The organism is Nocardia goodfellowii (genome assembly GCF_017875645.1).
Classification (GTDB): domain Bacteria; phylum Actinomycetota; class Actinomycetes; order Mycobacteriales; family Mycobacteriaceae; genus Nocardia; species Nocardia goodfellowii.
Window position 1 is genome coordinate 5,190,699 of sequence record NZ_JAGGMR010000001.1, and the last position, 56,129, is coordinate 5,246,827.

General features: G+C 67.4%; 57 protein-coding genes (2 of these 57 cut by a window edge). 30 read left to right on the top strand and 27 right to left on the bottom strand.

Annotated features, from left to right (window positions below; genetic code table 11):
• From BJ987_RS23835 to BJ987_RS23865, 7 genes are all read right to left on the bottom strand, one after another.
• A protein-coding gene (locus BJ987_RS23835) for an LVIVD repeat-containing protein (RefSeq protein ID WP_209894201.1) crosses the window boundary here: on the bottom strand, positions 1–1,219 show its 5' portion. The gene continues 341 nt to the left of window position 1, outside the view; only the first 1,219 of its 1,560 coding nucleotides appear in the window; its start codon is at positions 1,217–1,219; its stop codon lies off the left edge, out of view.
• Positions 1,219–2,811 carry a GMC oxidoreductase gene (locus BJ987_RS23840; RefSeq protein ID WP_209894204.1) on the bottom strand — a complete coding sequence of 531 codons (1,593 nt, stop codon included), beginning with the start codon at positions 2,809–2,811 and terminating at the stop codon, positions 1,219–1,221. The genes BJ987_RS23835 and BJ987_RS23840 overlap by 1 nt, the downstream gene beginning before the upstream one ends.
• A gap of 145 nt (positions 2,812–2,956) precedes the next feature.
• Positions 2,957–4,300 carry a lipase family protein gene (locus tag BJ987_RS23845; RefSeq protein WP_209894207.1) on the bottom strand — a complete coding sequence of 448 codons (1,344 nt, stop codon included), beginning with the start codon at positions 4,298–4,300 and terminating at the stop codon, positions 2,957–2,959.
• A gap of 164 nt (positions 4,301–4,464) precedes the next feature.
• Complete coding sequence (locus tag BJ987_RS23850; protein WP_307869736.1) at positions 4,465–5,202, bottom strand: TetR family transcriptional regulator; 738 nt, start codon at positions 5,200–5,202, stop codon at positions 4,465–4,467.
• A gap of 81 nt (positions 5,203–5,283) precedes the next feature.
• On the bottom strand, positions 5,284–6,969 hold the full coding sequence (locus BJ987_RS23855) for a nitric oxide reductase activation protein NorD (protein ID WP_209894210.1): 1,686 nt from the start codon (positions 6,967–6,969) through the stop codon (positions 5,284–5,286).
• Positions 6,966–7,811, bottom strand: coding sequence for a CbbQ/NirQ/NorQ/GpvN family protein (locus BJ987_RS23860; RefSeq protein WP_209894213.1), 846 nt, complete (start codon positions 7,809–7,811; stop codon positions 6,966–6,968). The genes BJ987_RS23855 and BJ987_RS23860 overlap by 4 nt, the downstream gene beginning before the upstream one ends.
• Position 7,812: 1 nt before the next feature.
• On the bottom strand, positions 7,813–8,985 hold the full coding sequence (locus tag BJ987_RS23865) for a spirocyclase AveC family protein (RefSeq protein WP_209894215.1): 1,173 nt from the start codon (positions 8,983–8,985) through the stop codon (positions 7,813–7,815).
• A gap of 155 nt (positions 8,986–9,140) precedes the next feature.
• Here BJ987_RS23865 and BJ987_RS23870 point away from each other — a divergent pair, with 155 nt between their 5' ends.
• The gene (locus BJ987_RS23870) at positions 9,141–9,767 is read left to right on the top strand and encodes a TetR/AcrR family transcriptional regulator (RefSeq protein WP_209894217.1); all 627 of its coding nucleotides are present in this window, start codon (positions 9,141–9,143) and stop codon (positions 9,765–9,767) included.
• A gap of 10 nt (positions 9,768–9,777) precedes the next feature.
• On the opposite strand, the gene BJ987_RS23875 is transcribed toward BJ987_RS23870, so the two are convergent.
• Entirely contained in the window at positions 9,778–10,308 is a 531-nt protein-coding gene (locus tag BJ987_RS23875) for a twin-arginine translocation pathway signal (protein WP_307869737.1), read from the bottom strand.
• Positions 10,305–11,168 (bottom strand): Rv1363c family protein, encoded by an 864-nt coding sequence (locus BJ987_RS23880; protein WP_209894219.1) that lies wholly within the window; start codon positions 11,166–11,168, stop codon positions 10,305–10,307. The genes BJ987_RS23875 and BJ987_RS23880 overlap by 4 nt, the downstream gene beginning before the upstream one ends.
• Before the next feature lie 345 nt (positions 11,169–11,513).
• On the opposite strand from BJ987_RS23880, the gene BJ987_RS23885 reads away from it, so the two are divergent.
• Genes BJ987_RS23885 through BJ987_RS23920 form a run of 8 tightly spaced genes read left to right on the top strand, consistent with a single transcriptional unit; the run spans position 11,514 to position 20,233 of the window.
• Positions 11,514–12,311 carry an MlaE family ABC transporter permease gene (locus BJ987_RS23885; protein ID WP_209894221.1) on the top strand — a complete coding sequence of 266 codons (798 nt, stop codon included), beginning with the start codon at positions 11,514–11,516 and terminating at the stop codon, positions 12,309–12,311.
• A 9-nt stretch (positions 12,312–12,320) separates the two neighbouring features.
• On the top strand, positions 12,321–13,166 hold the full coding sequence (locus BJ987_RS23890) for an ABC transporter permease (RefSeq protein ID WP_209894224.1): 846 nt from the start codon (positions 12,321–12,323) through the stop codon (positions 13,164–13,166).
• 8 nt (positions 13,167–13,174) lie between these two features.
• Positions 13,175–14,332 carry an MCE family protein gene (locus BJ987_RS23895; protein WP_209894227.1) on the top strand — a complete coding sequence of 386 codons (1,158 nt, stop codon included), beginning with the start codon at positions 13,175–13,177 and terminating at the stop codon, positions 14,330–14,332.
• On the top strand, positions 14,329–15,354 hold the full coding sequence (locus BJ987_RS23900) for an MCE family protein (protein WP_209894230.1): 1,026 nt from the start codon (positions 14,329–14,331) through the stop codon (positions 15,352–15,354). Before BJ987_RS23895 ends, BJ987_RS23900 begins: the two co-directional genes overlap by 4 nt.
• 2 nt (positions 15,355–15,356) lie before the next feature.
• Complete coding sequence (locus tag BJ987_RS23905; protein ID WP_209894233.1) at positions 15,357–16,376, top strand: MCE family protein; 1,020 nt, start codon at positions 15,357–15,359, stop codon at positions 16,374–16,376.
• Positions 16,373–17,608 carry an MCE family protein gene (locus tag BJ987_RS23910; RefSeq protein ID WP_209894235.1) on the top strand — a complete coding sequence of 412 codons (1,236 nt, stop codon included), beginning with the start codon at positions 16,373–16,375 and terminating at the stop codon, positions 17,606–17,608. The genes BJ987_RS23905 and BJ987_RS23910 overlap by 4 nt, the downstream gene beginning before the upstream one ends.
• A 1-nt stretch (position 17,609) precedes the next feature.
• Positions 17,610–18,794, top strand: a complete 1,185-nt coding sequence (locus BJ987_RS23915) for an MCE family protein (RefSeq protein ID WP_209894237.1) — start codon at positions 17,610–17,612, stop codon at positions 18,792–18,794.
• Between the two features lie 2 nt (positions 18,795–18,796).
• A complete protein-coding gene (locus BJ987_RS23920) occupies positions 18,797–20,233 on the top strand; it encodes an MCE family protein (protein ID WP_209898954.1) in 1,437 nt (478 codons plus the stop codon).
• 22 nt (positions 20,234–20,255) lie between these two features.
• Here BJ987_RS23920 and BJ987_RS23925 read toward each other — a convergent pair whose 3' ends face one another.
• The gene (locus BJ987_RS23925) at positions 20,256–20,852 is read right to left on the bottom strand and encodes a TetR/AcrR family transcriptional regulator (protein ID WP_209894239.1); all 597 of its coding nucleotides are present in this window, start codon (positions 20,850–20,852) and stop codon (positions 20,256–20,258) included.
• Between the two features lie 241 nt (positions 20,853–21,093).
• On the opposite strand from BJ987_RS23925, the gene BJ987_RS23930 reads away from it, so the two are divergent.
• The 8 genes from BJ987_RS23930 to BJ987_RS23965 are packed head-to-tail and all read left to right on the top strand — an operon-like array spanning position 21,094 to position 28,718.
• Positions 21,094–21,882, top strand: coding sequence for an SDR family NAD(P)-dependent oxidoreductase (locus tag BJ987_RS23930; protein WP_307869738.1), 789 nt, complete (start codon positions 21,094–21,096; stop codon positions 21,880–21,882).
• Between the two features lie 32 nt (positions 21,883–21,914).
• Positions 21,915–23,180, top strand: coding sequence for an aromatic ring-hydroxylating oxygenase subunit alpha (locus BJ987_RS23935; protein ID WP_209894242.1), 1,266 nt, complete (start codon positions 21,915–21,917; stop codon positions 23,178–23,180).
• A gap of 1 nt (position 23,181) precedes the next feature.
• On the top strand, positions 23,182–23,517 hold the full coding sequence (locus BJ987_RS23940) for a hypothetical protein (protein WP_209894246.1): 336 nt from the start codon (positions 23,182–23,184) through the stop codon (positions 23,515–23,517).
• Positions 23,514–24,353, top strand: coding sequence for a TauD/TfdA dioxygenase family protein (locus BJ987_RS23945; protein WP_209894249.1), 840 nt, complete (start codon positions 23,514–23,516; stop codon positions 24,351–24,353). Before BJ987_RS23940 ends, BJ987_RS23945 begins: the two co-directional genes overlap by 4 nt.
• A 37-nt stretch (positions 24,354–24,390) precedes the next feature.
• Positions 24,391–25,662, top strand: coding sequence for an aromatic ring-hydroxylating oxygenase subunit alpha (locus tag BJ987_RS23950; protein WP_209894253.1), 1,272 nt, complete (start codon positions 24,391–24,393; stop codon positions 25,660–25,662).
• 10 nt (positions 25,663–25,672) lie between these two features.
• On the top strand, positions 25,673–26,008 hold the full coding sequence (locus tag BJ987_RS23955) for a hypothetical protein (RefSeq protein ID WP_209894256.1): 336 nt from the start codon (positions 25,673–25,675) through the stop codon (positions 26,006–26,008).
• Positions 26,005–27,333 (top strand): metal-dependent hydrolase family protein, encoded by a 1,329-nt coding sequence (locus BJ987_RS23960; protein ID WP_209894259.1) that lies wholly within the window; start codon positions 26,005–26,007, stop codon positions 27,331–27,333. The genes BJ987_RS23955 and BJ987_RS23960 overlap by 4 nt, the downstream gene beginning before the upstream one ends.
• Positions 27,267–28,718 (top strand): aldehyde dehydrogenase, encoded by a 1,452-nt coding sequence (locus BJ987_RS23965; RefSeq protein ID WP_209894261.1) that lies wholly within the window; start codon positions 27,267–27,269, stop codon positions 28,716–28,718. The genes BJ987_RS23960 and BJ987_RS23965 overlap by 67 nt, the downstream gene beginning before the upstream one ends.
• Before the next feature lie 22 nt (positions 28,719–28,740).
• Here the strand turns inward: BJ987_RS23965 and BJ987_RS23970 are convergent, their stop codons facing one another.
• Genes BJ987_RS23970 through BJ987_RS23985 form a run of 4 tightly spaced genes read right to left on the bottom strand, consistent with a single transcriptional unit; the run spans position 28,741 to position 33,107 of the window.
• On the bottom strand, positions 28,741–29,403 hold the full coding sequence (locus BJ987_RS23970; protein WP_209894264.1) for an SRPBCC family protein: 663 nt from the start codon (positions 29,401–29,403) through the stop codon (positions 28,741–28,743).
• Positions 29,400–29,891 (bottom strand): (2Fe-2S)-binding protein, encoded by a 492-nt coding sequence (locus BJ987_RS23975; protein WP_209894267.1) that lies wholly within the window; start codon positions 29,889–29,891, stop codon positions 29,400–29,402. The genes BJ987_RS23970 and BJ987_RS23975 overlap by 4 nt, the downstream gene beginning before the upstream one ends.
• Entirely contained in the window at positions 29,884–30,759 is an 876-nt protein-coding gene (locus tag BJ987_RS23980) for an FAD binding domain-containing protein (protein ID WP_209894271.1), read from the bottom strand. The genes BJ987_RS23975 and BJ987_RS23980 overlap by 8 nt, the downstream gene beginning before the upstream one ends.
• On the bottom strand, positions 30,756–33,107 hold the full coding sequence (locus BJ987_RS23985; RefSeq protein ID WP_209894274.1) for a xanthine dehydrogenase family protein molybdopterin-binding subunit: 2,352 nt from the start codon (positions 33,105–33,107) through the stop codon (positions 30,756–30,758). The genes BJ987_RS23980 and BJ987_RS23985 overlap by 4 nt, the downstream gene beginning before the upstream one ends.
• Before the next feature lie 162 nt (positions 33,108–33,269).
• Here BJ987_RS23985 and BJ987_RS23990 point away from each other — a divergent pair, with 162 nt between their 5' ends.
• The 5 genes from BJ987_RS23990 to BJ987_RS24010 all read left to right on the top strand — a co-directional run bounded on the left by BJ987_RS23990 (position 33,270) and on the right by BJ987_RS24010 (position 37,664).
• A complete protein-coding gene (locus BJ987_RS23990; RefSeq protein WP_209894277.1) occupies positions 33,270–34,382 on the top strand; it encodes an XdhC family protein in 1,113 nt (370 codons plus the stop codon).
• Between the two features lie 123 nt (positions 34,383–34,505).
• On the top strand, positions 34,506–35,090 hold the full coding sequence (locus BJ987_RS23995) for a hypothetical protein (RefSeq protein WP_245366105.1): 585 nt from the start codon (positions 34,506–34,508) through the stop codon (positions 35,088–35,090).
• A 95-nt stretch (positions 35,091–35,185) separates the two neighbouring features.
• Positions 35,186–35,374: a ferredoxin gene (locus tag BJ987_RS24000; protein ID WP_209894280.1), complete on the top strand. Its 189-nt coding sequence runs from the start codon at positions 35,186–35,188 to the stop codon at positions 35,372–35,374.
• 162 nt (positions 35,375–35,536) lie between these two features.
• Positions 35,537–36,811, top strand: a complete 1,275-nt coding sequence (locus BJ987_RS24005; RefSeq protein ID WP_209894283.1) for a cytochrome P450 — start codon at positions 35,537–35,539, stop codon at positions 36,809–36,811.
• Between the two features lie 16 nt (positions 36,812–36,827).
• The gene (locus BJ987_RS24010) at positions 36,828–37,664 is read left to right on the top strand and encodes a mycofactocin-coupled SDR family oxidoreductase (RefSeq protein WP_209894286.1); all 837 of its coding nucleotides are present in this window, start codon (positions 36,828–36,830) and stop codon (positions 37,662–37,664) included.
• A gap of 76 nt (positions 37,665–37,740) precedes the next feature.
• On the opposite strand, the gene BJ987_RS24015 is transcribed toward BJ987_RS24010, so the two are convergent.
• The 12 genes from BJ987_RS24015 to BJ987_RS24070 form a co-directional block, all read right to left on the bottom strand.
• Positions 37,741–38,883, bottom strand: coding sequence for a thiolase family protein (locus BJ987_RS24015; protein ID WP_209894289.1), 1,143 nt, complete (start codon positions 38,881–38,883; stop codon positions 37,741–37,743).
• A 33-nt stretch (positions 38,884–38,916) separates the two neighbouring features.
• Positions 38,917–39,333, bottom strand: coding sequence for a Zn-ribbon domain-containing OB-fold protein (locus BJ987_RS24020; protein ID WP_209894292.1), 417 nt, complete (start codon positions 39,331–39,333; stop codon positions 38,917–38,919).
• Between the two features lie 65 nt (positions 39,334–39,398).
• Complete coding sequence (locus BJ987_RS24025) at positions 39,399–40,505, bottom strand: 2Fe-2S iron-sulfur cluster-binding protein (RefSeq protein ID WP_209894294.1); 1,107 nt, start codon at positions 40,503–40,505, stop codon at positions 39,399–39,401.
• A 32-nt stretch (positions 40,506–40,537) separates the two neighbouring features.
• On the bottom strand, positions 40,538–41,440 hold the full coding sequence (locus BJ987_RS24030) for an acyl-CoA dehydrogenase family protein (RefSeq protein ID WP_209894297.1): 903 nt from the start codon (positions 41,438–41,440) through the stop codon (positions 40,538–40,540).
• A 3-nt stretch (positions 41,441–41,443) separates the two neighbouring features.
• A complete protein-coding gene (locus tag BJ987_RS24035) occupies positions 41,444–42,532 on the bottom strand; it encodes an acyl-CoA dehydrogenase family protein (RefSeq protein WP_209898963.1) in 1,089 nt (362 codons plus the stop codon).
• Positions 42,533–42,546: 14 nt separating this feature from the next.
• Positions 42,547–42,963 (bottom strand): nuclear transport factor 2 family protein, encoded by a 417-nt coding sequence (locus BJ987_RS24040; protein WP_209894300.1) that lies wholly within the window; start codon positions 42,961–42,963, stop codon positions 42,547–42,549.
• Complete coding sequence (locus BJ987_RS24045) at positions 42,950–44,161, bottom strand: metal-dependent hydrolase family protein (RefSeq protein WP_209894302.1); 1,212 nt, start codon at positions 44,159–44,161, stop codon at positions 42,950–42,952. Before BJ987_RS24045 ends, BJ987_RS24040 begins: the two co-directional genes overlap by 14 nt.
• Positions 44,158–44,478, bottom strand: coding sequence for a DUF1330 domain-containing protein (locus tag BJ987_RS24050; protein WP_209894304.1), 321 nt, complete (start codon positions 44,476–44,478; stop codon positions 44,158–44,160). The genes BJ987_RS24045 and BJ987_RS24050 overlap by 4 nt, the downstream gene beginning before the upstream one ends.
• Before the next feature lie 28 nt (positions 44,479–44,506).
• Entirely contained in the window at positions 44,507–44,836 is a 330-nt protein-coding gene (locus BJ987_RS24055; RefSeq protein WP_209894307.1) for a hypothetical protein, read from the bottom strand.
• Positions 44,817–46,088 carry an aromatic ring-hydroxylating oxygenase subunit alpha gene (locus BJ987_RS24060; RefSeq protein ID WP_209894310.1) on the bottom strand — a complete coding sequence of 424 codons (1,272 nt, stop codon included), beginning with the start codon at positions 46,086–46,088 and terminating at the stop codon, positions 44,817–44,819. The genes BJ987_RS24055 and BJ987_RS24060 overlap by 20 nt, the downstream gene beginning before the upstream one ends.
• Positions 46,089–46,092: 4 nt before the next feature.
• Entirely contained in the window at positions 46,093–46,623 is a 531-nt protein-coding gene (locus BJ987_RS24065; protein ID WP_209894313.1) for a carboxymuconolactone decarboxylase family protein, read from the bottom strand.
• Positions 46,624–46,709: 86 nt separating this feature from the next.
• Positions 46,710–47,540 (bottom strand): SDR family oxidoreductase, encoded by an 831-nt coding sequence (locus BJ987_RS24070; RefSeq protein WP_209894316.1) that lies wholly within the window; start codon positions 47,538–47,540, stop codon positions 46,710–46,712.
• 74 nt (positions 47,541–47,614) lie between these two features.
• Between BJ987_RS24070 and BJ987_RS24075 the strand changes: the two genes are divergently transcribed.
• Genes BJ987_RS24075 through BJ987_RS24110 form a run of 8 tightly spaced genes read left to right on the top strand, consistent with a single transcriptional unit; the run spans position 47,615 to position 55,750 of the window.
• On the top strand, positions 47,615–49,192 hold the full coding sequence (locus BJ987_RS24075; protein WP_209894319.1) for a methylmalonyl-CoA mutase family protein: 1,578 nt from the start codon (positions 47,615–47,617) through the stop codon (positions 49,190–49,192).
• Positions 49,192–49,629, top strand: a complete 438-nt coding sequence (locus tag BJ987_RS24080; RefSeq protein ID WP_209894322.1) for a cobalamin B12-binding domain-containing protein — start codon at positions 49,192–49,194, stop codon at positions 49,627–49,629. The genes BJ987_RS24075 and BJ987_RS24080 overlap by 1 nt, the downstream gene beginning before the upstream one ends.
• On the top strand, positions 49,614–50,570 hold the full coding sequence (locus BJ987_RS24085; RefSeq protein WP_209894324.1) for an LLM class F420-dependent oxidoreductase: 957 nt from the start codon (positions 49,614–49,616) through the stop codon (positions 50,568–50,570). Before BJ987_RS24080 ends, BJ987_RS24085 begins: the two co-directional genes overlap by 16 nt.
• Positions 50,567–51,625, top strand: coding sequence for a CaiB/BaiF CoA transferase family protein (locus BJ987_RS24090; RefSeq protein WP_209894327.1), 1,059 nt, complete (start codon positions 50,567–50,569; stop codon positions 51,623–51,625). Before BJ987_RS24085 ends, BJ987_RS24090 begins: the two co-directional genes overlap by 4 nt.
• Positions 51,622–53,025: a class I adenylate-forming enzyme family protein gene (locus tag BJ987_RS24095; protein WP_209894330.1), complete on the top strand. Its 1,404-nt coding sequence runs from the start codon at positions 51,622–51,624 to the stop codon at positions 53,023–53,025. The genes BJ987_RS24090 and BJ987_RS24095 overlap by 4 nt, the downstream gene beginning before the upstream one ends.
• Positions 53,003–53,908: an acyl-CoA dehydrogenase family protein gene (locus BJ987_RS24100; RefSeq protein WP_209894333.1), complete on the top strand. Its 906-nt coding sequence runs from the start codon at positions 53,003–53,005 to the stop codon at positions 53,906–53,908. The genes BJ987_RS24095 and BJ987_RS24100 overlap by 23 nt, the downstream gene beginning before the upstream one ends.
• On the top strand, positions 53,895–54,983 hold the full coding sequence (locus BJ987_RS24105; RefSeq protein WP_209894336.1) for an acyl-CoA dehydrogenase family protein: 1,089 nt from the start codon (positions 53,895–53,897) through the stop codon (positions 54,981–54,983). The genes BJ987_RS24100 and BJ987_RS24105 overlap by 14 nt, the downstream gene beginning before the upstream one ends.
• 2 nt (positions 54,984–54,985) lie before the next feature.
• On the top strand, positions 54,986–55,750 hold the full coding sequence (locus BJ987_RS24110) for an enoyl-CoA hydratase/isomerase family protein (RefSeq protein WP_209894338.1): 765 nt from the start codon (positions 54,986–54,988) through the stop codon (positions 55,748–55,750).
• A gap of 48 nt (positions 55,751–55,798) precedes the next feature.
• Here the strand turns inward: BJ987_RS24110 and BJ987_RS24115 are convergent, their stop codons facing one another.
• On the bottom strand, positions 55,799–56,129 hold the end of the coding sequence (locus BJ987_RS24115) for an SDR family NAD(P)-dependent oxidoreductase (protein WP_209894340.1). 434 nt of this gene lie beyond the right edge of the window; only the last 331 of its 765 coding nucleotides appear in the window; its start codon lies beyond the right edge, outside the window; it ends in the stop codon at positions 55,799–55,801.

Below are 56,129 nucleotides of genomic sequence, written 5' to 3' on the forward strand. Positions count from 1 at the left end.
GCGGGTCGCGCACGTCGAAAACCCGGATGCCGGAGGCCAGCCAGGCGCACGCCAGTGCGGTCGGATTCACCGGGCGGTCGGCCGCACAGTAGTGCGCGTCGTAGGAGAAGATCGACCCGCCCATACTCGAAGCGAGCGCCGCGTCCTGATTGGCGGCCAGGTTGATCGCCAGTTTGATCGAGCCGACCAGGCGCGGCCGCGCGGCATCGGCCACGTCGAGAATCTTCACCCCGCCCGAACCCGCCTCGTCCACCGCGAACAGATACGGGACGCCGTCGTAGGTAACCGGCACCGTGTGCTGGGTGGCCCAGCCGTCGACCCACTTCGTCTGCGACAGAATCGGCAGGCGCGGGTCGGGATCGCGGCGTTGGACGGCGCTGCTGTCGAGCACCGTCAACCCGCCGGTGTTGTCGGCGAGAAACAGCCGGTTTCCGTCGGCGCTCACTCCCATGCCGTGAAGGGAGATTCCCGGCATGCCCTGCCAGAGGACGCGCGGATGCGCGGGGTCGGCGAGGTCGACCGCGCTCACGATGCCGGGGACGGTGCCCGAGGACCAGTACGTCAGCCCATCGGGGGAGAAACCGCCCTCGTGCGCGGTGACGTTCAGCGGCTTCGTGAGATCCGACCCGGTTCCGGGGTTGAGCAGCCGGGGATGGGCGCAGTCGGAGATGTCGTATACCGAGAGCAGCCCGGCACCCGCGAGCACCGGTGCGCCCGCGCCCACCAGAAGTTTGCGTCCGGCGTGCACTTTCAACGTCTCCCACGTGCCCGCCACCATCGCGGGCTCGGTCAATGTCGCCGACAACACCGGATTCGCGGGGTCGGCGACGTCGAGCACCTGCACACCGGGGCTCGGCCCGGTCAGACTGCCCGGGAAGAAGCTGCCGATGTAGGCGCAATGCTCGAACGCCGCCGACACGAGACCACCGCCGTCACCGTCGAATCGACCGATCAGCGACATGTTGCAGTGATAGCCGAGCGTGCTGCGCCCGCCGTCGCGGTCGGCGGCGGGCACGTCACCTTGCAGGCCGGATTCGGGGGCGGAACCCGGGCCGCACCGCGCTGCCGCCGCCGCGGTATCGGCGATCGAATCCAACTGCCAGATCGAGGTATCGGTCGGTTGTGCGGCCCCGACCGCGCCGGGAAGCAGGATCGCCACGGCGAGCGCAGCGGCCGTCCTGCGGGCCCGCCGTCGGCTACCGGCTGGATGCGGCCGCATCAGATCAGCGAGCCGATATCCCGGGCCACGATCTGGTCGAGTGCTCGTTCGGCGACCGCGGCGATAGTCATCGACGGGTTGCAGGCCGCGGTATTGCCGGGCATCAACGCGCCGTCGAGCACATAGAGGCCGCGCTGGCCGTGGACGCGGCCCTCCAGGTCGCAGACCGGACCCATGCTGGCCCCGCCCAGCGGGTGCCAGGTGGAAGGGAACAGTGCGTTGGTGTCGATCAGCATGCCGTCGGGTCCGGCGATCCGGTGCACCGCCGGGCCGATCTGGTTGGTCTGGATGCGGCTGTCGCCGTCGGCGGGCCAGTGCAGAATCGCGTCGTCGCGTCCGGAGTCGTAGGCGAAGGCCCCACGGCTGTCGCTGACGCCGAACCCGACCATCATCGTGCTGCGCGGATCCAGGGACAGCGGCGGGATCGAGGCTTGGATCACGGTGTGCGCGGTACTCGGATCGTTCCAGTTCAGGCTGCCGAAGACGACCGGGCCCCCTTGCGGCGCACCGAATTCCGCGGACGGATCGGTCCAGACGTAGATCCGGTCGGCGTTGGAGCCCCAGTTCTGGCCGAGACTGTCGGGCAGATCGGGGATGAGGCCCTTACCGCCCGCCCGCATCAGCAGCCGGGTGGTGTTCAGGCTTCCGGCCGCCATGATCAGCGCGCCCGTGGTGAGGATCTTGTGCTCGAGCACGGTGCCGGTGGTGTCGAGTCGTTGCACGTGGACTTTCCAGCGACCGTCGGCCGCGCGCTCGACATCGGTTACCTCGTGCAGGGTTTCGACCTTTGCCAGACCGGTGGCCTCGGCGGCGGCGATATAGGTGACGTCGACCGAGTGTTTGCCGCCGTTGTTGACGCCCATGGCCCCGTCACCGTTGGTGTAGGACGGCCGCATTTCGCCGCGCAACTCGGCCAGAGCGAAATTCCAGTCGATGGGCATCGGAATCTTCGACAGCGGCATCCCCGCGTTGCGTACGCGGTCAGCGAATACCCTTGCGGCGCGGTAATTCTCGGAAGCGATCAGCTCATCGGGCGCTTCGGCCAGGCCGAGCATCCGCGCGACCCTCGGATAGTGCACCCGGTTCATCAGTGCCCAATCCAGCTCCTGCGGGAAATGGGTGTTGAACACCGCTTCGCTGGGCTGCAACGACATCCCTTGGTAGACCAGGGAACCGCCGCCGACACCGGCCGCGCACAACGCGGTCATATTCTGCCCCGGTATCGCCTCCACCAGACCGGTGTAGGGCTCGAACACCAGCGGCCGGCCGAAGACATTCGGGCTGGACCGGTACCACAGGAACCGCTTGTCCGGTGCCAGAGCGCGCGGAAACGTCGCGGAGTTCGGTCCGGTGGGCCAGCGCAGTCCCCGTTCGAGCACGGTCACGGGCACGCCCGCCTGGGTCAGCCGTAAAGCGCTGACGCCACCGCCGAAACCGGACCCGACGATCACTACCCGGTGTTCCTCGTGGGTCAGCGGAATGTTGTGCACCTGCGCGGCGGCGTGCGGCACGGCCACCGAGCCGGTGGCCATCGCGGCGGCGCCGGTCGCGGCGATACCGGTCAGCAGTGACCGGCGTGAAATCGCTGTCATAGCAGAAACTTTCGTTTGTATTCAGTGGTCGATGCCGAGGCCTGATCTCGATCCGGGCCAGTTCTGGGCACGACGAGGCGAGAGCCGTTCAGCGCGGCTCCAGAGGCGGTTGCTCAGCGCCGATCCGTCATCGGCGCGGGCTGATTCAGTCGAAGGTGCAGCCGGTGACCGGCTTGTCGGCGAGGCGGTCGAGCAGGTAGCTGATCGCGTTGTCCGGACCGAATCCGTCGATCATCTCGGGTCCGAAGTGATTGGGAATGGTCGCGCCGGGAAAGATCGGCGGCAGATTGTTGGTGCGGAAGGTGACCGTGGCGCCCTTCGCGCACCATTCCTCGGCGAGCCGGCGGGCCTGGTTGTAGGGGACCGTGTCGTCGTTGAGGCCGCTGGTGATCAGTACCGGTGCGGTGGGCGCGGTGCCGCCCGCGCGGAGTTCGGCGAGGGCGGGAGCGGCCTCGGGTATGGCGTGCAGATGCTCGATGAGCGGGCGGCCGTCGTTGGTGAGTGAGCTGGTTTTCATGAATGGCTGCCGCACGATGACATCGCCGATGCATTCACCGCTGAGGGTCTCGAGCAATTCCCGCCCGGCGGGACTGGTGACGCGGTCGATGGCGGCGTGCAGCGCGGGGTAGCGCGCGAGCAGGCCGTTGATCGCGAATCCGATCGCGCCGCCGATCAGCGCGCCGTCGATCCGTTCGAGGACCGCCGTCAGATCGGCGACGGGTCCACCGGCCCAGGTGCCTTTGAGGTTCAGTTCGGGCGCGTACTCGCGCAGCAGTTCCGCCGCGCCCGCGGTGGCGCCGCCGCCCTGGGAATAGCCCCAGAAGACGACCGGTGTTTCGGGTCCGACTCCGCCGAGATTGTTGGCGGCGCGGGCGCCGTCGAGGATCGCGTGCGCGCCTTCGATGCGGTTGGCGAAGGTGTGGATTCCGGGAGTGCCCAGTCCGACGTAGTCGGTGACCAGGACGCGCGCGCCGAGCGCACTCCATACCGCCGAAGACGGCAGTTCCTGGTTGGCCGAGAGGGAGACCGAGGGGTCGGCGGAAAGCGTCAGGCCGGTGGCGAAGGCCACCGACATGGCGCAGTGGTCGGCTTGACCCGCGGTACCTGGACCGATGACGACGGTGGGCCGCGGCCCCGCCCCCCGCCACGGGCCCGACGCCTCGATGTAGGTTCCGGTCACCGCGGTCGGCGAGCCGTCCTGGAGTCGGCTCGTGTACATGACGTGCTGCGCCTTGACCGGCCAGCCCGAGGCGTTCGGCGGGGTGGCCAGAATGGTCATGGGCTCGGTCTTGACGATGGCGCCGGGCGCGGCGGGCAGCTGCGCGGGCGGCGTGTAGAACGCGCTCACCGGGGCCGCTGCGGCTTCCTGCGGTTCGATTGCCGTTCCGGCGACAGCGACGGCGCACGCCGCTGCCACCGCACCCGCTGTCACCCGTGTCGCTTTCGGCAGTGCCTTCGCCCGGGTGCGCAACCAGTGCTGCTCATGCATGTGATGACTCTCCGCTTCCTGCTCGGCGCCGTCGCCGATGTGACCTGAGTCGCGATCGCTGTGACACATGACTCGAATCACAGCGCTGCGATGATCGAACAGTAACACGGTTACTCGCCGGTGCGGAACCGGCGGCGCAATGGAGTACACCGCTTGCTCCGCGGTTACTCCGGCGCGGGCTTGTCGGCGCGCACCTCCGCGCGGGAGGTAGAACCGTAGGTCTCGCGGCCGTCCGGCGACCCCTCGGAACTCGGCTGGAAGGGGGCCGCGAGGGCCGGATCCACGGTCCAACCGGGCACCCCGTCGCCGGTGACAGGACTGGCAGCCGCCCCGGCCTCGGCGCTGTTGTCGCTGGTCAGGCGACGAACGGTGCGCTCGAAAATGGGCAGGATCTCGGTGATTTCGAGACTGCCGTCGGCGAACCGCCCGATCAGCGCGTAGGCCATGTTGGCCAGGACCAGGGCGACGTCCTCGAGATAGGAGGGATCGGCCCGCTCGAACAACGGTGAGGCGACCGGCAGGATCGCGTTGATGCCCTGATTGTCCAGCCGGTGTCCGCCTGCCGTGCCTCGGGCACGGTGGTAGGCCTCGAGCATGCGCGGGTTGCGCTCCCACGGTTCGAAGACGTACCGCAGCACGCGCATCAGACCGTCGGCCAGATTCTCGTGGGCGGGCGGCCGCTCCATGCCCGCGTAGCTGTTGGTCGCCATCCAGCGCTCGACGGCCGCGACCATCAACTCGTCCCGATCGGCGAAGTGCTTGTACACCGTGGCGAGGGAGACGTGCGCGCGGCGCGCGACCTCCCTGAGCTGGACGGCGTCATACCCCTCGGACTCCAGCAACTCGAGCACTACGTCGATGATGAGCTGTGCGGTGGAAGCTGCTTTCGGTCGCGATACCACCGGCCTACGGTAGCGCCGAACAGGAGCCCGGGACCACTCCGGTCCGGCGCTGGACGGCGCCGATCCGGTGCCCCCTGCTCGTCAGGGCCGTGGCGCGCTGAGTTCGCGCAGGGAGGACAGGAACAACTCGTCCATCCGCGGACTCAGGTCGGACAAGGTCGGGGCCCCGGCATAGCCGGCGGAGCCGAAGACCCGCTCGAGTTCGGCGGTGGCGGTGGTCGAACCGATGGAAAGGCAAAGGCAGGCAACGCCGTCCATGCGAAGTTCCTCGAGGGCCTTGTGCGCGTCGGCTTCGGCATATCGTCCTTCGTAACCGTCGTCGTAGGGTATTCCGTCGGAAAGGACCAGCAGCAGCCGGTTCTGAGTGCCGGCCTCGGATTTCAGGATCTCGCCCGCGCCGCGGATGCCGGCGCCCAGGCGGGTGTAGTCCGACGGTTGCAATTGGTTGAGCCGGGCGCGCCCGATAGCGCCGAAACGCTGGTCGAAGGTCTTGATCGCGGGTAGGTGGACCGCGTTGCGACCCTGCGACCGGAACGCGTAGACGGCGACGCGGTCGCCGAGTTCCTCGAGCGTGAGCGCCAGGGTCGCGGCCGCGCGCCGCTGGTGATCGTGGACGGTGTGGCCGTCCGGATCGGTATCGGTGGCCGAACCGGAGGCGTCGAGCAGGATGAGCACGCCGAGATTTCGCGCGAGTTTGCGATGTTCCAGATAGACGTTCTCCGGTGGTGAGAACCCGGACCGCAGATCGATGTACAGCGCGATCAGGGCCTCGATATCGAGATCGTCGCCGTCGGGACGGCCACGTAAAACCTTGGGGCCCAAGCCGACCCGGGCCAGGCGGCGGCGCAGCACATCGTCATGCGGAATACCGGCGGCGGTGATGTCGGCATCGATCGTGAGCGGAAAGTCGACGACGCGGCACCACTCCGGCCGATATCGGTTGTTGTGCACATCCCACTCCGGATGCAGCGCACCGCCCACCCCCACGGCGGCGCCGGGTTTACCGTCATCGGTGAACCGGATGTGCGTGGGGAGCGGACGTGCCTCCGGCCCGACCATCCGGGCCCGCCGGACCGAGCGCGTCTGCGCTTCGGCGCCGGCCGTGCCGTCTCCGGCCGACCGCGAACTGCCGAGCCGTTTGCGGAGTTGGTCCAGCAGGGCCTGCGAACTGAACAGCGGGTTCTCGAACAGTTTGAGGATCTTGCTTTCCCCGGATTGCTCGTCGTCGCCGTCGTTTTCGTCCTCGGGCACATCGAGTAGATCGAATTCGAGTCGCAACTCCTGGGCGGTGGCCCGGGACCCGGGGCCGGCGACCGGCGCCAGCAACCGGGAGGGCCTGAGGACGCCGAACCACTCGGGCGGGTCGGTGACTTTCGCTCGGCCCCTTGCTGTTTCGAGTGCTTCCTCGGTGCTCGACGGGCCCGGCCCGGCTTCGGCGAGCAGCGTGGCCGCGAGCGGAATCCGCGGGGCGAGCCCGGCGAGTACGCGGCGTCCTTCCAGCGCCAAGTACCGCCGGGCGATCGCGGGACGGCCCCGCAGCGGCTTGACCCACTGCTGATCCAGACTGCCCGCACCGAGTAGAGCGCTCTGGACCAGCATTTCGCGGCGCTGCTCGGCGATCGGCCGGCCCGCCGAGACGAAGACCACCTGCCCGTTCGTATGAGCGGCCTCGCCCGGCCCCGCCTCCGCGACGTCCACCGAGCGCCCGGCGAGGCAGGTGGCGAGCAGTCGAAAGCGTTCCGGGCCGCTCGGTTCGGCGGCGTTCATGGCTGCGGCAGGACGGCGTCGACCAGTTCACCGAGGGCGCGCACGACATCCTGATCGTCGGACAGGGATTGGACGACCGCCGACTGCACCGCGTCACGCAGGCTCAGCCCGCCGGCGACGAGGCCGCCGGCCAGGATCAGCATCCGGGTGGAGGACACTTCACGCAGCGGCGAGCCCTCCAGGTTGCGGATGGCGTTGCCGAGGGTGACCAGCGCACCCGCGGTCGCGGCATCGATGCCCGCCTCGTGCGCGACGACTTCGGTTTCGATCGCGGCGGAAGGGAAGCCGAGTTCGATGGCGACGAAGCGCTGGCGAGTGGATTCCTTGAGGTTCTTCAGCACGCTTTGGTAGCCCGGGTTGTAGGAGATCACCAGCTGGAACCCGTCGGCCGCCCGCAGCGTGGTGCCGAGCCGGTCGACCGGAAGTTCACGACGATGATCGGCGAGCGGATGGATGACCACGGTGGTGTCCTGGCGCGCCTCCACCACCTCGTCGAGGTAGCAGATGGCGCCCTCGCGCACGGCCCGGGTCAGCGGACCGTCCACCCATACTGTTTCCCCGCCCTTGAGCAGGAACCGGCCGACGAGATCGGCCGAGGTCATGTCCTCGTGGCCCGCGACGGTGATCAGCTCGCGGCCGAGCTCGCCGGCCATCGCTTCCACGAAACGCGTCTTGCCGCATCCGGTGGGGCCCTTGAGCAGCACCGGCAGACCGCGGCGGGCGGCCGCGCGGAAGACCGCTACCTCGTTGCCGACGGCTTTATAGAACGGCTGCGGCGCCGATCCTGCTGCGGCTTTGCCGTTTCCGGCGGGAGCAATGGTGTCGGGTCGACTGGTCAGCATGTCAGTTTCCTCTATCGAAGGGAATGACTTCGGGGAGTTCTACGCCCTCCGGCAGCACGAGCTGTCCCTCCGGATTGATGTAGCCGGTGTCCTTGCCGGGGATCGGCAGAGCGGGATCGGGGCACAGTCGCCCGGTTCCCTCACCGCAGATGCCCATATCGAAATACGAGCGCTTCTGGATGTCGGCCGGCCAGGGATCGGCGTGCATGGCGAACCACTGCGCGGGGATGTTGTAGCAGACGAAGAAGAAGATGCTGCAGGCCGCGAAGATCGCGAGGAAGCGCGTGCCTTGCTGGCGCACGAATCCGCCTTGGATCCGCTCGAGTCCGCGTTCGACGAAGGTCCGGCCACGATCGTCGGTGAAGTAGCGCAGCGAGCACAGACCGGCTTGGACGCCGCCCCACATCAGTCCCTCATAGAGCGGCCACTGGTAGTAGGTGCCGGCATTGATCGACAGTGATTGGATCGCGCCGGGATAGGTGAAGAGCCCCATGGGCATCAGGAACAGTCCCTCGATCACGAAATCGAAGAAGAACGTCCAGACGAGCAGGACGCCGATCAGTCCCTTGTTGCTGATGTTCGGCCACTTGGCTTTTGCTTTGCGCATGATCCAGCAGCCGAGGATCGTGCACAGCAGGATGCCGTAGGAATATCCGGGCGCGTTCATCAGGATGGGTTCGGCCATCATGGCGCCCGGTTCGCCGAAGGACCGCCAGCCCGGCACGTCGAGTACCCACGAACCCCGGTTGAACATCCAGGTGTTGTAGGTGCTCCAGGTGTTGAAGTAGTTCAGCAGTGGATCTTGGAAGAACAGCAGGCCGCACGCCACCAAAAGCATGCCGTCGGTGGTGATGCGCCGTTCCCGCCGCCATGGCCTGACGATGAAGTAATAGATGCCGACCGGTAGACCGGCCAGGATGACGACGGTCCAGACGACAAGAATTGTTTTCATCAGTGTCGGTGGATCACTCGGGCCGGTGGGCACTCGTTCGAAATTGGGGCCGGTGATCCAGCGAATCCAGACGTAGAGCTGGAAGGCGAGAATGATTCCGCCGATGACGGCCCAGATCAGTACCGGCTTGCTCTTCGCGGGTGTCTGGGCGCCGAGCGCGACGGTGTCGCCGAGCGGCTCGGTGATCTGGGTGGCTTTCTTCTTACTCGACAGTTCCGTCATGAAACTGCCTCCTTCTGAATCGATGTCCAGCAGCGCTCGCTCGACCGCTCGGATGCGGGATACGTATCAGCGCTTCGCTGTGCGACGAGGCTAATATACCAATGGGTATCTGAGATGCCAATGGGGTTCTAAGATTCTCTGTTAAACTCGCCGACATGGTTGAACGGTGGACAGCGGAGCGGCGGCTGGCGCATACTCGATCGCTGCTGCTCGATGCCGCCGAGGCGGTGTTCGCCGAAAAAGGCTTCACCGCAGCGACTCTCGACGACATCGCGCATACGGCCGGGTATACGAAGGGCGCGATCTACAAGCACTTCAGCACCAAGGAGGATCTCTTCCTCGCGGTGAGCGACCGGTACTGGCGGCGCTACTTCGACACCTTCGCCGAGTTGCTGTCGGCCGTGCGGCACGTGGGTGCGCGCGAGCTCGACGAGATCGCTCAGCGCTGGCGTCTGCTCGGCAGCGATCGAGGCGCGGAACAGGCCGCCCTGGGCCACGAGTTCACGCTGTATCTGTTGCGCAATCCCGAAGTGCGGGAACGTGTGGCACCCAAGCGGCTCGAAGTCGTTGAGGCGCTGGCGGAGTTCATCGTCGAGGGGCTGGGCCGGATCGGCGGCACCCTGTTGATCCCGCCGCTGACGTTCGCGCATATGCTCATCGCCACCTGTGACTCCGTGGTACTCGGCAGTCAGCTCAACGACATCGACCTGTTCCGGCCGGCGCTGGAGATGTATCTGTCGGTCATCAAGCTGCCCGACATGTCTTCCCCGCCGCCCGCGTGAGCTCCCTTGGTTACACCGGGTCGAACGACGAGATCAGCCATGACTCTTCAACTTTGGTAAGGGTGACTCGCACGCTGCTGGCCGTCATCGCCGGTTCGGGCCGCTCGGCGCTCGTCGTCGTCTGATTGATGAAAACCAGCACCGTCGCGGATTCCGGACGCACTTCCGAGACGGCCGCGCGCACGACCACCGCGCTGGTTTCGACGGATTTCGCTTTGGCGGCGGGGGTGACGATCTGGTCGGTGAACTGGCCGTAATAGGTGAGGAAGTCGCCGGTGAGACGGGACTTGGCCGCGGCGAAATCGCGATCGAGCGTGTCGGGCGCGTAGGACAGCAGCGCCACGGTGCCCTCCTTCGCGGCGGTCAGCGCCGCCTGCGAGGTGGTGTCGCCGGTGCGGCGGTCCGGGAGGTATTGCGACCAGACGAGGGCCGTCGCGGCCACTACAGCGGCGATGGTCAGTACGGTCAGCGCGAGCGCACCCGGTGCGGCGCGGGAGAAACGGAGGGCGCGGCCGAGCCGCGCGCGGGCTGTGCTGATCACGGAACGAACTCGACTTTCGATATCTTGAGCTGACCGTCCACGCGCGACACGGTCACGCTGAGTCGCCAGACTCGCGGCTCCTGTTGCGCGCCTGCGGCATTGGTTATCCGAGAGGTGGCGGCGACCAGGACCACCGCGGTGTCGTCGGTCATCGACTCCACCGCGCTGGCGTTGACCTTGCCCTCGGTGGTGACCTGCGATTGCTGCACGACCTTGGTGAAATCCTCGGCGCGGCCGCGGAAGTCGTCGTGGAACGCGCCGGCCGAATTGTCCAGTACGCGCTGCACGTCTTCCTTCGCGTGATTGAAATCCAGCGAGGTCAACGCGATGACCCCCTGCCTCGCCGCGGCGGTGAACTCCGCGGCGCGCTGGTCTTTTTCGGCCAACTCGTGGTGCTGCCACAGCGAGAAGCCGCTCACCCCCGCGGCGGCGGCGATCAGCAGGAGGGCGGCGGTGACAGCGAGCGCTCTGCGCCGTGGCACGGCCGCTATCCGGCTACGCAGCCGGCGTAGTCGTGACACCGTGCCCGTCGTCGATTCCGTGGCGCTCGTCGTGGATTCCGCAGGGGCCGAGTCGGTTTCGTCTGTCACGACGTCCGTCGGTGGATGGTCGGCCGTATCCTCGGCGGCCGCCCCGATCTCGGTCGGCTCGTCCGCCGGTCCGGTGGCTTCCGCGTCCACGCTTTCCGCGGCTTCGGCGCGCTGCCGGAGCAACGTCGCCCGGGTCCGGGCGCGTGCCGCGGCGGCCACGGCCTTGGCTTCCCGCGCGTCGGCCTCCGCCTGTTCCGCGACCGCTTGTGCCGCTTCGGCGGCCGACCGTAGCGCGCGCACATCGGTATCTGGATCCGCGAGATCCTTCATTGCACTTCCAAATCCATCGCGTCGTCATTGGCGAGAATGACGTTATCACCAGAATCGGCAATAGCAGCTGAAATGGCGCAGAGTGCTGTCATGATGACGGATATACGCAGCGGAAATCAGGTTTCCGCGAACTGGGGGAGGTGCGGGGCTGGGGTGCGATCTACCCTTCCCGAGGTGGGGTATGCGACGAAAAGCGCTCACCCGCACGCCTTCTGACAAGCTGGCGTTTCTGACCGCGTGAGCCTCATCGCCATCGCTGATGAGTATTGCATTGTCGTTTACGACATGTAAGATTCGCCAAACTTGAGAATCGCATTTCCAAGCTGAGTGGAAGACCGGTGGAACATGGCGGCCAGAGTGCGGAGCTGGTCTCCGGGGCTGTCCCGGCGCAGTTCGGGAGTGCTGCAAGCGGTCGGGGGACTGTTCGCGATGTCGGCGGACGCCATGCGGTTCGCCTTCCAGCGCCCGTTCCAGACCCGTGAGTTCCTGGAGCAGTCCTGGTTCATCGTCCGGGTGTCGATGGTGCCGACGCTGCTGGTGGCGATCCCGTTCACCGTGCTGGTCAGCTTCACGCTGAATATCCTGCTGCGCGAACTCGGCGCGGCCGATCTCAGCGGCGCGGGCGCGGCCTTCGGCGCGGTGACCCAGGTCGGCCCCATGGTGACCGTGCTGATCGTCGCCGGCTCGGGCGCCACCGCGATGTGCGCGGACCTGGGCTCGCGCACCATCCGCGAGGAAATCGACGCGATGCAGGTACTGGGTATCAATCCGGTGCAGCGACTCGTCACCCCGCGCATGCTCGCCTCCGGCCTGGTGGCCTTCCTGCTGAACAATCTGGTCTGCATCATCGGCATCCTGGGCGGCTACGCCTTCTCCGTCTACGTCCAAGACGTCAACCCCGGCGCCTTCGCCGCCGGCATCACCTTGCTCACCGGAGTCAGCGAAGTGATCATCTCTTCGATCAAAGCGCTGCTGTTCGGTGTGGTCGCGGGACTGGTGGCCTGTTACCGGGGCCTGATTGTGACGGGCGGCGCCAAGTCGGTCGGGAACGCCGTCAACGAAACCGTCGTCTACGCGTTCATGTCGCTGTTCGTCATCAACGTCGTCGTCACTGCCATCGGCATCCAGATGACGGCCAGGTAGGGGACGGCCATGACGCTCGCAGCCCGATATCCGCGCTCCATCCGCCGCATCCGCCGGCCGATCACCAGCTTGAGCGGCATCGGCGATCACACGATCTTCTATGTCAAGGCGCTGACGCGGGCTCCGTTCGCGGCCGTGCACTATCGCCGGGAGACGATTCGGCTGATCGCCGAGATCAGCATGGGCGCAGGTGCTTTGGCGGTCTTCGGCGGCACGGTCGTCATCGTCGGATTCCTCACCCTGGCGACCGGCGGGACGCTGGCGGTCCAGGGCTACAGCTCGCTGGGCAATATCGGGATCGAGGCGCTCACCGGGTTCCTTTCGGCATTCATCAATGTCCGGATCTCCGCGCCGGTGGTAGCCGGGATCGGTTTGGCGGCCACGTTCGGTGCCGGAGCCACAGCGCAATTGGGTGCGATGCGGATCAACGAGGAGATCGACGCCCTGGAATCGCTGGCGATCGAACCGATCACCTATCTGGTCGGCACCCGGATCGTGGCCGGGATGATCGCCATCACGCCGCTGTACGCGCTGGCGGTCGTCGCCTCGTTCATCGCGAGCCGGTTCACCACCGTGTTCCTGCTCGGCCAGTCCGCCGGGCTGTACGACCACTACTTCTCGACCTTCCTGAATCCGATCGATCTGCTGTGGTCCTTCGCGCAGGCCATGCTCATGGGTCTGGCGATCCTGCTGATCCACACCTATTTCGGCTTCTTCGCCAGCGGCGGTCCGTCCGGGGTGGGCATCGCGGTGGGCAATGCGGTGCGTACCTCGCTGATCGCGGTCGTGTCGATCACGCTGCTGGTCTCACTCGCCGTGTACGGCGCCAACGGTAATTTCAATCTGTCCGGCTAGGGGAGTCCGTGATTTCTGCAGTGTTGCGCCCCTTGGTGGGTTTGCTGTCCATCGGTGTGCTCGGCGCCCTCGTCGCGGGTGCGGCGATGCTGTTCCAGGGCGGTCTCGCCGACACCGTTCCGGTGACCGTGGTGTCGGGGCGAGCGGGCCTGGTGATGTATCCGGACGCGAAGGTGCAGATGCTCGGTATCACCGTCGGCAAGGTCGCCGCCATCGAGGAGCGGCCCGACGGGATGGCGGTGCTCGAGCTGGCCATCGATGCCGGGCAGTTGCACAACATCCCCGCCGACGCGACCGTCGACATCTCCGCGACGACTGTCTTCGGCGCGAAGTTCGTCCAGTTCATCCCGCCGGAGCGCCCCGCCGCGCCCGCCATCACCGCCGGTCATGTCTTCGACGCCGGACACGTGACCGTCGAGATCAATACCGTGTTCCAGCAACTCACTCAGGTACTCGGCCGGATCGAACCGGAGAAGCTCAACCAGACCCTGGGCGCCATCGCCGCGGCCACCAAAGGGCGCGGCGAGCAGACCGGCCGCATGCTCACCGATCTGGAATCCTTTCTGGCGCAACTCGAACCCGCGCTGCCCGCGCTGGACAACGATCTGGCGTTGGCGCCGGTGGTGGTCGACGCCTACGCCGACTCCGCGCCCGCGCTGGTCGACATCGCGGGCAACGCGATCCGGATCAGTCAGACCGTGGTCGAGGAGCAGGACAATCTCGACGCCTTGCTGACCGGGCTGATCGGTTTGTCCGACACCGGAACTCAGGTCCTCGGCGACAATCGGGCCGCCCTGGCGACGACGCTGCGCCTGCTGGTGCCCACCACCGAACTCACCGACGCCTACAACGCGGCGCTCAACTGCTCGGTGGAGGGCCTGGCCACCTTGAACGAGCTACCGCCGGCCCGGCACGAGGGCGTGGCGATCTCGGCCAACTTCCTGTTCGGCACCTATCCCTATCGGTATCCCCAAGACCTGCCGAAGGTCGCGGCGAGCGGCGGACCGCAGTGTTCGGTTCTCCCGGTGCCTTATGAGGGCCGCCCGAAGTTCGTGGTGGCCGATGTCGGCGCGAACCCGTTCGAGCGCGGGGACCGGGACGTGCGACTGAACGCGGATTCGCTGCAACAGATCCTGTTCGGCGTCGGGCCGGGTGGTGTCCGATGAACGCGCAGCGCAACGGCCCGCTGCTCAAGTTCGGGGTGTTCGCGGCGGTGATGCTGGTGTTGTCCGGGGTCCTGATCGTCGTGTTCAGTAATTACCGGGCGGGTGCGGCGGAAGCCTATTCCGCGGACTTCATCGATTCCTCGGGATTGCGCGCGGGCGATACCGTGCGGATCGCCGGTGTCCGGGTGGGCACGGTCCGCACCGTCACACTGCGCGCCGACCATCAGGTGACCGTGGAGTTCGAGACCGACCGCGGCATCGCGCTCACGGACGGAACCCGGGTCGCGATCCGCTATCTCAATCTGGTGGGGGACCGGTACCTGGAACTCACCGAAGGGCCGGGTTCGACCGCCCTGCTCCAGCCCGGAGCCCGCATTCCGGCCGAGAAGACCATGCCCGCACTGGATCTCGATCTGCTGCTGGGCGGGCTGAAGCCGGTGATCCAGGGCTTGAACGCGCGTGACGTGAACGCCTTCACCTGGTCGCTGCTGGAAATCATGCAGGGCCGGGAGGGCACGATGGATTCGCTGTTGTCCAAGACCGCCTCGTTCACCACGGCCCTCGCCGACAACGGCACGGTCGTGCAGCAGCTGATCGACAACCTGAACACGGTGATGCGGACGCTGTCCCAAGACGGCGCGCAGTTCGGCCTCACCATCGACAGGCTGGAACAGTTGGTCACCCAGCTCTCGCAAGACCGCGACCCGATCGGCGCGGCGATCATCGCGCTGGAGAACGGCACCGCCTCGGTCGCCGATCTGCTCACCCAGGCCAGGCCGCCGCTGGCGGGCACTATCGACCAACTCGCCCGTCTCGCACCGGCACTCGACGCGGACAGGCTGACCCTGGAACAGGCGTTGCAGCGGGCTCCGGAGAATTTTCGCAAGATGGCGCGCACCGGCACCTACGGGAATTTCATCCAGTACTACATGTGCCAGCTCACCGTCCGGGTGAGTGATCCCTCCGGCGAGGTCGTGGTATTGCCCGCCGTCACGCAGGATTCGGGAAGGTGTGTGCCCTAGCCATGCTCGAATATCGCGGTAATCATCTGGTCCGCCAAGGGCTGGTCGGCATCGTTCTCATGGTCTGTGTGATCCTCATCGGGTTGCAGTCCCAGCGCTTCATGGAGTGGGGGACGACCGTCCGGTACGAGGCGGTTTTCACCGAGGCCGGCGGCCTGCGAACCGGTGACGACGTCGTGGTCTCGGGCGTCGAGGTCGGCAGGGTCGCGAAAGTGGCGCTGCGCGACGGGGATGCGCGGGTGGTGTTCACAGTCGATGCCGACGTCCGGCTCGGCGATCGGAGTTCGGCGCATATCAAGACCGGCTCGTTGCTCGGCAAACGAGTGCTGACGGTGATCTCGGAGGGCGCGGGCACCCTGCGTCAGTCCCAGGTGATCCCGGTTTCGCGTACGTCGTCGCCGTATTCGCTGACCGACGCGGTCGGCGACCTCGCGACCAATGTCTCCGATATCGACACCAAGGCACTCAACGACTCCCTGGAACTGTTGTCCTCGACGCTCGATCGCGTCGCACCGCAACTGGGCCCGGCCTTCGACGGGTTGAGCGCGCTGTCGCGGTCGATCAACGAGCGCAATACCTCGCTGGGCGAACTGCTCGGGGCCACCGCCACGGTCAGCGGCATCCTCGCGCAACGTAGTGATCAGCTCAATGCGCTACTGCTGAACGGGAATTCGCTGCTGGGTGTGCTGGCGGAGCGGCGGCAGGCGATCGTCGACCTGCTCGCCAACACCGCCGCGGTCGCCCGGCAGCTCTCGGGTCTGGTCGCCGACAACGAGGCCGAACTCGGGCCGACGCTGGATCGGCTGAATTCGGTGGTGGCGATGCTGGAGCGCAATCGCGACAGCATCGGCGCGGCGCTGCCGGGTCTGGTGAAGGTCACCCTGACCCAGGGCGAGATCGTCTCCAGCGGCCCCTTCTACAACGCCTATGTCGCGAATCTCATTCCGGCGCAGGTGATCCAGCCCTACATCGAGCAGGCATTCGGAACGATTCCGTTGCCGAGTACGGAGGCGCCCAGATGAGGAGTCCGCGGGTCCGGCGCGTCGCCGGGGCGCTGCTGGTGGTGATCGTGCTCGCCGCGGGCGCGGTGGCGGTGCAGCGAATCTGGTTCGAGCCCACCGCTATTCGCGCCGTGTTCAGCTCCGCCACGGCGATCTATCAGGGTGACGACGTGCGGATCGCGGGCGTGAAGGTCGGCCGGATCGCGTCCATCGAACCGCGCGGCACCACCACCGAGATGGTGCTCGACATCGATCGGAACGTCTCGATCCCGGCCGACGCCAAGGCCGTGATCGTGGCCCAGAGTCTGATCGCCGCGCGCTATGTGCAGCTCACGCCGTCCTATCGCGGCAGCGGCGCGGTCCTGACCGAAGGGGCGGTCATCCCGCTGGAACGCACGGCGTCGCCGGTCGAATGGGATGAGATCAAGACCCAATTGACCAGACTGGCCACCGATCTCGGCCCGGACACGCTGTCGAGCAGCTCGACGGGCCGGTTCATCGACAGTGCCGCGAACGCGCTGGCGGGCAACGGCGAGAAACTGCGCCAGACGCTGACGCAGTTGTCCGGCGTCGGCAGGATTCTGGCGAACGGCAGTGGAGACATCGTCGAGATCATCGAGAACCTGCAACGGTTCGTCACCGTACTGCGCGGCAGCAACGTCCAGATCGTCGAATTCCAGAATCGGCTGGCCACCTTGTCGAGCCTGCTCGACGACAGCCGGTCGGACCTGGACGCGGCGCTGTCGAACCTGTCGGTCGCGGTCGGTGACATCCAGCGATTCGTGCGCGGCAATCACGACAAGGCGAGCGAACAGGTGCTGCGGCTGGCGAACGTGACGCAGAATCTGGTCGATCACCGTGGCGATCTCGAGGAGCTTCTGCACCTGTTTCCGACCAGCCTGGCGAACTTCTACAACATCTACAACCCCGATACCGCCACCGAGGCAGGGGTTTTCGCATTGAACAACTTCACCAACCCGATTCAGTTCATCTGCGGTGGCATCGCCAGCCTGGAGAACCTCACCGCCGCGGAATCGGCGATCCGCTGCCGCGACTATCTGGGGCCGTTCCTGAAGTTGCTCGAATTCAATTACCTTCCGGTAGCGGTCAATCCGGTGCTCAGCCCGACGGCGAATCCGGACAATCTGATCTACACCGAACCACACCTGATCCCCCAGGTGGTCGACACCCAGGCGCAGGCGCCCACGCTGCCCAGCCTGCTCGACATCCTGTTTCCGGGCGGAGGGCGCTGAGATGACCGGACCACACCTGCCCCGGCGGCGATACGGCACACTGCTCGCGCTCGGCGCCTGCGCGCTCGTCGGCGCCACCGGCTGCGGCTGGCAAGGCCTGAACTCGATGCAGTTGCCCGGCGCCGCCGGCCACGAGCCGGGCTCCACGACCATCCACGTGGAATTGGCGAATATCGGTACGCTGGTGTCGAATTCGCCGGTCATGATCGACGATGTGGTGGTCGGCAGTGTCGGCGCCATCACCTTGCGGGGCTGGCATGCCGATGTCGAGGTAGCGCTGCGGCCCGCCACGATCGTGCCGGCGAACGCGGTGGCGGCCATCGGGCAGACCAGTCTGCTCGGCTCGAGCCATCTGGCGCTGAACACCCCGCCCGGCGTCGCACCCGCCGGACAGTTGCCGCCCGGAGCGGTTATTCCGTTGCACGCCTCCTCGACCTATCCGTCGACCGAGCAGACCCTCGCCGCGGTGTCGGTGGTGGTCAACGGCGGCGGCCTCGGTCAGATCGGGGACATCATCCACAGCCTGAACGAGGCGTTCGCCGGGCGCACGGACAAGATCGCCGCGCTGTTGACCCGGCTGGACACCCTGATGAGCACTCTGGACGGCCAGCGGCACAACATCGTGGCCACCATCGAGGGGCTGAACCGGCTGGCCGGAACCTTTGCCGCACAGCGCGACACCGTCACCGAAGTGCTGCGGACCCTGCCGCCCGCCCTGGACGCCCTGATCGCGGCCCGGCCGGATCTCGTCACGGCCCTCGATCGGCTGAAGACCTTCAGCACCGTGGCCTCCGGCGTGGTCACCGAGGTGCGCGGCGACCTCGTCACCAACCTCGAGCATCTGGAACCGACCCTGAGCGCGCTGGCCGATGTCGGCGACCGGATCGCCGCCGCGATCGCCTTCGCCACCACCTATCCCTATGGTCAGTACGGCATCGACCACGCGCTCAAGGGCGACTATGTCAATCTGATGGCCACCGTCGACTTGACGATCCCGCGCCTGCGGCGTGAGCTTCTGCTCGGCACGCCCTGGGGTGATCCGACAGCCGTGATCCAAGCGGCCGTGGGCGATCCGGGGTACGCCACCCAGACCAGGGACCCGCTGGCCGTCGGGATCCAACCCCCGATTCCCGTACCTCAGATCCCCGTGCCCGAGTTACCCTTTCCGATCCCCGGAGGCCGTTGATGTTGCTGACGCGTTTCGTCCGGACGCAACTGATCATTTTCGCGATCTTGTCGGTCATCGGGCTGGTGGTGATGGCGACCGTCTACATGAGGCTGCCGACGCTGGCCGGTATCGGCAGTTACAACGTCACGGTCGAGTTGCCGGCCGCGGGCGGCCTCTACCGCTTCGGCAACGTCACTTATCGCGGAGTCGAGATAGGCAAGGTCACCCGCGTCGAACTGATCGACGGCCGGGTGCGGGCGACCCTCGCGATCAGCGGATCATGGCGCATCCCCGCCGATTTGGACGCCGAGGTGCGCAGTGTCTCGGCCGTCGGTGAGCAGTACGTGGAGCTGCGACCGCGCACCGATTCCCCGCCCTATCTGCAGGAGGGGTCGGTGATAGCCGAGCGCGACACCGCGATTCCGGACCCGGTCGGGCCGATGCTGGACCGGCTCAGCGCGCTGGTCGACACCATTCCCGCGGACAAGCTGCACGACCTGCTCGGCGAACTGTTCCAGGGGATGAACGGCGCGGCCTACGACCTCGATTCGCTGCTGACCTCCGCGGGGACGCTGGCCGCCGATTTGAACGGCGTCGGCGCGACCACCCGCGCCCTGGCGGAAGACACCGCGCCACTTCTGGATTCGCAAGCACGCACCGCCGACGCCATCCGGATCTGGACCCGCAGCCTCTCCGGCGTCACCGCGCAGCTGGTAGCCGACGACCCCCACATTCGCACCCTGCTGCGCACCGGGCCGGGCGCTGCCGGGGAGGTCGCGCGGCTGCTCGACTCGGTACGACTGACCCTGCCGGTGCTGCTCGCCAACCTGAGCAGCGTGGGGCAGCTCGGAGTGACGTATCACGCTGCCTTGGAACAGGTTTTGGTGCTGCTGCCGCCGGCCATCTCGATGATCGAAGCGGTGCATCCGACCAACAACGCGTCCGGCTGGGGGCTGGGCGACTTCCGGCTCAGCGGCACCTCGGATCCGCCGGCCTGCACCGTCGGGTTTCTGCCGCCTTCGTCGTGGCGCTTGCCCTCCGACATCACCACCATCGACACACCGGAAGGCATGTACTGCAAGCTGCCGCAGGATTCCGCGATCGCGGTGCGCGGCGCGCGTAACTACCCGTGTCTCGGCCGTCCCGGCAAGCGTGCCCCGACCGCGGCCCTGTGCAACAGCGACGAGGAATTCCAGCCGGTGGCCGGGGAACAGCCAGTCGTCGGTCCGTACCCGCGTGATCCGGAACTGGAAGACCAAGGGGTGCCGCCGGATTCGCGCTACGGTCCCGCCGAGTCCGGCCCGCCGGGCGCCGACAATCTCTTGACGCCCTCGGTCGGCATCGCTCGCTACGACCCCGGCACGGGCAGATATGTCGGACCGGACGGCAGCCTCTATCGACAGACGGATCTGACGCGGCCCGGCGTCGCGGCATGGAAGGACATGCTCCCGCACTGAGTACCCATCGATGCCTCGCCGCTCAGGAGCGGGGCCGCCGCTCGCCTTCGAGGTCGCGCAGGTAGGTCTCGATCAGCTCGACGGCGTCCGCGTGACAGGTATCGATGCCGAAGGCCTCCTCCATGCGCAGGAAGCGGGAGATGCTCGACATGAGCAGGACCAGGGCGCCGGGCGTGTAGGGGAGCGCCTCGGCGCCGTATCCGGCGAGGATTTCCGAGACCGCGGACAGCTGCAGGGCGCGAAATCGCTTGGAGGACTCGGTGATCTCGACCCGGATCGCTTTGCGGTGATTGGCGAGCGCGACGAACTCCATCGTCAGCGCCGTCCGGGATTGGTCGTGAATGGACTCCCACAGCGCCCACAGCGGTTGCTCGGATCGCAGGGCGTCGAGCTGGTGCTGGTAGCCGAGATCTGCTCCGCGGCGGAACAATTCGACGAACAGGTTGTCCATGTTGCCGAAGTAGTAGTAGACCAGCGCGGAATTGGCGCCGGCCAGTGCGGCGATGCGCCGCGTGCTGACCGCGGCGTAGCCCTCCTCGAGCATGATCTGCTCCGCCGCGTCGAGCAACGCGGCCCGGGTGGTCACGCTGTCGGTGCTGACGCCGCGCTCGGACTTCATGGGTGAGGCCTCCTGGGTTCTGTGCCGCATCAGCTTACGGACGGCCCAGTGCACGGCGGCGCATCCGAGTCCTCGCGGCTGTCCTTCGCTGGTGTCTTGACAGCGGCGAATCCTCTGCCGTATATCTTAATCACTCGCTTAATTAATCACTCGATTAAGGCTGCGGAGCAGGGCGTCCAGCCTGGTTCCGCCCCGTGACGACCCGGTGCCGTGCGGTCGATCGAAGAATGTGGTGTTGCCTGTGACGACTTCCTCCAAGGCTTCTGTGGCTCAGCGCCGGACCGGTGTCGCACGGGTCGCCGTGGTGACCGGCGGCGCATCGGGGATGGGACTGTCCATCTGCCGATCGTTCGCCGCCCACGGTGACCGGGTCGCGGTCCTCGATATCGACGGCGCCGCCGCGCAGCGTGCCGCCGAGCGATTGCGGGCCGAGGGCGGTGTGGCGATGGCGTGCGAGGTCGACGTCACCGACCGCGCCGCGGTGCGCGAGGCGCTGCGCAAGGTTCGCGCCGAGTTCGGTGCGATCGAAATCCTGGTCACCAGTGCGGGTTTGGTGGGTTTCGCACCATTCACCGAGATCAGCCCGGACACCTGGCAGCGTGTGGTCGAGGTGAATCTGACCGGTGTCTTCCACTGCGTACAGGCCGCGATCCCGGACATGCTGGCCGCGGGATGGGGCCGGATCGTGACGATCTCGTCGTCGAGCGCGCAGCGCGGCTCGCCGGGCATGGTGCATTACACCGCGGCCAAGGGCGCGGTGGTCGCGATGACCAAAGGGCTGGCGCGCGAATACGCCTCGCAAGGCATCACCGTCAACACCATTCCCCCCTCGGGCATCGATACGCCGATGTCGAGGCAGTCGCAGGCGGCCGGGAATCTGCCCGACAACGCCACCATGGCCCGCGCGATTCCGGTCGGGCACCTGGGCACCGGGGAGGACATCGCGGCGGCGTGCCTGTTCCTGTGCTCGGAGCAAGCCGGATACATCACCGGTCAGGTCCTCGGCGTGAACGGCGGGTCGGTGATATGAGCACGCAACGGCAAACGGAGGAGCGATCGACCGTGAGGCAATGGCCCAAGCCCGCCGAGGGCAGCTGGACTGAGCATTATCCCGAGCTGGGTACTTCGATGATGTCGTTCGAGGATTCGGTCTCGCCGGAATTCTTCGAACTCGAGCGCGAGGCGATCTTCAAACGCGCGTGGCTCAATGTCGGTCGCGTCGAACAGGTTCCGCGCACCGGAAGCTATTTCACCAAGGAGCTCGACGTGGCGCGCACGTCGATCATCGTCGTGCGCGATCGCGACGGAGCCGTCAACGCGTTCCACAATGTCTGCCGTCATCGCGGCAACAAACTGGTGTGGAACGATCTACCGCGCGCGGAGACCTCCGGAACCTGCCGCCAGTTCACCTGCAAGTACCACGGCTGGCGCTACGGGCTCGACGGCGCACTGTCTTTCGTGCAGCAGCAGGAGGAATTCTTCGATCTCGACACCGGGCAACTGGGCCTGGCGAAGGTGCATTGCGAGGTGTGGTCCGGGTTCATCTTCGTGAATCTCGCCGCCGAACCGCCGCAGACGCTACGGGAGTTCCTCGGCCCGATGATCACCGATCTGGACGGCTACCCCTTCGACAAGATGACAGAGTGGTACGAGTTCTCGGCCGACAATCAGAGCAACTGGAAACTGTTCGCGGACGCTTTCCAGGAGTACTACCACGTGCCGGGCCTGCATTCGCAGCAGATTCCCAGTGCGGTGCGCACGCCCGGTAAGGGATTCGAGTGCGCGCATTTCCAGCTCGACGGACCGCACCGGATGGTCTCCACCGGCGGCGCGCGCCGCTGGACGTTGCCACCGGAGTTCATGTACCCGATCGAGCGGATCACCCGCAGTGGTCTGGTCGGGCCGTGGGAATCGCCGGAATTGGATGCGGTGCCGCCGGGTCTCAATCCCGGGCGGGTCGAGCCGTGGGGCATCGACAACTTCCAGATCTTCCCGAACATCGAAATCCTGATCTATCGCGGCTGGTATCTGCTCTACCGGTACTGGCCCACCTCCTACAACACCCATCGTTTCGAGGGCATGCTGTGCTTCCAGCCCGCGCGCACGGTCCGCGAACGGGTGGAGCACGAGGTCGCCTCGGTGGTGTTCAAGGAGTTCGCGCTACAGGACGCGGGCATGCTGACCGGCACCCAGACCGCGTTGGAATCCGCTTACCGCACTGCGGGATTGACCAGTTTTCCAGTGAACGACCAGGAGATCCTGGTGAAGCACTTCCACAAAGCGGTCGCCGACTGGGTCGATGACTACCGCCGCGAAGTGGAGGCCTGAGATGACCGCCCCCCTGTTGCCGCCGGCCTTCGCCGATCTGGAGGAGTTCGCCCGCACCTGGTGCCTGGCTACCGAGAGCGAACGCTACGCCCGCCGGATCAGTAGCTCGATGCCGGAACTGATCACGTTCTACGACGCCTTCTTCCCACGCCTGGAAGAAGCGATCGCCTATTGCGACAAGTTCCCGCTCGACGACCTGCCCGAGGACGCACTGTCGCTGCTGCGACTGATCTATTCGCTGGTCATGGTCGCCATGGCGGTCGAAATATTCCAGCAACCCAAACCTGTCGACAGCGCAGACGCCGAACTCCAACGGATCAAGGAGCCGCACCCGTGACGATCACCATAGCCAAGCTCGGACACGAGGTAGGTGCCGAGATCACCGGCCTGACCCCGGACCGCCTGCTGTCGGACGAATCGGTCCCCGCCCTCGTGATGACCGCCCTGGAAGATCACGGCGTGCTCGTCTTCCGCGATCTGCACCTGGATCCGGACACCCAGGTCGCCTTCTGCCGCAAACTCGGCGCGGTCGACACCTCGCCCGGACACCACCCCGTCGAGGGCATCTATCGGGTCAGTCTCGACACCACGAAGAACTCCTCGGCCGGCTACCTGCGCGCGACCTTCGACTGGCATATCGACGGGTGCACGCCCGAGGACGACGCCTACCCGCAGATGGCCACGATGCTCACCGCCAAGGCGGTGGCCTCGAGCGGCGGTGAAACCGAATTCGCCAGCACCTACAAGGCTTACGAGAATCTCGGCGCCCAGGAGAAACTCGCCCTGGCGCCGCTGCGGGTGGTGCATTCGCTGGAGGCGTCCCAGCGCCTGGTCACCCCGGATCCGACACCCGAGCAACTCGCGGCGTGGCGCAAGCGTCCGATCAAGGAGCATCCGCTGATCTGGACCCACAAGTCCGGACGGCGGTCCCTGGTGCTGGGCGCCTCGACCGACCACGTCGTCGGCATGGTGCCGGACCGGAGCCGGGCGCTGCTGGACGGCCTGCTGGCGCGCTGCACCGCACCGGATCGCGTCTACACCCACGAGTGGTCCGTCGGCGACACCGTCATCTGGGACAACCGCGGCGTCATTCATCGTGCCGCGCCGTACCCGTCGGATTCGCCGCGAGAGATGTTGCGCACCACCGTGCTCGGCGAGGAACCGATCCGGTAGCCGCCGACCCACCCATCCCTAGCCCCAGGAGTACTCCATGCCTCGTTGGCCCAAGCCCGCCGAGGGCAGCTGGACGCAGCACTATCCCGAACTGAGCACCGAGCCGATGTCCTACGAGGACTCGATCGCGCCGGAATTCTTCGAACTCGAGCGGGACGCGATCTTCAAACGCGCCTGGCTACAGGTCGGGCGGATCGAACAATTGCCCCGCACGGGCAGCTATTTCACGAAAGAAATTCACGCCGCGCACACCTCGATCATTATTTCGCGCGATCGGGACGGCGCTGTCAACGCCTACCACAACATCTGCCGCCATCGCGGAAACAAGCTGGTATGGAACGATTTTCCGCGCGAGGAGACCTCCGGCACCTGCCGGCAGTTCACCTGTAAATACCATGGCTGGCGGTACGGGCTGGACGGGTCGCTGGCTTTCGTGCAGCAGGAAGAGGAATTCTTCGACCTGGACAAGAGCCAACTCGGTCTGGTGCGCGTGCACTGCGAGGTGTGGGCGGGTTTCATCTTCGTGAATCTGGCCGCCGAGCCACGGCAATCGCTGCGGGAGTTTCTCGGGCCCATGGTCACCGGGCTCGAGGGGTACCCCTTCGACCAGCTGACCGAACGCTATTCCTACAAGTCGGAGGTCGGCGCCAACTGGAAGCTGTACATGGACGCTTTCCAGGAGTTCTATCACGCGCCGATTCTGCACGGGAAGCAAACTCCGGACAATTTCTCGATCGCGGCGCAGCAGGCCGGGTTCGAGGCGCCGCACTATCAGCTCGACGGCCCGCACCGGCTGGTCAGCACTTCGGGCGTGGTCACCTGGGAACTCGATCCCACGATGCGCAAACCGATGGAGGACATCACCCGCAGCGGTCTGTTCGGGCCCTGGGACGTACCGGATCTCGGTGAAATGCCCGCCGGGCTCAACCCGGCCGGTTGCGATCCGTGGGGGTTGGATTCCTTCCAGCTGTGGCCGAACTTCGTGATCCTCATCTGGTCCGGTGGCTGGTATCTGACCTATCAGTATTGGCCGACGTCCTACAACACCCACATCTTCGAGGGAAATCTGTATTTCCCGCCGGCGCGCAGCCCGCGCGACCGGATCGCGCACGAGATGTCCGCGCTGACCTTCAAGGAATACGGCCTCCAGGACGCCTCCACGCTGGAGGCGACACAGATGATGCTCGAGTCCCGCGCGGTCAGCACCTTTCAATTGAACGACCAGGAAATTCTGCTGCGGCACCTGCACAAGGTGGCCGCCGATTGGGTCGGTGACTACCAGCGCGAACGCGCGGCGGCCCGGCCGTGAGGAAGCGATCATGACCGAAACCTTGTTGCCCGGTGAATTCGCCGATCTGGAACCGTATGCCGCCACCTGGTGTCTGCCGGGCGAACCGGCGCGCTACGACAAACGGCTGGCCAGCTCCATGGCCGACATGCAGCGCTTCTACGACGCGATCACACCCCGCGCGGAGGACGCGATCGCCTACTGCGACAAATTCCCGCTCGACGAGCTGCCCGAGGACGCCAAAAACCTGATGTATCTGCTGTATTCGATGATCATGGTGTCCTTCCCGGTGGAGGTGTGGCGGCAGCCGCGGATACCCGATTCGGGATCGTCGGAGCTGACCTGCGTGCTCGAGCCGGAATTGTGAACGAGCGCTACATCGTCCTGCGGGCCGCTCGCTGGGTCGACGTGGAGACCGGCCTGGTGCGGACCCCGGCGGTGATAGTGGTGCGCGGCAATCGGATCACCGACATCGATCCCGTGCGGTTGCCCACCGGCGCCGAGGTCGTCGACCTGGGCGAGGTGACGCTGTTACCCGGCTTGATGGACATGGAGATCAACCTGCTCATCGGCGGGCCCGATACTCCGACGGGCCTGCCGAATCCGATGCACGGCGTACAGGACGACCCGGTGTATCGGACGCTGCGCGGCACCGTCAACGCGCGGACCACGTTGCATGCCGGGTTCACCACCGTGCGCAATCTCGGGCTGATGGTCAAGACCGGCGGATACCTGCTCGATGTCGATCTCGGTCGCGCGATCGAGCAGGGCTGGGTCGAAGGCCCGCGCATCGTCGGTGCCGGGCATGCCATCACACCGACCGGTGGCCATCTGGATCCGACGATGTTCCAGCGCCTCGCCCCCGGCATCATGCCGCTCAGTGTGGAGGAGGGCCGCGCCAACGGCGTTCCGCAGGTCCGCGAATGTGTGCGCTATCAGATCAAATACGGCGCGGAGGTCATCAAGATCTCCGCCTCCGGCGGGGTGATGTCGCACGGCACCGTCGCCGGCGCCCAGCAGTACTCCGACGAGGAACTCGCGGCGATCGTCGACGAGGCCCATCGCGCCGGGGTCCGGGTCGCGGCGCACGCCCACGGCGACGCGGGCATCCGGGCTTGCGTCAAGGCCGGGGTGGATTGCATCGAACACGGTTCGCTGGCCAGTGACGAGACCATCGCGATGATGGTCGAGCACGGTACCTTCCTGGTGCCCACGAGCTACCTGTCCGAAGGGCTGGACGTCTCCAAAGCCGCTCCCGCACTACAGAAGAAAGCCGCCGAGGTGTTTCCGCGAGCCCGGGAGACACTGCGCAAGGCGATCCGTGCCGGGGTCAAGATCGCCTGCGGCACCGACGCCCCCGCGGTGCCGCACGGCGACAATGCCAAGGAACTGTGGGCGCTCGTAGACCGCGGCATGACACCGGCCCAAGCGCTGCGCGCGGCGACCGTGACCGCCGCGGAGCTGATCGACGTCGACGACCGCGGCCGGCTCGCGCCGGGACTGCTCGCCGACATCATCGCCGTGACCGGCGATCCCACCGTCGACATCAGCACTGTCCAGGACGTTCGCTTCGTGATGAAGGACGGCCGCATCCACAAGAACATCACGTCCGTACGAGGTGACGAATGCGCGGTACAGACCGGCTTTTCATCGGCAACGAGTGGGTCGCTCCCAGCACCACCGCGACCATAGCGGTGATTTCGCCGCACACCGAGCAACCGGTCGCGCGGGTTCCGGCGCCGGGGACCGCGGACGTCGATCGTGCGGTCTCGGCCGCCCGTGCGGCCTTCGATACCGGCCCCTGGCCGCGGCTGGACCCGACGGAGCGGGTGGCGATCGTGCGTGAGCTTGCCGAGCTCTACGCCACCCGGGTGGAGGAGATCGCCGAGCTGATCAGCACGGAAATGGGTGCGCCGCTGACGTTCGCGCGCTCGGCGCACGCCCGGCTGCCGGGCGCGATGATCCGGGCCGCCGCCGATGTCGCCGCCGCGTATCCGTGGACGGAGTCGCGGCCGGGTTTCCTCGGCTCGGACGTGCTGGTGTGCAAACGGCCGGTCGGTGTGATCGCCGCGATCATTCCCTGGAACATGCCGATGTTCCTGACCGTGGCGAAACTGATCCCCGCCTTGCTCGCGGGGTGCGCCATCGTGCTCAAACCGTCGCCGGAGACTCCGCTGGACGCGAATCTCATGGCCGAACTGATCGAGCGACTCGGCCTGCCGCCGGGAGTGGTCAGCGTGCTGCCCGGCGACCGTGCGGTCGGCCGGTACCTGGTGTCGCATCCAGGCGTGGACAAGGTGTCGTTCACCGGATCCACCGCCGCGGGAAGGCAGGTCGCGGAAGTCTGCGGCTCGGCGTTGCGCAAGGTCAGCCTGGAGTTGGGCGGCAAATCCGCCGCGGTCGTGCTCGACGACGCCGATCCCGCGGACTTTGCCAGCGGCATGATCGTGGCCGGTCTGATGAACAGCGGTCAGGCCTGTGTCGCGCAAACCCGGATCCTGCTGCCCCGAGCGCGTTACCGAGAGTACGTCGACGCGCTGGCCGGCATGGTCGAAAAGCTCACTGTGGGCGACCCTTTCGACGCGGCGACGCAGATCGGCCCGATGGTTTCCCAGCGTCAGCAGCAGCGCGTGCGCGGCTATATCGAACAGGGGCAGCGCGAAGGCGCTCGGTTGCTCGTCGGCGGGACCGGTCTGCCCGAAGGTGTGCGGCGGGGCTGGTATGTCCGGCCGTCGCTGTTCGTCGACGTGGACAACGGCATGCGTATCGCGCAGGAGGAGATCTTCGGTCCGGTGCTGAGCGTGCTGGCCTATGACGGCGAGGAACACGCCATCGAGCTCGCCGACGCCACCGAATACGGGCTGTCCGGCTCGGTCTGGACCCGCGACCTCGACCGGGGCTTGGCGATGGCCCGGCGCATTCGCACCGGCACGCTCGGCATCAACCAGCCGTACAGCATGGATCCGTTCGCGCCCTTCGGCGGCGTGAAGAACAGTGGCATCGGCCGTGAGTTCGGCCCCGAAGGGCTCGACGGCTTTCTGGACACCACTTCGATCTCGATCCGCCCCGCACCATGAGGTGCGGGGCGGGCGGGGTGGATCAAGCGCGCGCTCGGCGACCGGCGGCGCGGCGTCGGGTGAGAATCAGCGCCAGTACCACCAGGATCGCGGTCGCCGCTACGGCGGCGCGCCGGGTTCCGTCCATACCGGCGGCCTGAAGCAGGTCGATCGGCTCGGCGGCCGGGCGGGGGACCGCGCGGATCTCGGATCGCGCATCGGCGGATTCCGGGCCGTCGACCGCCGCGCTGGAATCGTCTGCCGTGCTGGTGATCTCGGCGGCCAGATTGTCCGCGAACTGCCCGATCAACGTGCCCGCGACATCCGCGAGGGCGCCACGCCCGAACTGCGCGGGTTTGCCGGTGATCGCGAGCTCGGTTTCCACGAAAACGTCTGTGCCGCCGTCGTTTTCCACCAGTCGGCACGTGATGGTCGCCTTCGCGGTGCCGTTGCCGCGGGCTTCCCGCCCGCCGCCCTCGAGGACGGCGATCCGGGCCCGGGGGTCCTGGGAGACGACCTTGATGATCCCGTTGTAGGTGAGCCCGACCGGCCCCAGCTTCACCTTGATCTTGCCGTGGAAGTCGTCGCCGTCCCGGGAGGTCAGGTTCGCGCCGGGTACGCAGGGCGCGATCCGTTCCAGGTCGAGCAGTACCGGCCAGGCCTCGGCCGCCGGCACGGGAATGCGGAAGGTGTTCTCGAGTCTCATGGCAGGTCCTTCGATTCGGCGCTGGTGGCGGCCGCGGCGCGCACGGCACACACGATGCCCTGGTATCCGGTGCAGCGGCACAGATTTCCGGACAGGCCCTCGCGGATCTCGCTGTCGGTGGGGTCCGGGTGCTCGCGCAGGAACGCGGTGGCCGAGACCACGAAACCCGGTGTGCAGAAGCCGCATTGGAGACCGTGGTGGTCCCGGAAGGCCTGCTGGACCGGGGACAGGGTCCCGTCGGGCGCGGCGATGCCCTCGATGGTGGTCAACTCCGCGCCGTCGGCCTGCACGGCGAAGATCAGGCAGGCGCGCACGGCCTCGCCGTCCATCAGTATCGTGCACGCGCCGCAGGCGCCGTGCTCGCAGCCCAGATGGGTGCCGGTCAGGCCGCACCGCTCGCGCAGGTAGTCGGCCAGGGTGAGCCGGGCGGGCACGCGGTCCCGGCGGGCGGCGCCGTTGACGCGCAGCCGGATTTCCATCTCAGTCATCACTTGCCTCCTGGGCGGCGCGCCGCCACGCTCGTGCCACCATCACCGCGCCGAGGCGCCGGCGGTAGTCCGCGGAGCCGTGCAGATCCGCGGGAATCGAATTCAGTTCGGCCGTCGCGCTGTGCCCGACCTCCGCGGCGGTCACCGCGGTCACCTCGCGCCCGAGCAGTTCGGCTTCGGTATGGGTGGCACGCACCGGCGTCGGGCCCAAGCCGAAGACCACGACGGCGCACCGGTCGACGCGGGAATCCGCGTCCAGCCGCACCGCGACCACGGCCCCGGCGAGCGCGAAATCGCCACTGCGCCTGGCGAACTCCTCGATCGCGAAGCCGCACCGGCCCGCCCACACCGGAAACGCCATGCCGGTGAGCAACTCGTCGGCGGCCAGTGCGGTACTCCACATCCCGGTGAAGAAGCCGGACGCGGGCAGCACCCGTCGCCCGCGCGCCGAGAGCGCTTCCAGCTCGGCGTCGAGGGCCAGCGCCACGGCCGGGTATTCGCCCGCCGCGTCGGCATGTGCGATGGCGCCCCCGATCGTGCCGCGATTGCGGATCTGAAAATGCCCGATCAGCGGAGTCGCCCGCGCCAGCAAGGGAACTCGGCGGCGAATCTCCGCGGAACGCCCGACATCGGCGTGTGTGGTCGCGGCCCCGATCCAGACCGAGTCCGCGCGTCCCTCGATGCCGCGCAGCCCGGCGACCGCGCGCAGATCGATCAGATGCTCGAAGGCCGCCAGCCGCAGGGCCAGCATCGGCACCAGGCTCTGCCCGCCCGCGATGAACTTGGCTTCCTCACCCAGCTCGGCGAGCAGGGTCACAGCCGCGTCGGCGGTGCCCGGTACGTGATAGGTGAAGGCCGCCGGCTTCATTCGGTCACCCCCGGCTGCGCGGCACGCGCCTGATCCACCAGTTCGACGATGGTGGCGGGAGAGAGCGGCAGCCGCGAGATCCGGACGCCGAACGGCGCCAGCGCGTCGGCCACCGCGTTCAGCACGGCAGGCGTCGACCCGATCGCCCCGCCCTCGCCGACACCCTTGTAACCGCCCGGGCCGGGGCTGGGCGTCTCCACATGCCCGATCTCGATCAGCGGCACTTCGGCGGCGGTCGGCATCAGATAGTCCAGGAAGGTCGTCGCGACCGGATTGCCGTCCTCGTCATAGGCCAGATGCTCGTAGAGCGCGCCGCCGATTCCCTGCACGGTGCCCCCGGCTATCTGGCCCTCCACGACCGCTGGATTGATCATCGGCCCGCAATCCTCACTGACGATGTAGCGCAACAACCGCACCTGACCGGTCTCGATATCCACCTCGCAGGTGCACAGATGGGTGGCGTTGGCCCAGATCATCAACTGGCCCACTCGATGTCGCCCGCTGGCCTCGAGGCCCGCCGGGACGCCCGGCGGCAGCGCGTCGGGCTGGAAATAGGCGATCGTGGCCAACTCGGCCAGGCTCACCGTGGTGTCCGGGGCCGTCCGGACGAACCCGCGGCCGCCGGTGAATTCGACGTCCGCGACGGGTGCGCCCAGTTTGTGCGCGGCGATGGCCAGTAGTCGTTCCCGCAGCACAGCGGCGGTTTCGGCGATCGCGCCGGCTGTCATGGAACCGGATCGGCTGCCGCCGGTCCCGCCGCCGAAGGGCGTCACCGCCGTGTCACCCTGCACCGTGCGCACGTCGGCGATGTCGACCCCGAGGGCATCGGCGGTCAACTGCACCACCGTGGTCTCCAGACTGTTTCCCGCCGACCCGCCGGAGACGTAGACGTTCACCTTTCCGGAGGGCTCGATCCGGATGGTCGCGCCCTCGGTGGCGTGGAAAGGCGTGTTCCCCGTAGTGGGTTCGACATAGGTGCAGGTGCCGACGCCGAGGTAGCGCCCCTGCTCGCGGGCGCGGCGCTGTTCGGCGCGGAAGCCCTCGTAATCCAGCATTCGTACCGCTTGCTCGAAGGTCTCCAGGGGCGTGATGTCGCTGTAGGGCATGCCGTTGGCGTTGGCGTACGGAAGATCCTCCCGCCGCAGCATGTTCCGGCGCCGCAACTCGATCGGGTCGAGGCCGATTTCGCGGGCGGCGGTGTCCAGCAGTACCTCGCGGGCCACCGATTCGAACTGCCACGGCCCCCGATAGGCCACCCGCCCAACGGTATTGGTGTACATGAACTTGGCACTGAACCCCGCCTGCGGGATCCGGTACGGACCGGGCAGCAGCAACCCGACCACCATGCCGCCGGTGACCGGTGACGGTGTGGGGTACGCGCCGACGTTCTGGACGTGGTCGATGGTCGCGGCCAGGATCGTGCCGTCGGTGTCGAAAGCCATTCGGATATCGCCGTATTCGTGCCGGGCCATGCCGGCCGACATCAGGTTCTCCTGCCGGTCCTCGATCCATTTCACGGCGGTGCCGAGGCGGCGGGCGGCCAGCAGTACGCAGACGTCTTCGCGCTGCGGTGCGACCTTCTGGCCGAACCCGCCGCCGGTATCGCGGACGATGACCCGCACCTGGTGCTCGTCGATCCCGAGCAGTCGTGCGCAGAATCCGCGCACCTCGTGCGGCGACTGCGAGGAGGTCCAGATGGTCATTTCGGCGGTGGCGGCGGACCATTCGGCCACGATGCCGCGCGTCTCCATCGGCACCGGCGCGTACGCCTGCTGGTGGATACGCTGCCGCACCACATGCGCCGCCGCGTCGAAGACCGGGTCCAGATCGGCGGGCGGCCGCCCACCCATCGCACCGGCGGAGTTGCCCGGAAACGCGGCATGGACCAGTTCCGTGGCGTCGGCGGCCGCGAGAAAATCGAGCACCGGCGGTAGCGGGTCGTAGTCGACGAGCACCAGTTCCGCGGCGTCCTCGGCGATATAGCGGTCGACCGCGACGACCACCGCGACCGGATCGCCGACGAACCGGGCTTCGTCATCGGCGAGTGGTGGGCGCGGGACCGGCGGCAGGCCGACCATGTCCAGGGCGTAGGAGATTTCGTGCACGGCGGGATTCAGGTCGGCGGCGGTGTAGACGGCCAGCACGCCGTCCAGAGCCAGCGCTTCGGTGCTGTCCACCCCCGTGATCCGGGCGCGGGCGAAGGGGCTGCGCACGAAGCACACGTGGCCCATGGCGGGCCGGGTGATGTCGTCGACGAAGGAGCCGGCGCCGGTCAGCAGGCGCAGGTCCTCGAGCCGCGGCACCCGGGTGCCCACGACTCCGGCCGTGGGGGTCTCGGTGCGGGTCATTGAATGATCCTCCGTTCACATCGGAGACGAGGCGGGCGAGCCGCTGCTGAGCACCTGTTTAGCAGTGCCGTTCGCAAAGTGTCAATGTCTACTATGCCAAAAATGAAAATGTAGTATCGCATATCAGGAGAATCATATTTGCGGGCACGAAGGGCAAGCGGAATGCGTGATCTCGCCGGACAGCTGCGGCGCTGGCATGCGGCGAATACTCGGTACGCGCTGGCCACCGTGATCGGTGTCCGTGGCAGCGCGCCCCGCCCGATCGGCACGACCATGGCGGTCGACGCGGCGGGCTCGGTGTGCGGCAGCCTGTCCGGCGGCTGTGTGGAGGCCGAGGTCTACGAGCTCTGCCTCGAGGTTCTGCAGACCGGAGTGCCGGTGCGAAAGACCTTCGGGTACAGCGATTCCAGTGCGTTCGCGGTCGGCTTGAACTGCGGTGGTGAGCTCGAGGTCTTCGTGCACCGGGTGACCGCGGCCGAATTCCCGGTAGTAGCGGCCGCGTTGGACATCGAGACACCGGTCGCTTGGGTCCGGGATGTGGAGTCCGGCGCGGTCCTCGCGGTGCGCGCGGACCGGGCGATCGGTGCGGGCTTCGACATCGAAGGCGCCGATCTGGCGGTGGTGCGGCTGGCCCGGGACCTGCTCGACACCGGGTCGAGCGGGATACGGGTGCTCGGCTGCGGCGATCGGGAGCGCACGGTTTTCGTGCATTCCTTCGCCCCGCCGCCGCGTATGATCGTCTTCGGCGCAACGGATTTCGCTATCGCACTGTGTGCGGTCGGGCGGCTGCTCGGGTACCGCGTGACCGTCTGCGACGCACGCCGGACATTCCTCGATCCCGACCGCTTCGCCGCCGCGCACGAAGTCGTGGTCGACTGGCCGCACCGGTATCTGAGCAATACCGCGGTCGACGCCAGGACGGCGATCTGCGTACTCTCCCACGACCCGAAATTCGATATCCCGGTGCTCGCGCAGGCGCTTCGGCTACCCGTGGCCTACGTCGGCGCGCTGGGTTCGCGCCGCGCCGACCGCGAGCGCCGCGCCGAACTCCGGGCGGCCGGAATCACCGAACGGCAACTGCGGCAACTGCGTTCGCCCATCGGTTTGGAGCTCGGCGGGCGGACGCCGGAGGAAACCGCGCTCGCCATCGGGGCGGAGATCATCGCACTGCGCCGAGGCGGCAGCGCCACGCCGCTCTCCCAGACTGAGCGCCCGATTCATGGGCCCGAGGTACCGGCACGTCTGCCAGAAGCCGGTGGGTATCTCAATGGTTGACCTTCGGTCGAACGCAGTGTTAAGTAAATCACGCTATAACCCAGCGCGCGGTACGATATCCCTTACAGGAGACTCCCATTTCCGCAGGTATCGGCCGAACTCATCGGTGAGATGGAGACCCATATGGCGACTCGGTTGGTGAATTCCTTTGCGCCGCAGAAATGCGTCCTGGCATCGGTGGACGCGACCATCGAACATGTCGAAACCCGTGAACTCCGTTACCGGCTGGCGATCCTCGGCCCGAATCCCCTTGCGGTAGTGCAGAACGTGGGGGGTTGGCTGTTCGATCGAGTGCTGGCCGGATGGGAGGTATGGGTCGCGGTCGCCGAATGCGACGATCCCCGGCCGGTCCGGATCCTCGGTGCACAGGTGCTGGACCTCGAAACCTGCCTCACTACCGATGTGCGGGCGCGGCCGCACTCCCTGGCCGTGGATACGGCGCTGTTCGGTACCGATTCCCGCATCCGCGCGGGCTTGCTGGACAGCCTCGACACCGCGGAATTCGAAGTCGCCCTCTGGGGCGAGACGTGGCCTGCCGAATTGGACTGCCGGGTGGGCGGTCCGGTGCAGTACCGCATGAGTTCCGCCGCGCGGGCCTTCAAGGAGCGGGCGAATATCGCCGCCCGGGCTCCGGGTCCGATCGGCTCGGTGGAGACCTTCCGGGTCGGTACGCCCGCCCTGGCACCGGATCTCCTGCCGATGGGCTGATGGACAGCGAACCCGCGTTGACGCGCGACCGCAGGTATGAAACCCTCATCATCAAAATGGAGAATGGCATTCTCCGATATAAAGGAGGGCAATCGATGAAGGTCAGCATCGATACGGATCGTTGCCGGGGCTTCGGTGTCTGCGTATCGCTGTGCCCCGAGGTGTTCACCCTCACCGAGTACGGCTATTCCGAGGTGGCGGTGGACGAGGTGCCCGCCGGCCTGGAAGGTGCGGTGGCCGAGGCGATCGAAGCCTGCCCGGAGCACGCGATCGAACCCTGTTGAGGCCCTGAGGGCTTCGGCTCACCTCCGGCATGCGGCCGGGGCGGTATTCCGCCCCGGCCGTTTTCGTGTTTCCGGGCCGGGTATGAGAATGCGGTTCTCAAATCAGAAGATGAACGTTACCATCAACTGAATCTCCCTCACCGACGGCAGGAGCTGGCCAGGATGACTGATTTCGACACAGTCGACTACTTCACGGATCAGGCGCTGGTCCCCGACCCCCATCCGTATTACGACCACCTGCGTGCGCAGTGCCCGGTGACCCCCCTGCCGCACCACGGCGTCTACGCGGTGACGGGATACGAGGAAACCGCGGAGGTGACCAAGGACGCGGACAAGTTCTCCTCGATCATCGCCGTCGGCGGGCCCTTCCCGCCCTTGCCCTTCGAGGTGGCGGGCGATGACCTCGGCGAGTTGATCGACCGGCATCGGGACCAGATGCCGATGTTCGAGCACATGGTGACCATGGACCCGCCGCAGCACACCTACGCGCGCTCGGTACTGAACCGGCTGCTGACCCCGGCGCGGCTCAAGGAGAACGAGGAGTTCATGTGGCGGCTGGCCGACCGCCAGCTCGACGAATTCCTCGCCGACGGACGCTGCGAATTCGGCGCCGCCTACGCCAAGCCCTTTTCGCTGCTGGTGGTAGCCGACGTGCTCGGCGTACCGGAGGAGGACCACCAGCAGTTCCGGGTGGTGCTGGGCGCCGAACGGCCGGGCTCGCGGGTCGGCGCGCTGGACGACGACGCGCTGTCCAGCAATCCGCTGGCGTGGCTGGACGACAAGTTCGCCTCCTACATCGAGGATCGCCGGGCCGAGCCGCGCGAGGATGTGCTCACCCAGCTGGCCCTGGCGAAGTATCCGGATGGCTCCACCCCGGAAGTCCTCGACGTGGTCCGCTCGGCGACATTCCTCTTCGCGGCCGGTCAGGAGACCACGGCCAAACTGCTGACCTCCGGACTTCGTTTCCTGGCCGACAATCCCGAGATCCAGGAGCAATTGCGCGCGGACCGCAGCAGGATTCCGCTCTTCGTCGAAGAGACGTTGCGGATGGAGGCGCCGGTGAAGAGCATGTTCCGCTTGGCGAAGCAGAACGCACAGGTGGGCGGAGTCGACGTGCCGATCGGTACCACGGTCATGCTCTGCCCCGGCGCGGCCAACCGCGATCCGCGTCGCTTCGACGATCCGCACGAATTCCGCCTCGATCGCCCGAATGCCCGGGAGCACATCGCCTTCGGGCGCGGCGCGCACACCTGCCCCGGCGGTCCGCTGGCCAGAGCGGAGGGCCGGGTCTCCTTCGCGCGCATCCTCGACCGGATGCTCGACATCCGCGTCGACGAGCGGCAGCACGGGCCCGCGGACGCGCGCCGCTACGACTACGAGCCCACCTACATCCTGCGCGGGCTCCAAGCGCTCCACATCGAATACACGCCCAAGTAAGGAATAGAGGGAACCAATGACCGGACGGGTCGAAGGAAAGGTCGCATTCATCACGGGTGCGGCACGCGGTCAAGGCCGCAGTCATGCGGTGCGCCTGGCGCAGGAGGGCGCCGACATCATCGCCGTCGATGTCTGCAAACAGCTCGACAACGTGCCGTTCGCGATGTCCACCCCGGAGGATCTCGCGACCACCGCGGAGCTGGTGAAGGCGGAGGGGCGGCGGGTGGTCACCGCCGAGGTCGACGTGCGGGATTACACGGCGCTGAAGGCGGCGGTGGACAGCGGCGTCGAACAGCTCGGCCGGCTCGATGTCGTGGTGGCCAACGCCGGGATCGGCAACGAGGGCGGTCAGCTGAGCGAACTCGACGAAACCCTCTGGCAGGACATGATCGACGTCAATCTCGGCGGCGTCTGGAAGAGTGTGAAAGCCGCTATCCCGCACCTGGTCTCGGGCGGGCGCGGCGGCTCCGTCGTCCTCACCAGTTCGGTCGGCGGCCTCAAGGCCTACCCCAACGTCGGCCACTACATCGCCGCCAAGCACGGCGTGGTGGGCCTGATGCGCACCTTCGCGGTGGAGCTCGGACAGCACTCGATCCGGGTCAATTCGGTGCATCCCACGCACGTGAACACCCCGATGGTCATGAACGAGGGCACCTACAAGCTCTTCCGCCCGGATCTGGAGAACCCCGGCCCCGCCGATCTCGAACCCATCTGCCGGATGTTCCACATCCTGCCCGTGCCGTGGGTGGAGTCGGTGGATGTGAGCAACGCGGTGCTGTTCCTCGCCTCCGACGAATCCCGGTACGTCACCGGCGTCCCGCTGCCGATCGACGCGGGCAGCATGCTGAAATAGCTTGCTATAGCTGAGCATTCGACGATACTGCCGCCGCCCCGGATCGGGACGGCGGCAGTATCGTGTGCGGCGAGCTTCAGAGCGAGAGGATCGAGGCCGCGGCCGTGCCCGGCGCGCCGTAGACCTGGGCGTAGCCGACCTTGGGCTTACCGGGTACCTGATGGTCGCCCGCCTGACCGCGCAATTGCAGGACCAGTTCATAGACCTGGCGGATGCCGGACGCGCCGATCGGTTCGCCATTGGCGATCAGGCCGCCGTCGGTATTGACCGGCAGCCGGCCGCCGATCTCGGTGGCGCCCTCGGCGATCAGCTTCTCCTGGTCGCCGTCCGCGCAGAAGCCGTTCTCCGCCATGTGGATGACCTCGGCGCCCGCGTCGGTGTCCTGGAGCTGGATGACATCGACATCCTCCGGCCCGATGCCCGCGGCGGCATAGGCGTCGGCGGAGGCGTACACCGTCGGCGAGACGTCCTCCTCGACGGCGGCCCAGGTGCTGTGTACCTCGTAGGCGCCGTACCGGCGGGTCCGGATCGCGGAGGACCGCAGGTATACCGGGGTGGTGGTGTAGCGCTTGGCGAGGTCACCGCGGCACATGATGACGGCGGCGGCGCCCTCGTCGGGCGTGCAGAACATGTAGTGCGTCAGCGGATAGTTCAACATCGGCGACTTCAGGATCTCGTCCTCACCGATCGGCTTGCGCCGGAACGCGTTCGGGTTCAGCACGCCGTTGCGGTAGTTCTTGGCGGCGACCTTGGCCAGGGTGCGCTGGGAGATGCCGTGGTCGGTGAGGTACCGATTGGCTTTGATGCCGAAGAACTTGGTGGTGACGAACTGCCCGTTCTCGGCGTACCAGCCGGGTAGGCCGAGCTTGGCCGGATCGTCGGTGAACGCGCCGCGCGGATGCTTGTCCATGCCGACCGCGATGCCGATGTCGTAGCGGCCCGAGCGGATCGCCTCGGCGGTCTGTTCGATCGAACTGGCCGCGGTGGCACAGGCGTTGAACACGTTGGTGAACGGAATCCCGGTCAGGCCGACCAGGCGGGTGACGGCATCGGGGTTGCTCACCTCGTAACTGCCGCCGAACCCGAATTGGATGTCTTTCCACTGGATGCCGGCGTCGGCGAGCGCGGCCTGGATGGCCTGCGCGCCCATTTCCATCGCCGTGCTGGCGAAGCGGCCGAACGGGTGGATGCCGATGCCGATGATGGCAACGTCGTTCATGGGAATACTCCTCTACTCAACCGGATGCCGCGGTCACACCGGCGCGAAGGCCACGGTCATGACCTCGGTTCCATCAGCTTCGGCATACAGCGGCACGAAGGTCAGTTCGACCGCCATCCCGGTGCGCAACTTGTCGGGATCGGCTTCGGTGAGCCGGGTTTCGACGCGGACCTCGTTTTCGAGCTGCACCAGCCCGACGCCGAACGGTTCGAACGATTCGGCCGTCTCCTGCCCCGCGTAGGGCAGCTTGGGTACGAATCCCTGGGTGGTCCAGGCGATCAGCGTGCCGCGCCGGGGCAGCAGGCGATCGGTCATGTCCGGGCCGCCGCAGCGCGGGCAGCGCTGCTGGCGGGGCCAGGTCACCGCCTGACAACCGCCGCAGCCGCTGCCGATGAGTTGCGGATCGTCTTCGGGCCACGTCGAGACCTCGGGCGCGAGTGCCTTGGCCATGTGCCGTCCTCCATATCTTGTAGAACTACGAATCCTGTTCGATGCCAGGGTGATCGGCGGTGCGGCTACTCGTACCGGACCGTGACGGCCGGTCCGTCCGGGACGGCCTGGCAGGTGAGTACATAGCCGTCGGCGACCTCGTCCTCGGTCAGCGCGTCGTTCACCGCCATGGTCGCGGTGCCTTCGGTGAGCCGGCCCATACAGGTCGCGCAATTGCCCTGTTCGCAGGAGAACGGTGGGGTGAGCCCGGCCCGGCGCGCGGCTTGGAGCAGGGTCTCGCCCGCCCGCCGGGGCACCGACACCTTCTTGCGATCGAGGATGATCGTGACCGTGCCCAGCTCGGCGGTCGTCGCGGAATCTGCGGCTGCCGGAATCGGGGTGGATGACGCGGTCGACGTGTTCTCGGGTGCGGCGGCCGGGTTCGGCCGCGCGGTCGAGTCGGCGAGTGCCGCCACCGCCGGTGCCGAGCTCGGCAGCGCCGGGGCGGGAGCGCCGAAGCGCTCGCTGAAGACGAGACCCGGCCCGGGTAAGGCGTTTTCGATCATCTCCATGAAGGCTTCGGGGCCGCAGATGTAGGCGTCGGCGTGCGTGTCCGCGCCGACGAAGGCGCGCACCAGCTCCGGGGTGAGGAAGCCGCGGTCGGAGTCCAGATGCCGGACGACCTCCAGCCGGCCCGGATAGCGCTCGGCCAAGTCGTTCAGCGTCGCTCCGAAGATCACCGAGGCCTGGTCGCGGTCCGCGCACAGCAGCCGGACGCGGCGATCGGTGCTCGCCAGCGCGCTCTTGGTCAGCGACAGCACCGGCGTGATGCCGCTGCCGCCGCTGAAGCCGAGCAGCGGAACGGTGGCGGGGCGCAGGCAGAATCGCCCGGCGGCGCGGCTCATGTCGAGCTCGTCGCCCTCGGAGACATTGTCGTGCAACCAGTTCGACACCTGACCGCCCGGCACCCGCTTGACGGTGGTCATGAGTTCGCCGTCGGTTTCCGGTGCGCTCGACATCGAGTAGGACCGGTAGAGGTTCTTGCCGTCCACCGGCACCCGGAACGTACAGAACTGCCCAGCCTGGTAGGCGAGCGGTTCCTCGTGCGGCGCCAGGACGAAGGTGCGCGAATCCGCGCTCTCCTTGATGATCCGGGTCACGGTCGCCCGCTGGAACGAGGGGGGTCGGGCCATGGGAACCAATTCCTTCGCTGTCGATGGTCGGATTACAGCTGCGCCAGCCGGGGCGCCGCGCCCTCGGTGCGAATCAGCAGTCCGGCTTCCCGGACGAGTTCTCTTGTGCTGCCCAGCAATCCGTCCAGCACGAGGGCGCGGCGCACATGCTTGTGCAGATCGTGTTCGGCGGTGAAACCGATACCGCCGAGCACCTGCTGGCAATGCCGGGCGGTGATCTGCGCAGCCCGCCCGGCCGCGGCCTTGGCCAGCAATGCGCCGAGCGCGTCCTCGGCGACCGCGAGCGTCGCCTCCGCACCGTCGATCGCCACCAGCGCTTCGGCCAACCGGTGCCGGACAGCTTGAAACGAGGCAACCGGCCGGCCGAACTGCGTGCGTTCCAGCGCATGGCGCCGGGCCAGCTCCAGCATCGCGCGGCTGCTACCCACCAGCCACCAGGCCAGCGCCCTCCGCCCCGCCGCCAACACCTCGGGACGCGCGAGGACATCGCCTGCCGGGCGCATCTCAGGATGCGCGATGGAGGAGCCGTCGGGACTCGCTGCTGTGCGGGCGGGCTGCGGTGCACCGGTGTCGCCGGGCTGCGCGGGGAACGCGGGATGGAGCGGTAGCTCTTCATCCACCGTCGCGCCGCTCCGGTCGGTGCGTTCCCAGACGAGCCAGGTGCCGCCGGTGAAAGGCAGTGGCGCGGTGCCGGTCAGGGACGCGTTCGCCGCGTGGTGCAGAACGTCGTTGAGTAGCGGTGCGTGTGCGCCCGTTTCGCCCAGCAGGCGGAAGACCATGGGGACCGCCACGTCGGGGATGTCGGTGAGCATGTCGAGCCAGCCGAGTTCGGCCAGCGCGCGGTCGAGTGCGGCGCCCGAGGCGGCGAGCATGGTTTTGCGCACGGTCTGCTCGAGTAGCTCGAGTTCGGCCGGGTCGGTGGCGAAATCGGCCATGCCTCAGTCCTTTCCGAGGTCGAGCAGGCGGCGCGCGATGATGTTGCGCTGGATTTCCGCGGTGCCGCCGTAGATGGTCGCGGCCCGGGAGTACAGGTATTCGGTGCGCCATTCGCTGTCGGTGAGCTCCACGACGCCGGGCAGCAGGTCCCGCGCGGTGTCGAAGAGTTGCTGTTCGGCGGTGGCCAGCAGGACCTTGTCGACGGATGTCTCGGGCCCGAGGCGCATGCCGTCCGCGAGTCGCTGTTGCGTGGTACGCGATCGGCAGCGTGCGGTGTGCAGGGCGAGATACGCCTCGCCGAGTTGCGCGTCGTCGGGGATCACGGTGTGCGCCAGGATGCGATCGAGCCGGGTGAACAGGTAGGTGATCCGGTGCCAGAAGCACGCCGAGCGTTCGTGCGGAAGCAGGTCCATGGCCACCCGCCAGCCGTCGCCGGGCTTGCCGAGCATCCGGTCGGCGGGCACCACGACGTCGTCGAAATAGACCTCGGCGAATTCGTCGACGCCGTGCATGGTGCGCAGCGGCCGCACGGTGATGCCGGGTGTGTCCATATCGACGAAGAAGGCGGTGATGCCGTCATGACCCGGCGCGGTGCGGGTGAGCAGGACGCACCGCGCCGCGTACTGCGCCAGGCTGGTCCAGACCTTCTGGCCGTTGATCACCCAATCCGGCCCGCGCGGTTCGGCTTTGGTGGTGATCGAGGCCAGATCGCTGCCGGATCCGGGCTCGGAGAAACCCTGGCACCACTGTTCGCGACCGGACAGCAGTCGGGGCACCATGTCCGCGGCCAGCTCGGGCCGGGCATAGGCGATCATGGTGGGGGCGAGCACCTCGATCATGGAGTAGATGCCGGGTTCGGCGAGGTCGCGGGAGGCGACTTCCTCGCCGAGCACCGCACGCAGCACGGCCGGCCCGCCCAGTCCGCCGACCTCGCCGGGCCAGCCATAGCGCATCCAGTCCGCGTCGTAGAGCGCGCGCCGCACCCGGGCCAGCTGTGCGACCTGCCCGTCGAGCGAATGATCGGGCCCGGGGGACAGGTCGTTCTCGTCGAGCCAGATCTGCAATCCGACCCGAAACTCCGTGCTGTTCATCTGCTTCCGGCCGTTCATGTCCTCGAACGCTCGAAGGCGTGCGGAATGCCGGAGTCGTGGTCGCCGCTGCGGCGGATGAAGGTCATCCGGCGGGTCCGGATGCGCCAGCCGTCCGCGGTGCGGACGAGTGCGTCGGTGTAGTAGCCGATCCGCATGTCGTGGGTGCTCTGGTCGATGAAGCACAGCGGCTGGGTGCCCGCGGCGGTGTCGCCGTCGAGGTCGAGAACGGCTGGACCGGTGAGGAACAGGCCTTTCGGCGCGGCCGCCACGAGTTCCGGGAACAGGTCGAGGGTGTAGGTGTCGCCGAAAGCGCTGTAGCTGCCGTCGGGTGTGAACACCGCCAGCAGTCCCTCGATATCGCCCTTGGTGATGGTCACCGCGTAGCGGGCCAGCACCTGCTGGATCTCGAGCAGGTCTTCAACTCTGGACATGGACCTTGCCGCCTTTCATGACGAATCGCACCTGCTGGGTGACGGTGATGTCCTGCAACGGATCTCCCGGTACGCCGATGACGTCGGCGAGCAACCCCGCGGCCAGCCGGCCGCGGTCGGTGACGCCGAGGAGTTCGGCCGCGCGCACCGTCGCCGCGCGCAGCACGTCCAGCGGCGGAAGTCCCCGGTCGACCAGCGCGACGAGCTCATCGGCGTTGCGCCCGTGCGGGATCGCGGGCGCGTCGGTGCCGACCGCGATCTTCACACCCGCCCGATAGGCGGCCAGGACCGAGGTGCGGGCCTTCGGGAACATTTCGGCGGCCTTGGCCTGCAGCGCCGGATCCGCCTTGGACACATCCATCGCATCGGCGAGGCGGGTGGTGGGCACCAGCCAGGTCCCGGCCGCCACCATCGCCTCGATTGCCTTGTCGTCGATCAGGAAGCCGTGTTCGATGCAATCGATGCCGGCCGCGACGGCATGTTCGACCGCCTCCGCGCCGTGCGTATGCGCGGCCACCTTGAGTCCGCGCCGGTGCGCCTCGTCGACGATGGCGCGCAGCTCTTCATCCGAATAGTGTTGTGCGCCAGGCGCTCCGGTCAGCGACATGACACCGCCGGAGACACAGATCTTGATCAGCTGGGCGCCGTGCTTGATCTGGTACCGCACTGCCTTGCGCACCTCGTCGACGCCGTTGGCGATGCCTTCCTCGAGGGTCAGCTGTAAGACGTCCGGCGCGAAAGCGGCGAACATGGTCGGATCCAAGTGGCCGCCGGTGGGGGTGATGGCATGCCCGGCCGGCACGATCCGCGGCCCCTCGATCCAGCCGCCGTCGATGGCTCGCCCGAGCGCGACATCCAGCAGATAGCCACCGGTTTTCACGAACAGGCCGAGGTTGCGCACGGTGGTGAAACCCGCGCGCAGCGTCCGCCGGGCATTGCCGACCGCCCGCAGCATGCGCAGCGGCGGATCATCCCGCACGCTGGAGGCCAGGCCGGTTTCGCCGCGCCCGCCCATCAGGAGATTGACCTCCATGTCCATCAGTCCGGGCAGCAGGATCAGCTCGCCGAGTTCGAGGATTTCGCCCTCGGGCTCGCCGCCCACGCCGGCGATGCGCTCGCCGTCGACGCGCAGAATGCCGGGCCGGACGATCTCGCCCGTGTCGACATCGAGCAGTCCCGCTGCCCGCACCGTGATCATGGCTGGGACGCTTCGCGTTTCGGCGGCTCGAAGCCCGCGACGATGACGACATTCGTGTCCGCCGCCGCCTGACGCAGTTTCGCCGCGTGCTGATATTCGGGCGACTCGTACCAGGTGCGCGCCGCCTCCACCGAATCGAATTCGAGGATGACGGTCTGGTTGCCGTGCCATTCACCCTCGAGCACGCTCGGTGCGGTATCCACCGCCAGGGGCCGCAGGCCGCCCCCGCGCATCGCGGACTGTGCGGCGCGGGCGTATTCGGCCATGCCCGCCTGGTCTTTGATGGCCTCGGTGAAAATCACATAACCCTTGGGCATTTCGTTCTCCTTTTCCCGGCCGGCCGCTTCAGACCACCGGCTCGTTGATCAGCACGGCCCAGGCCGCGCCGCTGTCCGGTACGCGTGGCTGCTTCCACACCTCCACCGGGAAGGAGGCCATCACCAGCGACTGCATGAGATGGAACAGCGCGCGGGCATCCTCGGGCAGGTCCGGCCACTGGTGTTTGTCGCAGTAATCGAGCGCGGCCTCGAGCCGGGGGAACGCGGCGTCGTAGAACTCCTGCATCTGCGGCATGGTCGAGGCGAGGCGCTGGGCGTAGCGCTGCTCTTCGGTGGCCAGGCACCAGTCCGCCGCGAAGGGTTCGAGGTCGGCGAATTCAGCGGGCAGCAGCGGCATCTCGGTACTCCTTGACTTTGTTCTGGGCGATCACGTGCAGATGGCGCAGGAGAATTTCCTGGTCATTGAGCGGGAATTCCGAGACGGTGCGCGTTTCGAGCATCGTCTGGGTGGCTTCCAGCGTGTTCGCGTCTTGTAGTGCGTATTCCTTGAACGTCACCGCGGCCAGCTCCTGGGCCATGCGTTCGCGGGCATTCTTCGGCGGGGCGAAGTAGAGGTTGGCCTCGAAGATGTGCTTGTTCACCGCGGTCGGCCAGTAGTGATAGGTGAGGTACCAGCCCGGCGCCCAGAACAACAGCGAGAAGTTCGGGAAGATCTCGAATTCGTCCACGCCCCAGGCCCGATGCTGGGCCGGGTTGAGGCCGGGCGGCAACTGTTCGAGGCCGTCGATGTCGGGCCGGTCCCACGGGCCGAACAGTCCGCTGCGCAGGACCCGTTCGATCGGCTTGACCATGTTCAGGTCCTTGGGCGGAGCCATGCCGCCCCAGGACGAGATCATCGAATGCGGTGAGGAGAGCTCGTAATGCAGTGCCTCGTAACCGTATCCGGCGAGCTTGTCGGCTTCGTCCTTGGTCGCCTGCTTCATGTGCAGGATCGGCGCGTGATAGAACTCGGCGAAGGCGTCGATGAACAGCTTCCAGTTGCTGCCGATCTCGGCCCGGTAGGTGTAGACCTCGGTCATCTCGTGGAACGGATAGCCTTCGATACCTTTGAGCATCGGACCGAGATACTCGGCGAGCGGTGCGGCCTCCGGGTCCAGGTTGACGAAGATGAAGCCTTCCCACACCTCGCAGCGCGCGCTCTTGAGGCCGTAGTCGTTCTTGTCGAGATCGAAGAACTCCTTCTCCTGCTGGACGAAGGTGAGATCGCCTTCCAGGCTGTAGCGCCAGGCGTGGTATTTGCAGGTGAACTGGCGGCACGACCCCGCGGTCTCCTCGTTCGGGAAATCGCTCCACACGAGCTTGTTGCCGCGGTGCCGGCAGATGTTGTGGAAGGCGCGAATCTGCTGATCGGAGCCGCGCGAGATGATGAGCGAGGTGCCGACACAGGCCAATTCGCGGGTGAAGTAGCTGCCTACTCGCGGCAGTCGTTCGACGCGGCCGACATTGAGCCAGCTCTTCTTGAAGATGGCGTTGCGCTCGTCCTCGTAGAAGGCCGGATCGATCGAGTCGGTGTAGTCGACGGGGCCGGTGCCGAGCTGTGGATATTGCTCGGTCCAGCTACCCGCTTCGGGTTTGGTGAAATGGGCCACCGGGTTACCTTTCGTGTTCGGGCGTGACGCCGAAGGTGTTGAATGCCATGGCGAGCAGGCTGTAGCCGCCGACCGTGAAGACCAGATCCATCCGCTGCCGGTCGCTGAGTTGTTCGCCCAGCGCGGTCCAGGTGTGGTCGGATAGCGTGGATTTGTCCAGCAGCTCGTCCGCGGCGTCGATCACGACTCGGTCGAATTCCGTTGCGGCGGTGCCGTTCTGGACCGCCGCGATATCGGCTTCGGACAAACCGGCGGTCGCCGCGAACCCGGCGTGATGCTGCCACTCATAGGCGCAGTCGGTGCGGTGCGCGACGCGCAGGATCGCCAGTTCCCGGATGCGCGGCGGCAGGCTGGAGCGGAACAGCAGGTACACGCTGAAGCCCAGGAACGCCTCGGTGAGTTCTGGATGGTGAGCCAGCACCGACATCGCGGGGCCCGCGCCCTCGGGATTGCGGCGGGCCGCGGGCAGCAATTGCCGGAACGCGGCCCGGGTGTGGTCGTCCCAGCTCTCGGCCGGCAAGGGCGGCAGGCGCATTCGTGTCCTCCTGTCGTGAGAATGGGATTCTCCTAAACTGGATAATAGATTTCCACGCCGGTGAAAAATAGTCAACGCGCAGCGATTCAGTCCAGGAACATGTCCGGGATCGGCTGCGTGCCGCCGCCGTATCCGGACAGGTCGGTCGCACCGGATTCGATCAGGACGCGAGCGTCGACATAGCAGTTGCCGGTGCTGTCGCGCGCTGGGCGCGAAAGGATCTCGGCCGCCGCGTCGCCCATGATCCGGGGATCGCGGGCCGAGCGCAGTAGCTCGTCGCCGCCGGGCAGGTTGGCGACCGCCGCGGTGGCGATATAGGTCTGCGGCCACAGGCAGTTCGCCGCGATCCCGTCGGCGGCGAACTCGGCGGCCCAGCCCAGCGCGAGCAGCGTCATGCCGTATTTGGACTGGGTGTAGGCCGGGTGCGCGCCGAGCCAGCGCGGGCTGGTGTTCAGTGGCGGCGAGACGTTCAGCACGTGCGGGTTCGGGGCCTGGCGCAGATAGGGCAGGCAGGCCTGGGTCAGCAGGAACGTGCCGCGAATATTGATCTCCTGCATGAGATCGAACCGCTTCACCGTCAGCTCGGCGGTGGGCGCGGTGGCGATGGCGCCGGCGTTGTTGACGCAGAAATCGATGCCGCCGAAGCGGTCCACGCCGACTTCGACCGCGCGCCGGACATCGGCTTCGTTGCGCACGTCGCCGACGACCGCGACCGCCTTGCCGCCGGCGGCCTCCAGTTCGGCCACCGCCGTGTGCACAGTGCCGGGCAGGCGCGGGTGCGGCTCGGCGGTCTTGGCCAGGACCACGACATTGCCGCCCTGCTGCGCGACCGCTCGCGCGATGGCCAGTCCGATGCCCCGGCTGCCGCCGGAGATGACCATGGTGCGATCCGTGAAAAGTTGCTGCTGGCTGGTCATTATTCTCCTCTGGCCGGTCCGTTTGCGCTTGATGGTATTGGCATTCTCCATTTCTGCAAGTACCGTATTCACCAATGAACGACCATGTCACCACCGCATCCGGCATCCCGCTGCGGCCGGTCTACGGACCGGACGACCGGCGTGCCGACCCGCCCGCGCCGGGCGCGTTTCCCTTCACCCGCGGCAACTTCGCCACCGGCTATCGAGGCCGGCTGTGGACCTTCCGCCAGTACTCCGGATTCGGCACCGCCGAGGAGTCCAATCGCCGCTATCGCTATCTGCTCGAACAGGGTGGTACGGGACTGTCGGTGGCGCTGGACCTGCCGACCCAATGTGGTTACGACTCCGACGATCCCGAAGTGGGGGAGGAGGTCGGCCGGGTCGGCGTCGCCGTGGACACCCTGGCCGACGCCGAGCTGCTCTTCGACGAGATTCCGCTGGAGCGGATCAGCACGAGTTTCACCATCAACGGCACGGCCGCGATCCTGCTGGCCATGTATGTCGCGGCCGCCGAGAAGAAGGGCGTGCCGCGGCAGCAACTCACCGGCACGATCCAGAACGACATTCTCAAGGAATACGCCTCGCGCGGCACGTGGATCTGGCCCCCGGAACCGTCGTTACGCCTGATCGCCGACACCATCGAGTTCTGTGCCGCGCAGGTGCCGCGCTTCAACGCGATCTCCGTGGCGGGCGCGCATTTTCGCGACGCGGGCGCGAACGCGGTGCAGGAGATGGCCTTCACCCTCGCGGACGGCGTGACCTACTGCGATACCGTCGTCGAACGCGGGCGCATGAGCATCGACCAGTTCGCGCCGCAGATCTCGTTCTTCTTCTACACCCACGGCGACTTCTTCGAGGAGATCGCGAAATACCGTGCCGGCCGGCGGCGCTGGGCCACCATCGTGCGCGAACGCTACGGCGCGAAAGCCGACAAGGCCTCGATGTTTCGCTTCGGCTGTGTGGCCGGCGGCGCGTCGCTGTATGCCCCGCAGGCCCAGAACAATCAGGTCCGGGTGGCCTACGAGGCGATGGCCGCGGTGCTGGGCGGGGTGCAATCGATGTTCACCGCCGCCTGGGACGAGCCGTTCGCGCTGCCCAGCGAGGAGTCGGCCACCATGGCGCTGCGCACCCAGCAGATTCTCGCCTATGAGACCGGGGTCGCGCGGGTCGCCGACCCACTGGGTGGCTCGTACTTCGTCGAAGCCCTCACCGACGCGACCGAAGAACGCATCATCGAGATCATGTCCGACCTGGAAAACCATGGCGGCATGGTCCGGTGCATCGAGGACGGCTACCTGCAGGGCATGATCGCCGACGCCGCCTACCAACTGCACCAGGAGGTGGAGCGCGGCGAGCGTCCGGTCGTCGGGGTGAACCGCTTCGTGTCCGAGGAACCCGCGCCCGAGATCTCCACCTATGAATTGGACGCCGAAGGCCGGGATCTGCAATTGAAGCGGCTGGCCCGGGTCAAAGCCGAGCGTGATCCCGCGGCCGTGCGCGACACGCTGGCCGCGTTGTCGCGTGCCGCGGAAGGAACCGAGAATCTGATGCATCCGCTCATCGATTGTGTCAACGCCTACTGCACGGTCGGTGAGATGACCACCGCGCTCAAAGACGTCTGGGGCGAGTTCCAGCAGCCGGTGGTGTTCTGATGACCGCGCGCGTGCTGGTCGCCAAACCAGGGCTGGACGGCCATGACCGCGGTGCCAAGATCGTCGCCCGCGCTCTGCGCGATGCCGGATTCGAGGTGATCTACACCGGCATTCGCCAGCGGATCGAGGACATCGTGTCGATCGCGCTGCAGGAAGACGTCGCGGTGGTGGGGCTCAGCATCCTCTCCGGCGCGCACGTCGCGCTGACCATCCGGGTGGTGGAGGCGCTCGGCGCGGCCGGCGCCGACGACATCGACGTGGTCGTCGGGGGCACCATCCCGGGCAGCGATGTGCCCAAACTGCTGGAAGCCGGTGCGGCGGCGGTCTTTCCGACCGGAACCGCGCTGGATGTACTCGTCACCGAGATCCGGGCGCTGACCGCGGCCGCCGACCCCGCGCCGGAACAGACAGTGGAGGAATCGTGCGTATCGGAGTAATGATCGGTCCGGAGAAGGGCGACTCCGCGCGCAAGCTCTCCCGGATGCTGGCCGATATCGAATGGGCCGAATCGGCGGGGCTGGACACCGCCTGGATTCCGCAGCTGCCCACCGACTTCGACGCCTTGATCACCGTGGCGCTGATGGGCACCCGGACCAGCCGGATCGAATTGGGCACGGCCGTGGTGCCGTTGCAAGCGCAGCATCCGATCGCGCTTGCCCGGCAGGCGCTGTCGGCGCACGCCGCGGCCGGTGGCCGGCTCGCGCTCGGAGTGGGTCCCTCGCATCACTGGATCGTGCGGGACATGCTCGGGTTGCCCTACGACCGGCCCGCCGCCTACACCCGCGACTATCTCGAGGTGCTGAACGCCGGGCTGGCCGGGCCGGGCCCGGTGGAGGTGGAGAACACCTCGTTCCGGGTCCACAACCAGCTGGATCTCGGCCCGGTCGAACCGTTGCCGGTGCTGATCGCCGCGCTCGGTCCGGTGATGCTGCGCATCGCCGGCGAGCAGGCGGACGGCACCATCCTGTGGATGGCCGACGAACGCGCGATCGCGGAGCATGTGGTGCCCAAGATCACGAAGGCCGCGGCCGAGGGCGGGCGGCCCGCACCGCGCGTCGTCGCCGGACTGCCCGTATGCCTGTGCCGCCCAGCGCAAGTCGACGAGGCGCGGGCCCGCGCCAACCGCATCCTCGGCGAGGCCGAGGTATCGCCGAATTATCAGCGGCTGCTGGAGAAGGGCGCTGCCCGCGATATCGGTGACCTCTGCGTCGCGGGCGACGAGGCGGCCATCGCGGCCGGGCTGCGCCGGTACGCGGAGGCGGGCGCGACGGATCTGTCGGTGCGGCTGCTGCCGCTGGGCGACGATCGCGATGAACTGGTGGCCTCCAAACGGCGTACCCGCGAGATGATCGCCGCGCTGGCGAAGGAATCGCGGTGACCGCGCCCCTGGCCGGTATTCGTGTGCTCGAGGTCGGCACCATGCTGGCCGGCCCCTACGCCACCCTGATGCTGGCCGACCTGGGCGCGGAGGTCATCAAGATCGAACCACCGGCCGGGGACATCTCCCGGCAGGTCGGTGACTCCTACTTCGCCAGCCTCAATCGCGGTAAGCGCAGCGTCCGCCTGGACCTGAACGACCGGGCGGGGCAGCAGCGGCTGGGCGCGCTGGCGGCGGAAGCGCATGCGCTGCTGGTGAATCTGAAGCCGTCGGCGATCCAGCGGCTCGGCCTCACCTACGACGCGCTGCGGCACTGGAACGAGCGTCTGGTCTGTGTCGCCATCACCGGTTTCGGGCTGGACGCCGGCGATCATCCGGCTTTCGACTATGTCATCCAGGCGGCCACCGGCGTCGCGGCGCTGACCGGAGATCCCGCGGGACCGCCCACGCTGCCGGGGTACTCGGCCGCCGACAATTCCACCGGACTGACCGCGGCACTCGGCCTGCTGGCCCAGATCGTCTCCGGGCGCGGCGGGCAGGTAGAGGTGTCGTTGCGCGATGTCATGTTCTCCCAGCTGAACTACCATGCCGCCGCCTACCTCGACACCGGCGCCGCCCCGCAGCGGCGGCCGTTCGGGGCCCACTCGTATTACGTTCCCGCGCAACTGTTCCCGACGGCCGATGGCTATCTGGCGCTGTTCATCACACACGACGGGTTCTGGAAATCTTTCGCCGGGGAAGCCGGAATCGAGGGCTTCACCACCATGGCCGAGCGGGTCGCCCGCCGTGCGGAGGTGCTGGCGGCGGTCACCGCGGCCCTGACCGGTGACAACGCCGACGGCTGGGAGCGGAGGTTGCGGCCGCTGGGTGTTCCGGCCGCGGCGGTGCGCACCCTGGCCGAAGCGCTGGAGCTGGTCCCGGAGGCAGTGGTGACGGCGGGTGAGCATCGGTTGATCGGCAGTCCGATCCGGGTGGGCGGCTATCGCCCCCGGTACGGGCCGCCCCCGGCATTGGGCGAGTACGGCGAGCGGCCGCCGAGCAGGGCCGCGCGGTGAGGCATTCGGTGGCGCTCGTCTTCGAGGATCGCGAATACACCCTGGCCCACCTCGAGTCACTGGCCGGTGGGCTCGCCGCGACGCTGCGCGCGCGGGGAGTGCGCGGCGGGGATCGCGTGGCGCTGATGTCCTCTAATCGCCCGGAATTCGTCATCGCCGTGCTGGCGGTCTGGCGTCTCGGTGCGGCGGTCGTGCTGCTCAGTCCGGCCTGGAAACAGGCCGAGGTGGCGCACGCGCTGGCGATCACGCGACCCGTTCAGGCCGTGGGTGATCATCCGGTGCTGGCCGGCTTTCTACCGATGTTGTCGCTGGATGATCCCATCGCCCCGGCCTATGGGATGTCACCCGTGCCCGAGCCGGAGGCGGAGGCTATTCTGGTATTCAGCTCCGGCACAACAGGTTTGCCGAAAGCGGTGCGCCACACCCATGCTTCGCTGGCGGTGGCCGTCGAGCATTGGCGGGGCGCGCTGGAATTCACCGCGACGGACCGCATCCAAGTACTCACACCGCCCTCGCACATCTTGGGGCTGCTCAATATTCTGCTGGCGCTGCGGACCGGGGCCTGGCTGCGCCTGCATCGGCGGTTCGACCTGGAGCTGATGCTGCGGCACATCGAAAAGGACCGCATCACAGTGGAAATGGCGGTCGCGCCGATCGCGATGGCACTGGCCGCGCACCCGGATCTGGAAGCCTATGATCTGTCTTCGCTGCGCTACATCATGTGGGGTGCCACGCCGGTCTCCGCCAGTGTCGCCGCGACCGTCACGCGGCGCACTGGAGTCGGCTGGGTGCCCGCCTACGGAACCAGCGAACTTCCGGTCATCGCGTGCAACCCGATCGAGGGAGCACGCCTGGACAGCGTCGGCCGTCCGGTACCGGGGGTGCGGGTGCGCGTGGTGTCGCCGGAGACCGGAAATGTCTTGGGGCCGGGGGAGATCGGTGAGATCCAGGCCCGGTCGGGGGCGCTGATGTCGGGATACCTGCCGGACTCCGCGACCGCCTCGGTCTGGAGTGACGGCTGGTACCGCACCGGCGACATCGGCTCACTCGACGCCGGCGGCTGGCTGCGGCTCACCGATCGGCTCAAGGAAATGATCAAGGTGCGCGGATTTCAGGTCGCGCCCGCCGAGGTGGAAGCCGTGTTGCACGCGCATCCGGCGGTGGTCGACTGCGCGGTGTTCGGGGTGCCCGATGCGGCTGACGGCGAGGCGATCGTCGCCGCGGTAAGCACGTCGGTGGCGATCGGCCGCGACGAACTCGTCGACTTCGTCGGCACGCGCCTGGCCTCCTATAAACGGCCGCGCGCGGTCGTTTTCGTGCCTCGCATTCCCCGTCTTCCCTCCGGCAAGGTTCTGCGCCGGGTTCTGAAGGAGCAGTATGGACGTACGTCTGACGAGTGAGCAGCGACAACTGCGCGCCGCCGCCGCCAAATTGGCCGATGATCTCGGTCCCGATTCGGTCGCGGACCTCGCCGACAGCGCCCGGATCGCCCGGCTGGAGAAGGCCGTCGACACCGCGGGCTGGCGTGCCCTGCGCTCCGACGGCGCCTCCGGCGTCGAAATCGCGCTCGTGGCAGAAGAATTCGGCCGGGGACTGGTCGATGTGCCGTTCCTGGGCCCACTACTCGCCGACGATCTGCGCGGGCACGGACCGGAGCCGGAACGGCGCTGGACTGTCGCGGCGGGCGGCCGGGCCGTGGATGCCCGCGACGGCCACGGTGTGCTGGTACTCGAGCAGCGGCGGCTGCTGGCGGGCGCGGTGGGTCCCATCCTCGAAGGGGCGGACCTGACCCGGCCGGACGCCGAGATCCAGCCGCCGTTGCGTCCGCTCGCGGAACTGACGGCCGGACAAGCCGCGCGCTGGCACGCACTGGCTCTGGTCGTCACCACCGCGGATCTGGTCGGCACCGCGCGCGGCGCGCACACCCTGGCCACGGAGTACGCGAAAGTGCGTGAGCAGTACGGCAAGACGATCGGCTCGTACCAAGCCGTGGCGCATCTGCTCGCCGAAGCCCTGGCGCTCATCGAGGGGTCGATCAGTGTGCTGCGCCACGCCGCCTGGGCAGTGGACGAACTCGCCCCGGACGAGGCGGTCCGCGCCGCGCGCATCGCCAAGCTCTACTGTGCCCGCGCCGCGCGCACGGTCTGCGAGACCGCGATTCAGGTGCACGGCGGCATCGGCAATACCTGGGACTGCCTCGCGCACGTCTACCTGCGGCGGGCCCTGGTCTCGACCGAACTGTTCCCCGTCCGACTGGAGGAAATCGACTGTGGACTTTCGTGATTCGCCGCAGGAGGCGGCGTTCCGGTCCCGGCTGCGGGACTGGCTCGCGACGGTGGCGGGGCGGTTTCCGACCTCCGGTGACGAGTACTGGGCGAAGCAGGGGGAGTGGCATCGCGCGCTGTACGCGGCCGGATTCTTCGGGCTGTCCTGGCCGAAGAATCTGGGCGGGCACGAGCTGGCGCCGGTGTACGACGTGATCCTCGACGAGGAACTCGCCGCCGCGGGCGCACCGCCGCGTCCCAGCCTGGGCTATCTGGTCAGCGGGCTCGGCCGGCACGGCAGCACCGAGATCCAACGGCGCTTTCTGCCCGGCATGATCGACGGCAGCGAACGCTGGTGCCAGGGCTTCAGCGAGCCCGGCGCGGGTTCGGATCTGGCCTCGCTGCGCACCACCGCCACCCAGAACGGCGACCATTACGTCATCCACGGACACAAGATCTGGACCAGCTATTCCGACGTCGCGGACTGGTGTCTGCTGCTGGCCCGCACCGATCCGAAAGCGCCACGGCACAAGGGCATTTCGGCGTTCGTGATCGCGATGAACCAGCCCGGTGTGCGGCAGCGGCCGCTGCGCATGATCAGCGGCGTCACCACCGAGTTCGGGCAGGTGGAGTTCGACGGAGCCGTGGTGCCGGCCGATCAGCTGGTCGGTGCGCCCGGCGAAGGCTGGAAGCTGGCCATGACCGTGGTCGGTCACGAACGCGAGCCCGCCACGCTCGGTTACGCGGCGCGCTACGGGAAACTGGTGCGTCAGCTGGCGGCTCGCGTCGAGGGCACGCCACCGGCCGAACTGGCCTGGGCGGCCGTGGAAACCGAGATGCTGCGACTGCACGTGCGGCGGCGGCTGTCCGAACAGTTGGACGGCGTCTCGCACGGTCCCGAGGGCTCCTTGGACAAGCTGCTCATGACCTGGGTGGAGCAATCGGTGGGGCACGCGGCGCTGGCTGTCACCGGCACCCGGGATCCCGAACTGCTCGGGGCCTATCTGTACAGCCGCGCGCAGTCCGTCATGGGCGGCACCTCCCAGATTCAGAAGAACATCATCGCCTCGCGCATTCTTGGATTGGAAGTCTGACCGTGTACGACCTGCCCGCAGAAATCACCGTCGAAGCCGACGGCGCGCTCCGCGTCATCACCCTCAATCGCCCGGACGCGCTGAACGCGGTCAACGACGCGCTGCATACCGGGCTGGCGAAACTGTGGCCGCAGCTGTCCGACGATCGCGACGCTCGTGCGGCCGTGCTGACCGGCAGCGGCACCGCGTTCTCGGCGGGCGGCGACTTCAATTATCTCGCCGAACTGGCCCGGGATTCCCGGCTGCGTACCAAGACCATCGCGCACGGTCGCGACATCGTGCTCGGCATGGCCCGCTGCCGGGTGCCGATCGTGACTGCCGTCAACGGCCCGGCCGTCGGACTGGGGTGCAGTCTGGTGGCGCTGAGCGATATCGTCTACATCGCGGAGTCCGCCTATCTGAAGGATCCGCACGTGCAGGTCGGTCTGGTCGCGGCCGACGGCGGGCCACTCACCTGGCCGCTGCACACCAGCCTGCTGCTGGCCAAGGAGTACGCGCTCACCGGCGCGCGGATACCGGCCGAGCGGGCGCGCGAGATGGGCTTGGTCAATCACGTGGTGGCCGATCCGATGTCGGAGGCGCTGGCCTGTGCCAAACGCATGCTGGGCCTGCCGCAGCAGGCGGTCGAGAGCACCAAGCGGCTGCTGAATCTGCACTTGGAACGCGCGGTGCTGGCGGCTCTCGACTACGCGACCACCGCCGAGGAGATCTCCTTCCAGCATCCGGACTTCCACGCCATCATCGAGCAGCTGGCCGCCAAGCGGTGAAACACCTGTGGCCCCGGGCAGCCGGGGCCACAAGCGTTGGCGCGCAGCCTATTTCGGCGGGAACCGCAGTGCGCCGTCGAGCCGGATGACCTCGCCGTTGAGATAGTCGTTCTCCACGATCGACTGCACCAGTTGCCCGTACTCGGGCGAGCGTCCCATCCGGCGCGGATGGGGAACCTGCTTGCTCCAATGAACTTCCAGCTGCTCTGCCGCTTTGCCGTAGGCCGGGGTGTTGAAGGTGCCCGGCGCGATGGTGACCACGCGAATACCGAGTGGCGACAGATCACGCGCGGCCACCAGCGTCATGCCGACCACTCCACCCTTGGCGGCGGCGTAGGGCAGCTGCCCGATCTGGCCCTCGTAGGCGGCGATGGACGCG

Bases quoted from the DNA above. Each gene is read 5' to 3' on its own strand.
- BJ987_RS23860 (WP_209894213.1), bottom strand. From the start codon at position 7,811: ATGCTGACCAGTCGACCCGACACCATTGCTCCCGCCGGAAACGGCAAA.
- BJ987_RS24030 (WP_209894297.1), bottom strand. From the start codon at position 41,440: ATGGCCGATTTCGCCACCGACCCGGCCGAACTCGAGCTACTCGAGCAG.
- BJ987_RS24000 (WP_209894280.1), top strand. From the start codon at position 35,186: ATGAAGGTCAGCATCGATACGGATCGTTGCCGGGGCTTCGGTGTCTGC.
- BJ987_RS23970 (WP_209894264.1), bottom strand. From the start codon at position 29,403: ATGAGACTCGAGAACACCTTCCGCATTCCCGTGCCGGCGGCCGAGGCC.
- BJ987_RS24075 (WP_209894319.1), top strand. From the start codon at position 47,615: ATGAACGACCATGTCACCACCGCATCCGGCATCCCGCTGCGGCCGGTC.
- BJ987_RS24035 (WP_209898963.1), bottom strand. From the start codon at position 42,532: ATGAACAGCACGGAGTTTCGGGTCGGATTGCAGATCTGGCTCGACGAG.
- BJ987_RS23855 (WP_209894210.1), bottom strand. From the start codon at position 6,969: ATGAACGCCGCCGAACCGAGCGGCCCGGAACGCTTTCGACTGCTCGCC.
- BJ987_RS24020 (WP_209894292.1), bottom strand. From the start codon at position 39,333: ATGGCCAAGGCACTCGCGCCCGAGGTCTCGACGTGGCCCGAAGACGAT.
- BJ987_RS23990 (WP_209894277.1), top strand. From the start codon at position 33,270: ATGCGTGATCTCGCCGGACAGCTGCGGCGCTGGCATGCGGCGAATACT.
- BJ987_RS23845 (WP_209894207.1), bottom strand. From the start codon at position 4,300: ATGCATGAGCAGCACTGGTTGCGCACCCGGGCGAAGGCACTGCCGAAA.
- BJ987_RS24065 (WP_209894313.1), bottom strand. From the start codon at position 46,623: ATGCGCCTGCCGCCCTTGCCGGCCGAGAGCTGGGACGACCACACCCGG.
- BJ987_RS24100 (WP_209894333.1), top strand. From the start codon at position 53,003: ATGGACGTACGTCTGACGAGTGAGCAGCGACAACTGCGCGCCGCCGCC.
- BJ987_RS23940 (WP_209894246.1), top strand. From the start codon at position 23,182: ATGACCGCCCCCCTGTTGCCGCCGGCCTTCGCCGATCTGGAGGAGTTC.
- BJ987_RS23950 (WP_209894253.1), top strand. From the start codon at position 24,391: ATGCCTCGTTGGCCCAAGCCCGCCGAGGGCAGCTGGACGCAGCACTAT.
- BJ987_RS23885 (WP_209894221.1), top strand. From the start codon at position 11,514: ATGGCGGCCAGAGTGCGGAGCTGGTCTCCGGGGCTGTCCCGGCGCAGT.
- BJ987_RS23905 (WP_209894233.1), top strand. From the start codon at position 15,357: ATGCTCGAATATCGCGGTAATCATCTGGTCCGCCAAGGGCTGGTCGGC.
- BJ987_RS23995 (WP_245366105.1), top strand. From the start codon at position 34,506: ATGGCGACTCGGTTGGTGAATTCCTTTGCGCCGCAGAAATGCGTCCTG.
- BJ987_RS23900 (WP_209894230.1), top strand. From the start codon at position 14,329: ATGAACGCGCAGCGCAACGGCCCGCTGCTCAAGTTCGGGGTGTTCGCG.
- BJ987_RS24050 (WP_209894304.1), bottom strand. From the start codon at position 44,478: ATGCCCAAGGGTTATGTGATTTTCACCGAGGCCATCAAAGACCAGGCG.
- BJ987_RS23890 (WP_209894224.1), top strand. From the start codon at position 12,321: ATGACGCTCGCAGCCCGATATCCGCGCTCCATCCGCCGCATCCGCCGG.
- BJ987_RS23975 (WP_209894267.1), bottom strand. From the start codon at position 29,891: ATGACTGAGATGGAAATCCGGCTGCGCGTCAACGGCGCCGCCCGCCGG.
- BJ987_RS23985 (WP_209894274.1), bottom strand. From the start codon at position 33,107: ATGACCCGCACCGAGACCCCCACGGCCGGAGTCGTGGGCACCCGGGTG.
- BJ987_RS23915 (WP_209894237.1), top strand. From the start codon at position 17,610: ATGACCGGACCACACCTGCCCCGGCGGCGATACGGCACACTGCTCGCG.
- BJ987_RS24080 (WP_209894322.1), top strand. From the start codon at position 49,192: ATGACCGCGCGCGTGCTGGTCGCCAAACCAGGGCTGGACGGCCATGAC.
- BJ987_RS23955 (WP_209894256.1), top strand. From the start codon at position 25,673: ATGACCGAAACCTTGTTGCCCGGTGAATTCGCCGATCTGGAACCGTAT.
- BJ987_RS24070 (WP_209894316.1), bottom strand. From the start codon at position 47,540: ATGACCAGCCAGCAGCAACTTTTCACGGATCGCACCATGGTCATCTCC.
- BJ987_RS23980 (WP_209894271.1), bottom strand. From the start codon at position 30,759: ATGAAGCCGGCGGCCTTCACCTATCACGTACCGGGCACCGCCGACGCG.
- BJ987_RS23925 (WP_209894239.1), bottom strand. From the start codon at position 20,852: ATGAAGTCCGAGCGCGGCGTCAGCACCGACAGCGTGACCACCCGGGCC.
- BJ987_RS24025 (WP_209894294.1), bottom strand. From the start codon at position 40,505: ATGGCCCGACCCCCCTCGTTCCAGCGGGCGACCGTGACCCGGATCATC.
- BJ987_RS24045 (WP_209894302.1), bottom strand. From the start codon at position 44,161: ATGATCACGGTGCGGGCAGCGGGACTGCTCGATGTCGACACGGGCGAG.
- BJ987_RS24015 (WP_209894289.1), bottom strand. From the start codon at position 38,883: ATGAACGACGTTGCCATCATCGGCATCGGCATCCACCCGTTCGGCCGC.
- BJ987_RS23880 (WP_209894219.1), bottom strand. From the start codon at position 11,168: ATGAAGGATCTCGCGGATCCAGATACCGATGTGCGCGCGCTACGGTCG.
- BJ987_RS23870 (WP_209894217.1), top strand. From the start codon at position 9,141: ATGGTTGAACGGTGGACAGCGGAGCGGCGGCTGGCGCATACTCGATCG.
- BJ987_RS24055 (WP_209894307.1), bottom strand. From the start codon at position 44,836: ATGCCGCTGCTGCCCGCTGAATTCGCCGACCTCGAACCCTTCGCGGCG.
- BJ987_RS24010 (WP_209894286.1), top strand. From the start codon at position 36,828: ATGACCGGACGGGTCGAAGGAAAGGTCGCATTCATCACGGGTGCGGCA.
- BJ987_RS23910 (WP_209894235.1), top strand. From the start codon at position 16,373: ATGAGGAGTCCGCGGGTCCGGCGCGTCGCCGGGGCGCTGCTGGTGGTG.
- BJ987_RS24005 (WP_209894283.1), top strand. From the start codon at position 35,537: ATGACTGATTTCGACACAGTCGACTACTTCACGGATCAGGCGCTGGTC.
- BJ987_RS24040 (WP_209894300.1), bottom strand. From the start codon at position 42,963: ATGTCCAGAGTTGAAGACCTGCTCGAGATCCAGCAGGTGCTGGCCCGC.
- BJ987_RS23965 (WP_209894261.1), top strand. From the start codon at position 27,267: ATGCGCGGTACAGACCGGCTTTTCATCGGCAACGAGTGGGTCGCTCCC.
- BJ987_RS23840 (WP_209894204.1), bottom strand. From the start codon at position 2,811: ATGACAGCGATTTCACGCCGGTCACTGCTGACCGGTATCGCCGCGACC.
- BJ987_RS23865 (WP_209894215.1), bottom strand. From the start codon at position 8,985: ATGACGGAACTGTCGAGTAAGAAGAAAGCCACCCAGATCACCGAGCCG.